This window comes from Blautia sp. OM06-15AC (assembly GCF_003481425.1).
In the GTDB taxonomy this organism is placed as follows: domain Bacteria; phylum Bacillota; class Clostridia; order Lachnospirales; family Lachnospiraceae; genus Fusicatenibacter; species Fusicatenibacter saccharivorans.
In genome coordinates, this window is the sequence record NZ_QULD01000004.1 from 57672 (window position 1) to 115342 (window position 57671).

The 57671-nt window shown below is 46.0% G+C and carries 53 protein-coding genes, 2 pseudogenes and 1 riboswitch (2 of these 56 cut by a window edge); of the genes and pseudogenes, 5 read left to right on the top strand and 50 right to left on the bottom strand.

All coding sequences use genetic code 11. The features are described from left to right. Nucleotides 1-780: the 3' portion of an MATE family efflux transporter gene (locus DXB83_RS07310; protein ID WP_118601128.1), read on the top strand. 588 nt of this gene lie to the left of the window's left edge; only the last 780 of its 1368 coding nucleotides appear in the window; the start codon falls outside the window, past its left edge; its stop codon occupies nucleotides 778-780. A 149-nt stretch (nucleotides 781-929) separates the two neighbouring features. Here the strand turns inward: DXB83_RS07310 and nrdD are convergent, their stop codons facing one another. After that, nucleotides 930-3065, bottom strand: coding sequence for an anaerobic ribonucleoside-triphosphate reductase (gene nrdD / locus DXB83_RS07315; RefSeq protein WP_022461695.1), 2136 nt, complete (start codon nucleotides 3063-3065; stop codon nucleotides 930-932). A 171-nt stretch (nucleotides 3066-3236) separates the two neighbouring features. Further along, nucleotides 3237-4085, bottom strand: coding sequence for a diaminopimelate epimerase (gene dapF, locus DXB83_RS07320; protein ID WP_118697387.1), 849 nt, complete (start codon nucleotides 4083-4085; stop codon nucleotides 3237-3239). Between the two features lie 205 nt (nucleotides 4086-4290). On the opposite strand from dapF, the gene DXB83_RS07325 reads away from it, so the two are divergent. Together DXB83_RS07325 and trxB are read left to right on the top strand one after the other, a co-directional pair. After that, entirely contained in the window at nucleotides 4291-5616 is a 1326-nt protein-coding gene (locus DXB83_RS07325) for a hypothetical protein (protein ID WP_118697388.1), read from the top strand. 59 nt (nucleotides 5617-5675) lie between these two features. Next, nucleotides 5676-6596 carry a thioredoxin-disulfide reductase gene (gene trxB / locus DXB83_RS07330; RefSeq protein WP_118601130.1) on the top strand — a complete coding sequence of 307 codons (921 nt, stop codon included), beginning with the start codon at nucleotides 5676-5678 and terminating at the stop codon, nucleotides 6594-6596. 572 nt (nucleotides 6597-7168) lie between these two features. Here trxB and DXB83_RS07335 read toward each other — a convergent pair. The 5 genes from DXB83_RS07335 to DXB83_RS16430 form a co-directional block, all read right to left on the bottom strand. Further along, nucleotides 7169-8266, bottom strand: coding sequence for an ABC transporter ATP-binding protein (locus tag DXB83_RS07335; protein ID WP_118601131.1), 1098 nt, complete (start codon nucleotides 8264-8266; stop codon nucleotides 7169-7171). Nucleotides 8267-8272: 6 nt separating this feature from the next. Next, nucleotides 8273-9334 (bottom strand): FecCD family ABC transporter permease, encoded by a 1062-nt coding sequence (locus tag DXB83_RS07340; protein WP_243030568.1) that lies wholly within the window; start codon nucleotides 9332-9334, stop codon nucleotides 8273-8275. Between the two features lie 11 nt (nucleotides 9335-9345). After that, complete coding sequence (locus DXB83_RS07345) at nucleotides 9346-10710, bottom strand: ABC transporter substrate-binding protein (protein WP_243030570.1); 1365 nt, start codon at nucleotides 10708-10710, stop codon at nucleotides 9346-9348. Nucleotides 10711-10789: 79 nt separating this feature from the next. After that, nucleotides 10790-14560: a hypothetical protein gene (locus tag DXB83_RS07350; RefSeq protein WP_118601132.1), complete on the bottom strand. Its 3771-nt coding sequence runs from the start codon at nucleotides 14558-14560 to the stop codon at nucleotides 10790-10792. A 59-nt stretch (nucleotides 14561-14619) separates the two neighbouring features. Then, nucleotides 14620-14808 carry a hypothetical protein gene (locus tag DXB83_RS16430; protein WP_147398329.1) on the bottom strand — a complete coding sequence of 63 codons (189 nt, stop codon included), beginning with the start codon at nucleotides 14806-14808 and terminating at the stop codon, nucleotides 14620-14622. 31 nt (nucleotides 14809-14839) lie between these two features. After that, nucleotides 14840-15043, bottom strand: a riboswitch (cobalamin riboswitch). A 119-nt stretch (nucleotides 15044-15162) separates the two neighbouring features. On the opposite strand from DXB83_RS16430, the gene DXB83_RS07355 reads away from it, so the two are divergent. Next, complete coding sequence (locus DXB83_RS07355) at nucleotides 15163-16929, top strand: DUF885 domain-containing protein (RefSeq protein WP_158580592.1); 1767 nt, start codon at nucleotides 15163-15165, stop codon at nucleotides 16927-16929. Between the two features lie 90 nt (nucleotides 16930-17019). On the opposite strand, the gene DXB83_RS07360 is transcribed toward DXB83_RS07355, so the two are convergent. The 26 genes and pseudogenes from DXB83_RS07360 to DXB83_RS07485 all read right to left on the bottom strand — a co-directional run bounded on the left by DXB83_RS07360 (nucleotide 17020) and on the right by DXB83_RS07485 (nucleotide 43352). Further along, on the bottom strand, nucleotides 17020-18489 hold the full coding sequence (locus DXB83_RS07360; protein ID WP_022461704.1) for a hypothetical protein: 1470 nt from the start codon (nucleotides 18487-18489) through the stop codon (nucleotides 17020-17022). 175 nt (nucleotides 18490-18664) lie between these two features. After that, nucleotides 18665-19435 carry a TrmH family RNA methyltransferase gene (locus tag DXB83_RS07365; protein ID WP_055228546.1) on the bottom strand — a complete coding sequence of 257 codons (771 nt, stop codon included), beginning with the start codon at nucleotides 19433-19435 and terminating at the stop codon, nucleotides 18665-18667. 11 nt (nucleotides 19436-19446) lie between these two features. Continuing rightward, nucleotides 19447-20103: a potassium channel family protein gene (locus DXB83_RS07370; RefSeq protein ID WP_055267716.1), complete on the bottom strand. Its 657-nt coding sequence runs from the start codon at nucleotides 20101-20103 to the stop codon at nucleotides 19447-19449. Nucleotides 20104-20118: 15 nt separating this feature from the next. Further along, on the bottom strand, nucleotides 20119-21504 hold the full coding sequence (locus tag DXB83_RS07375; RefSeq protein WP_055267718.1) for a TrkH family potassium uptake protein: 1386 nt from the start codon (nucleotides 21502-21504) through the stop codon (nucleotides 20119-20121). A gap of 8 nt (nucleotides 21505-21512) precedes the next feature. Then, on the bottom strand, nucleotides 21513-22052 hold the full coding sequence (locus tag DXB83_RS07380; protein WP_118697389.1) for a hypothetical protein: 540 nt from the start codon (nucleotides 22050-22052) through the stop codon (nucleotides 21513-21515). Nucleotides 22053-22143: 91 nt separating this feature from the next. Further along, nucleotides 22144-22446 (bottom strand): helix-turn-helix domain-containing protein, encoded by a 303-nt coding sequence (locus DXB83_RS07385; RefSeq protein WP_055220202.1) that lies wholly within the window; start codon nucleotides 22444-22446, stop codon nucleotides 22144-22146. A 317-nt stretch (nucleotides 22447-22763) separates the two neighbouring features. Then, nucleotides 22764-24137, bottom strand: coding sequence for an MATE family efflux transporter (locus DXB83_RS07390; RefSeq protein ID WP_118697390.1), 1374 nt, complete (start codon nucleotides 24135-24137; stop codon nucleotides 22764-22766). A gap of 170 nt (nucleotides 24138-24307) precedes the next feature. Further along, nucleotides 24308-24805, bottom strand: a complete 498-nt coding sequence (gene bilS, locus DXB83_RS07395) for a flavodoxin family protein BilS (RefSeq protein WP_055220197.1) — start codon at nucleotides 24803-24805, stop codon at nucleotides 24308-24310. A gap of 202 nt (nucleotides 24806-25007) precedes the next feature. Further along, a complete protein-coding gene (locus DXB83_RS07400) occupies nucleotides 25008-25430 on the bottom strand; it encodes a PPC domain-containing DNA-binding protein (protein ID WP_118697391.1) in 423 nt (140 codons plus the stop codon). 55 nt (nucleotides 25431-25485) lie between these two features. Next, entirely contained in the window at nucleotides 25486-26058 is a 573-nt protein-coding gene (locus DXB83_RS07405; RefSeq protein ID WP_118697392.1) for a DUF6553 family protein, read from the bottom strand. Nucleotides 26059-26177: 119 nt separating this feature from the next. Next, on the bottom strand, nucleotides 26178-27227 hold the full coding sequence (locus tag DXB83_RS07410; RefSeq protein WP_330426807.1) for a galactose ABC transporter substrate-binding protein: 1050 nt from the start codon (nucleotides 27225-27227) through the stop codon (nucleotides 26178-26180). 13 nt (nucleotides 27228-27240) lie between these two features. Further along, complete coding sequence (locus tag DXB83_RS07415; RefSeq protein WP_055267736.1) at nucleotides 27241-28191, bottom strand: substrate-binding domain-containing protein; 951 nt, start codon at nucleotides 28189-28191, stop codon at nucleotides 27241-27243. Continuing rightward, a complete protein-coding gene (locus DXB83_RS07420; RefSeq protein WP_118697394.1) occupies nucleotides 28188-30023 on the bottom strand; it encodes a cache domain-containing sensor histidine kinase in 1836 nt (611 codons plus the stop codon). The genes DXB83_RS07415 and DXB83_RS07420 overlap by 4 nt, the downstream gene beginning before the upstream one ends. Before the next feature lie 86 nt (nucleotides 30024-30109). Continuing rightward, nucleotides 30110-31708 (bottom strand): response regulator, encoded by a 1599-nt coding sequence (locus DXB83_RS07425; protein ID WP_118697395.1) that lies wholly within the window; start codon nucleotides 31706-31708, stop codon nucleotides 30110-30112. 250 nt (nucleotides 31709-31958) lie between these two features. Continuing rightward, a complete protein-coding gene (locus DXB83_RS07430) occupies nucleotides 31959-33611 on the bottom strand; it encodes a galactose/methyl galactoside ABC transporter permease MglC (RefSeq protein WP_117805227.1) in 1653 nt (550 codons plus the stop codon). A gap of 17 nt (nucleotides 33612-33628) precedes the next feature. Continuing rightward, a complete protein-coding gene (locus DXB83_RS07435; RefSeq protein ID WP_117805228.1) occupies nucleotides 33629-35137 on the bottom strand; it encodes a sugar ABC transporter ATP-binding protein in 1509 nt (502 codons plus the stop codon). Nucleotides 35138-35284: 147 nt separating this feature from the next. Then, nucleotides 35285-36589 (bottom strand): substrate-binding domain-containing protein, encoded by a 1305-nt coding sequence (locus tag DXB83_RS07440; protein WP_117805229.1) that lies wholly within the window; start codon nucleotides 36587-36589, stop codon nucleotides 35285-35287. Nucleotides 36590-36932: 343 nt separating this feature from the next. After that, complete coding sequence (locus DXB83_RS07445; protein WP_117761998.1) at nucleotides 36933-38294, bottom strand: MATE family efflux transporter; 1362 nt, start codon at nucleotides 38292-38294, stop codon at nucleotides 36933-36935. 227 nt (nucleotides 38295-38521) lie between these two features. Next, nucleotides 38522-39235: a metallophosphoesterase gene (locus DXB83_RS07450; protein WP_118666916.1), complete on the bottom strand. Its 714-nt coding sequence runs from the start codon at nucleotides 39233-39235 to the stop codon at nucleotides 38522-38524. Between the two features lie 22 nt (nucleotides 39236-39257). Beyond that, nucleotides 39258-39377, bottom strand: a pseudogene (locus tag DXB83_RS07455) (ferritin family protein); the annotation flags it as partial. 5 nt (nucleotides 39378-39382) lie between these two features. Further along, nucleotides 39383-40015, bottom strand: a complete 633-nt coding sequence (locus tag DXB83_RS07460) for a flavin reductase (protein ID WP_118697396.1) — start codon at nucleotides 40013-40015, stop codon at nucleotides 39383-39385. Then, nucleotides 40008-40415: a Fur family transcriptional regulator gene (locus DXB83_RS07465; RefSeq protein ID WP_055225693.1), complete on the bottom strand. Its 408-nt coding sequence runs from the start codon at nucleotides 40413-40415 to the stop codon at nucleotides 40008-40010. Before DXB83_RS07465 ends, DXB83_RS07460 begins: the two co-directional genes overlap by 8 nt. A 127-nt stretch (nucleotides 40416-40542) precedes the next feature. Further along, a complete protein-coding gene (gene yaaA, locus DXB83_RS07470; protein ID WP_055267392.1) occupies nucleotides 40543-41292 on the bottom strand; it encodes a peroxide stress protein YaaA in 750 nt (249 codons plus the stop codon). Beyond that, nucleotides 41292-41747, bottom strand: a complete 456-nt coding sequence (gene bcp / locus DXB83_RS07475) for a thioredoxin-dependent thiol peroxidase (protein ID WP_021737556.1) — start codon at nucleotides 41745-41747, stop codon at nucleotides 41292-41294. The genes yaaA and bcp overlap by 1 nt, the downstream gene beginning before the upstream one ends. 3 nt (nucleotides 41748-41750) lie before the next feature. Continuing rightward, on the bottom strand, nucleotides 41751-41960 hold the full coding sequence (locus tag DXB83_RS16885) for a DUF6219 family protein (RefSeq protein ID WP_118595572.1): 210 nt from the start codon (nucleotides 41958-41960) through the stop codon (nucleotides 41751-41753). 735 nt (nucleotides 41961-42695) lie between these two features. Next, nucleotides 42696-43352 carry a hypothetical protein gene (locus DXB83_RS07485; RefSeq protein ID WP_172680796.1) on the bottom strand — a complete coding sequence of 219 codons (657 nt, stop codon included), beginning with the start codon at nucleotides 43350-43352 and terminating at the stop codon, nucleotides 42696-42698. 192 nt (nucleotides 43353-43544) lie between these two features. Between DXB83_RS07485 and DXB83_RS07490 the strand changes: the two genes are divergently transcribed. Then, complete coding sequence (locus DXB83_RS07490; protein WP_055182202.1) at nucleotides 43545-44060, top strand: helix-turn-helix domain-containing protein; 516 nt, start codon at nucleotides 43545-43547, stop codon at nucleotides 44058-44060. A gap of 51 nt (nucleotides 44061-44111) precedes the next feature. On the opposite strand, the gene DXB83_RS07495 is transcribed toward DXB83_RS07490, so the two are convergent. From DXB83_RS07495 to DXB83_RS07575, 17 genes and pseudogenes are all read right to left on the bottom strand, one after another. Beyond that, nucleotides 44112-44528: a hypothetical protein gene (locus DXB83_RS07495; RefSeq protein ID WP_055225697.1), complete on the bottom strand. Its 417-nt coding sequence runs from the start codon at nucleotides 44526-44528 to the stop codon at nucleotides 44112-44114. Between the two features lie 22 nt (nucleotides 44529-44550). Continuing rightward, complete coding sequence (locus DXB83_RS07500) at nucleotides 44551-44766, bottom strand: hypothetical protein (RefSeq protein ID WP_055221652.1); 216 nt, start codon at nucleotides 44764-44766, stop codon at nucleotides 44551-44553. A 308-nt stretch (nucleotides 44767-45074) separates the two neighbouring features. Then, a pseudogene (locus DXB83_RS16890) lies at nucleotides 45075-45170 on the bottom strand (DUF6462 family protein); the annotation flags it as partial. 112 nt (nucleotides 45171-45282) lie between these two features. Continuing rightward, a complete protein-coding gene (locus tag DXB83_RS07505) occupies nucleotides 45283-46659 on the bottom strand; it encodes a sensor histidine kinase (protein ID WP_118697397.1) in 1377 nt (458 codons plus the stop codon). Next, nucleotides 46647-47309: a response regulator transcription factor gene (locus tag DXB83_RS07510; protein WP_055195474.1), complete on the bottom strand. Its 663-nt coding sequence runs from the start codon at nucleotides 47307-47309 to the stop codon at nucleotides 46647-46649. The genes DXB83_RS07505 and DXB83_RS07510 overlap by 13 nt, the downstream gene beginning before the upstream one ends. A gap of 14 nt (nucleotides 47310-47323) precedes the next feature. Beyond that, on the bottom strand, nucleotides 47324-48064 hold the full coding sequence (locus DXB83_RS07515) for a lantibiotic immunity ABC transporter MutG family permease subunit (RefSeq protein WP_055040007.1): 741 nt from the start codon (nucleotides 48062-48064) through the stop codon (nucleotides 47324-47326). 1 nt (nucleotide 48065) lies between these two features. After that, nucleotides 48066-48797, bottom strand: coding sequence for a lantibiotic immunity ABC transporter MutE/EpiE family permease subunit (locus DXB83_RS07520; protein WP_118697398.1), 732 nt, complete (start codon nucleotides 48795-48797; stop codon nucleotides 48066-48068). Beyond that, the gene (locus DXB83_RS07525; RefSeq protein ID WP_055225704.1) at nucleotides 48790-49503 is read right to left on the bottom strand and encodes a lantibiotic protection ABC transporter ATP-binding protein; all 714 of its coding nucleotides are present in this window, start codon (nucleotides 49501-49503) and stop codon (nucleotides 48790-48792) included. Before DXB83_RS07525 ends, DXB83_RS07520 begins: the two co-directional genes overlap by 8 nt. 432 nt (nucleotides 49504-49935) lie before the next feature. Next, nucleotides 49936-50304, bottom strand: a complete 369-nt coding sequence (locus DXB83_RS07530) for a nuclear transport factor 2 family protein (RefSeq protein WP_118697399.1) — start codon at nucleotides 50302-50304, stop codon at nucleotides 49936-49938. 60 nt (nucleotides 50305-50364) lie between these two features. Continuing rightward, nucleotides 50365-50877: a GrpB family protein gene (locus DXB83_RS07535; RefSeq protein WP_117510125.1), complete on the bottom strand. Its 513-nt coding sequence runs from the start codon at nucleotides 50875-50877 to the stop codon at nucleotides 50365-50367. A 55-nt stretch (nucleotides 50878-50932) separates the two neighbouring features. Further along, complete coding sequence (locus DXB83_RS07540) at nucleotides 50933-51535, bottom strand: Type 1 glutamine amidotransferase-like domain-containing protein (RefSeq protein WP_055267400.1); 603 nt, start codon at nucleotides 51533-51535, stop codon at nucleotides 50933-50935. A 51-nt stretch (nucleotides 51536-51586) separates the two neighbouring features. Then, nucleotides 51587-51772 (bottom strand): DUF6440 family protein, encoded by a 186-nt coding sequence (locus DXB83_RS07545; RefSeq protein WP_055267402.1) that lies wholly within the window; start codon nucleotides 51770-51772, stop codon nucleotides 51587-51589. 234 nt (nucleotides 51773-52006) lie between these two features. Continuing rightward, nucleotides 52007-54043 carry a lysine--tRNA ligase gene (gene lysS / locus DXB83_RS07555; protein ID WP_118697400.1) on the bottom strand — a complete coding sequence of 679 codons (2037 nt, stop codon included), beginning with the start codon at nucleotides 54041-54043 and terminating at the stop codon, nucleotides 52007-52009. Nucleotides 54044-54072: 29 nt separating this feature from the next. Further along, on the bottom strand, nucleotides 54073-54555 hold the full coding sequence (greA, locus tag DXB83_RS07560; protein ID WP_022461080.1) for a transcription elongation factor GreA: 483 nt from the start codon (nucleotides 54553-54555) through the stop codon (nucleotides 54073-54075). A 232-nt stretch (nucleotides 54556-54787) separates the two neighbouring features. Next, the gene (locus DXB83_RS07565) at nucleotides 54788-56182 is read right to left on the bottom strand and encodes an MATE family efflux transporter (protein ID WP_118697401.1); all 1395 of its coding nucleotides are present in this window, start codon (nucleotides 56180-56182) and stop codon (nucleotides 54788-54790) included. Nucleotides 56183-56302: 120 nt separating this feature from the next. Continuing rightward, nucleotides 56303-57301, bottom strand: a complete 999-nt coding sequence (dusB, locus tag DXB83_RS07570) for a tRNA dihydrouridine synthase DusB (protein WP_243108871.1) — start codon at nucleotides 57299-57301, stop codon at nucleotides 56303-56305. Next, nucleotides 57291-57671, bottom strand: partial view of a DUF6145 family protein gene (locus tag DXB83_RS07575; RefSeq protein ID WP_117510128.1) — the 3' portion only. The gene runs 3 nt beyond the window's last position; only the last 381 of its 384 coding nucleotides appear in the window; the start codon falls outside the window, past its right edge; the stop codon is at nucleotides 57291-57293. Before DXB83_RS07575 ends, dusB begins: the two co-directional genes overlap by 11 nt.

Here is a 57671-nt window from a genome sequence, read left to right on the forward strand (position 1 = left end):
GCAGCTTATGCAACGGTAGCTGCCCGCGTTGTGGAACTGATCTGGGCTTATCTCGAGACAAAGAAACCGGAGCGTGTACGGATTCTCTGGAACCGCCTCTTCTCTTCCGCAGGGAAAATACTTTCAGAAGACTTCTGGCGCTACACGCTTCCCGTGCTTGCGGCCTCCCTCGTCTGGGGAATTGCCTACGTTCTGTACTCCGTTATCATGGGCCACATGGGAAGCGATGCTGTTGCAGCAAACTCGATTACCTCGATTGCAAAGAGCCTCCTCTCCTGCCTGATCCGCGGTGTGAGCGGCGGTGCCGGTGTTCTGATCGGAAATCTGCTCGGCGCGAACGAGCTGGAAAAAGCCCGCGAGTATGGAGGACGTTTAAGCCATCTCTCCATTGCCATCGGCATTGTGACCGGCGGCCTGCTGATGCTCATTTCCCCAGCCATCGTTCATTTTGCCCCACTTTCCGATATCGCAGCCGAGTACCTGCAGTACATGCTTCTCTTCTGCGGTCTGAACCTGATGGCACAATCGGTCAACACCACCGTTCTCGACGGTATCTTTTGTGCCGGAGGCGATGCGAAATTTGATATGCAGGGAAACATCGGCGCTATGTGGTGCTTTTCTGTACCGCTTGGCTTTCTTGCCGCATTCTGGCTGAAGCTTCCGGTTATGGTGGTTTACTGCATTGTAAATCTCGATGAAATTGTAAAGCTTCCTGCCGTTTATCATCATTATAAAAAGTACATCTGGGTTCGCAATATTACCCGCGATGTCGAAGATTAGTTCTCACATCATCTGCAGTCCCTGCCGCCGGCAGCTTCCACCGGATGCAATACCCAAAAAGCCTCTGAGGAAAGTCACATTCACACCGGACTTTTCTCAGAGGCTTTTGATTATTCCATTGATTGTTCCATTGACTATTTCATGGACGATTACATGGATTTTCTTTCCGCAATTTCCGCCATCTTTGCTTCATTCAGACGTGTGTCGCCATGGACACGGCTGTAGGAAAGATAGCCGTTCATACGGTCGATCTTTGTCAGGTTCTTGGAACCGCAGACCGGGCAGACATCCATGTCAAGTTCCTGGTGGCCGCAGTCATCGCAGTAAGCCAGGGACAGGTTGACGCCCTCGTAGTAGCCAAGCTCCATCGCACGCTCGATCAGGGTCTTGATCGCGCCTTTGTTGTAGCCGACCGGATAGCGCACGTACTGGATTTTTCCGCCGTTGCAGAGCTCCCAGAAACGTCCCTCGAGATCCTGTTTCTGGATCGGGGTGATGTCCTCGGTTACGTGGCAGTGGAAACTGTTGCTCACATACGGGCGGTCCGAAACGTTGCGGACGATGCCGTACTGTTTGCGGAACTGCTCTATCTGCAGGCCGCACAGGGATTCTGCCGGTGTGCCGTAGATCGCATAGAGGATGCCGTCCTCTTTCTTAAACTCGGCAACCTTGTCGTTGATATATTTCAGCGTGTCGAGTGCGAACTGTCCGTCCTCAACAAGAGATTTTCCGTTGTACAGCTCCTGCAGCTCGTTCAGCGCCGTGATACCGAACGATGCGGTCATCGGCTTTAACAGCGGGCGGATCTTGTCGGACGGTTTTAAGTGGCCGCCGTAGAAACCTCCCTCGCAGTAAGCCAGCGGGTTCGTGGATGCACGCATCTCGCCGAGGTAATCGTAGGTCCGTTTGTGCAGATCGCGGATCATCTCGAGGTAGAAGTCGAGCACTTCATGGAAATCGCGGTTCTCGGAACGGGATTTTGCCAGGATCATCGGAAGATGAAGGGAAACGGCTCCGATGTTGAAACGTCCGACAAAGACCGGTTTGTCGTTCTCATCTGCCGGCTCCATGCCTCCGCGCTCGTACCACGGGCTAAGGAAAGCACGGCATCCCATCGGGCTGATGACTCTCTTGTATTTCTTGTACATCTCGGCGATGTAGCCCTCGCCGCTCATCGACAGCCAGTCCGGATACATCGTCTTGGAAGAACAGTCAAGTCCTGCCTCGAAGACATCTTCTGCGATGCCGCCCTCTCCGTGAATTGCCTTGTCATATAAGAAGACAATTTTCGGGAAGAGCACCGGCTTTTTGTGGCCCTTCTTGCCCTGTCCGTTTTTGTGGACCTCGAGAAGGGAGATGGAAATCATCTTCTCGAACATGCTCGTTCCAAGGCCGAGGGTCACGGTAACGAACGGATAATCACCGCGGGAAGATCCAACAGTGTTCAGCTTATACTCAATTCCCTGCCATCCCTGATCGCACTCTCTTCTTACTTTGTCGATCGCATACTCGATGGCTTTCTCCTGTGCACCCTCCCAGGATGCGTCGGTATATTTCAGGAACTCTTTTACGTAGTAATCGTAGCTCTTCTGTGCGTACGGAGCAAGGATCTTGTCCACCTCCGGCACGGTAAAGCCGCCGTACTGCTGTGCAGCGGTGCTGAGGACGATATCGCCCATGACATCAAATGCGGTGTCGAGTGTCTTCGGCTCGTTGTACCAGACATTTCCCATCTCGAAACCGCCTTTTAAAACGTTTCCGACATCGAACAGACAGCAGTTCATGGTATCGAGACGTGCGGACTGGTCGTGGATGTAGATGTAACCGTCCTTACAGGCCTGCAGCTCGTTGCGGTTCATGAAGAACTTGCGGTACAGCTCTTTGTTCAGCTCGTTGAAAATCAGGCTTCGCTTCGTTGCAACGAGGGCGCTGTCGGTGTTGGCATTGCTCTTGTCGCCGATGTAGCGGATGGACTGGCTCTTCGTGTAGACCTCGTCCATCATATGGATAAAATCAGTTTTGTAATTGCGGTAATCGCGGTAGCTTTTTGCCACAGCCGGGTTTACTTTTTCGAGTGCTCCCTCCACGATATTGTGCATATCGCTGATCGGAATTTCGGTCTTTCCAAGGGAATATACGTGCTCGGTTGCGAACTTACAGATAAAGTCAATCTCCTGCTGTGAGAAGGTATACAGGATTCTCTGTGCGGATTTATTTACGGCACGGACGATCTTCTGCGCGTCGAATTCTTCTTTGGTGCCGTCCTTTTTGATAATATAAACCATTGTGGTGTCCTCCAAATCAAACACTATATCTTGTGTGTCCCCCACCCTTTTCTTGTAGCGGGTACCACATATTGTAGCATGTTTCTTTTGAAAAGAAAAGGCATTTCCTGTAAGTTTTTATTTTCAGAATATTGCATACTGCTCTTTCGTGCAGACAGAAATCTGCATTTTTCAAATTCGTTCTGCAAGCGTTCCTTCAAAAACGGTCTCGGCCGGGCCGGTCAGAAGGACCTTATTTTTCGTCCGGTCCCATGTAACGAAAAGCCTGCCGCCGCGCAGTTCTACGGCAGTTTCTCCCTCCGAAACACAGCCGGAAAGCATCGCCGCGACGGCTGCCGCACACGCTCCCGTTCCGCAGGACAGCGTTTCACCGCTCCCACGTTCCCAGACTCTCATTTTTATTGTGTGTTGATCTAAAGCCTGGATAAACTCTGTATTGATACGGTCCGGGAAGCAGGAAAGGTGTTCAAAAGCGGAACCGGTCTTTGCAATGGATATTTTTTCCACATCTTCCACCGGAATCACCGCATGCGGATTTCCCATCGAAAGGCAGGTCATCGTATAATTTTCCCCGCACACGGTAATTTTATGCTCCAGCACATATTCCCCCAGAGAAACAACGGGGATCTGTGCGGCGCGGAATTCCGGCGTTCCCATCTCCACTGTCACCTGACAGATCTCATTCAGATTCTCCCCCGTCTGCAGATGAATCACACGGTTTCCGCTGCCGGTTTCGATAGTCAGCGTCGTTTTTCTCGTCAGCCCATGCTCGTACACGTATTTTCCCACACAGCGGATGCCGTTGCCGCACATCGCGCCCTTCGAGCCGTCGGCGTTGTACATTTCCATCGAAAAATCTGCTGTTTTGGATGCCCCGATCAGAATCAGCCCGTCCGCGCCGATGCCGAAATGGCGGTCACTTACCGCTTTTGCCAGCCGCCCCGGACTCTCCACCCGCTCCTCCATGGCATTTACATAGATATAATCATTTCCGCAGCCCTGCATTTTTGTAAAACGCATACACAGCCTCCTCCCAGACTTCTGCCCTTTCCAGTTCCTTACTAAATATGTATTCCGTACCGCGCTTTTGAAAAACCATTTTTCTCAAATCCGCTTCAGACATTGGAAAACGAAGCGGAATGTGATAGAATAGGGGGAACTGATATCGTTACTTACATGAAGTAACTTTCAAATATTTTTAACCATTTATTATGAGGAGGTTTTGATGAAAAAATACCGTTGGGTTTTAACAGCAGTATTTGCCGCTTTCCTCGTGGGAACGAGCGGCTGCGGAAAGAAAACAGAAACGATTCCGATCACAACCATCAGTCAGAGTACCGACGATGACAACCCCGAAGACAATCTGGCGGCCTCCGGCGATTCCGATGAGATTCCGGAATACGATGTGGATCTCTCGAAGAACCTGAACAGTTTTCAGCTTGCCATCTGGGGCGATACATACGAAATTCCGGAATCCTACGCGGATTTTACAGCGCTTGGCTGGGTCTACAGCGGCGACGACACGAAGGAAATTCAGCCGGAATCCTTCTCAGAGGGCGAAAGTTTTGAAAAGGACGGAAACCAGATTACCGTCGATATTGCCAATCCGGATACCACGGCAAAGCCAGTGGCGGAATGCCTGATCGGAGGCATTCACATCGACACCTCGACCGCTGAGGGCCAGAATATCTATGTCGGCCTGCCGAACGGCGTCACTCTGCAGCAGTCGCTGATGGAGGATGCGGAAAGCATCTACGGTGCGCCAAAGGACCGTTATGAGACCGATACCTCTGTGCAGTTCACGTATGAGTACGGGCTGTACCAGACGATCACGCTCGGCTTCGATAACAAAACGGGAATTCTGTATTCCCTCGATATGCAGAACTTTACGACCACGGCTGATGCAGAAGCGCTCGATGGTGTCAGCGATGCCACAACACCGGAAGTGGAGGCCTACCAGGCACCGGAAGCCGACAGCAGTGAAATCAACGACTGGACCGTCCGCTTTGACGATGTACTCTATCATCTTCCCGTTCCGGTCAGTGAACTTCTGGACCACGACTGGACCGTCAATATGAAAGAGTCCGATACGGCCGTTTTAAACGGAAAATACGGCTACGTCACGCTGGAAAAGGGCGGTCAGAAGCTTTACTGCACCGTACATAATTACGGCGCGGAGGCGACGACAGTGCGCAACTGTTTTGTTACTTCGCTGTACGGCGATCTCGATACGACAAAGATTCCGATTTCAATCACAAACGGCATCACGCTCGGCACTTCCGAGAGCGATTTTCTGGCGAAGGCAGGGGATGCCAAATCAGAAAAAACGGAAAAAGAGGATAGTAACCTGACACTCTACACATTCTATAGTGATGACGAAAAGCTGGACTACACTGAAATCGGCATCGACAACGATCTGAAGCTGGTACGCAGCATCAAGGTGGTTCACAACCAGCCGGAAGCGCCGGAAGAAGAAGCCAAAAAAACTTCCGCGGAAGATTCATCTTCCGTTTCCGACAGTCAGGAACCGTCCGAAACACCGGCTCCGTAACGATACTTTCAGAAAAATGGCTGCATGGCAGCTTACTACAGACGAAAACGAGGATTTTTATGGAAAACTTATACGACGTTATCATCATCGGCTCCGGCCCGGCGGGTCTTTCTGCCGCGATTTATGCGAAACGCGCAAAGCTCTCCTCTCTTACGATTGAGGCAAACTTTGCAAGCGGCGGCCAGGTGCTGAATACCTATGAAGTAGACAACTATCCCGGCCTTCCGGGCATCAGCGGCATGGATCTCGGAAGCACGCTGCGCGCACACGCTGAAAAAATGGGCGCGGAATTTTCCCGCGAGCGTGTGAAGGAGCTTGTTCTTGACGAAGAGATCAAGATTGTCCGCACGAGAAAAAATGAGTATCATGCCAGAACGGTCATTCTTGCAACCGGTGCGGAGCACCGCGCGTTAAATGTACCTGGTGAAAAGGAACTCTCCGGCATGGGCGTCTCTTACTGTGCAACGTGTGACGGCGCATTTTTCAAAGACAAAACCGTTGCCGTTATCGGCGGCGGCGATGTCGCCGTGGAGGATGCGATTTTCCTTGCCAGAACGTGCAAAAAGGTTTACGTGATCCACCGCCGCGATGAACTGCGGGCAGCCGGTGTTCTCCAGGATGCACTGCTGGCACTGCCGAATGTGGAAATGGTGTGGGATACGGTTGTGGATTCCATCGAGGGAAACGAGATGGTGTCCGGCGTGAAGGTAACGAACAAAAAGGCAGGAGAAGCCGGTATGATCACGGTAGACGGCGTGTTTATTGCCGTCGGTATCGTTCCGGTCTCCGCACTGATCGCAGGCACCGTAGAAACCGATGAGGCTGGCTACATCAAAGCCGGCGAAGACGGTGTGACGAGCGTGCCGGGCGTGTTCGCCGCAGGCGATGTCCGCACGAAGCAGCTCCGTCAGATCATCACGGCAGCCGCCGACGGCGCGAACTGTGTGACTTCGGTAGAGAAATATCTGATCAGCCACTGATGGCTTCTTTCGAATAGAATACGGCAAAAGCAGGCATTCTTCGTATTGTACGGAGAACTGCCTGCTTTTTTCTGTTTTTCCGTAGTTTCTGAAATCTGAAAAACCTTTCATGTCAGTCGTATAAAACTTTAAAACCTCTTTTGTCGAAATTGCACAAAGAAACCGGGTTTTTTCCACACGGGCCAATTTTATAAACATCTCGTCCACAAGTTATCCACATAGTTAACCACCGAAAACATGCCTAAAAACAAGTTATACACCGAGTTATCCACATTATCCACGAAAAACGGTGTGGAAAGCATGTGTTTAAATCTTGCGAAATCAGAACGCGTGTTTTGGTCATAACAGAGAAAACCGTTATTTCACCAAAAGATTTTACAAAGCACTTGACTTTTTAAGTGTCAATCTCTGTTGGTTTTTGACTTGAATTGTGTGAATTTTTCGTACAATTTAATATTACATTTTTCGTGTTCTTTTGCTGTTTTTACAATGGCTGCAAAAAGAAAATCTCCTGTTCGGAAAACAATTGTTTCGTTCCCAGACAGGAGATTTTGATTGGATTTTTCTTTGTTTTACTCTGCCAGCTTTCCAAGCCGCTTTGCTTCTGCCCTCAGCTCTTCGATCCGGCGGTTGCACATGCCCACCGGGACGCCGGTGTCGATGACACGTTCACAGCTCTTCATCAGCTCGCAGGCGCGGGCAAATGCCTCGTCGCCGATCTCCTGAAACGGTGCTTCGGTTACCGTCTCCATCGCCAGAATGCGGGCGAGCTGGTAATCGATATCGTTCGTATACAGGACGCCTGCCGCAAACGGGACATTTTCCTTCTGCAGTTTCCGGAACACCGGGATTCCCGTTCCGCCGCCTGCGAGGACAAAGACGCGCGGTGTTCCCTCCGGCCGCGGCAGCTCGATGCTTCCGAAGCACGGGTCAAACGAACCATTGTCAATCTCGTACAGTTCGCGGATGATATCCTCGCGGAAAATTGTCTCCGGTGCGCCGAAATGGGAAATAGCATCGCCCTTGACGCAGATGATCTTATCTGAAATTTTCTGTGCCAGATCGATCTCATGCAGCGACATGATGACGGTGATGCCCTTCTCCTTTGCCATGCGGCGCAGAATCGCGAGCAGTTCCAGCTTGTGGCGGATATCGAGGAAAGAAGTTGGCTCGTCGAGGATGATGACCTCCGGCTCCTGACAGATCGCACGCGCAAGAAGCACTCTCTGGCGCTGGCCGTCGCTGATGGCGTTGAAATCGCGGCCGCCGAGCTCTTCGGCATGAACGGCGCGCATCGCCTTCTCGACCTTCTCCTCATCCTCGCGGGTCAGCATGCCGAGCCGTCCGGTGTACGGATAGCGGCCCGTTGCCACGATATCGTGGCAGGTCATCAGCTCCGGCTTCATGCGCTCCGTCAGCACAACGGCCATCTTCGTGGACAACTCGCGGAACGAAAGCTCATGCAGGTTTTTCCCATCAAACTCCACATTTCCGCCGACCAGCTTTAACTGGCGGGTGATGCTTTTCAGAATCGTTGATTTACCGGAACCGTTCGGTCCGATCAGCGTAACGATCTCGCCTTTTTCGATGCTGATGCAGATATCTTTGATCAGCGGCTTCTTATCATAGCCGACCGTCAGGTGGTCCAGATGAAAATAATATTCATTCATATTCTCTTACCCCCTTTTCCGGCGCAGCATCATGAAAATGACGACCGGCGCACCAAAGATCGATGTGACCGTACTGATGGACAGCTCCAGCGGTGCAAACGCCATACGCGCGATCAGGTCGCACATCATACAGAAGACGGCTCCGCCGAGGAACGTTCCCGGGATTACGACGAGCGGACGCGATGTGCCGAGGCTCTGTTTAACGAGGAACGGGACGGCAATGCCGACAAACGAAATCGGACCGGCAAATGCGGTGACGCATGCGGAGAGAATACTCGAAAGCAGAATCAGCGCGATGCGGAATACTTTGATGTTGACACCCATGCTCTGCGCATACGCCTCACCGAGCTGGTATGCACCGATCGGTTTTGCCATCAGGAACGTGATGACAAAGGTGATGCCGATCACAGCCGCAGAGATCGCTACGTTGCTCCAGCTCATGCCGGAGAAGCTTCCCTGTGACCAGCCGTGGAGGTTGACGATATCGGAATCCTCCGCGAAGGTGACAACAAAATCCGTGACCGCCGAGCAGATGTAACCGATCATAATACCGCCGACGAGAAGTCCTGCCATATTTTTGATCCGTCGGGACATCAGCAGAATGAAGCCGACGGAGAGAAGGGATCCTAAGAATGCTGCAACAATCATCGTGTAAGATGTGATATTGCGCGCCCACTCCAGATAAAAGATCATGGTCAGCGCCACGACCATTTTGGCTCCCGAGGAAATTCCAAGAACAAACGGACCGGCAATCGGGTTTTCAAAGAAAGTCTGTAAAAGGAAGCCCGACAGGGACAGAGCACCGCCTAGGATTGCCGCCATCAGAATACGCGGAAGGCGGATTTTCCAGATAATATTGTACGCTTTCCCCTCTCCGGTCCGCCGCAGCAGAATCCGGAAAATTTCCGGAATCGAAATATTTACGTTTCCGGAATTGATATTCAACACGGTGATGGCGGCGAACGCCAGAATCAGCACCAGGAACACAGCGGCATACCGCGAACGGCGCCGGAAGTTTTCCATATGGAAACTGTTCTCTTTTCCTGTCATATTTTTTTTCTCTGACATACGTTCCTCCATCAGGATAATTTTCTTAAGAATACCATCTGATCCGGATCGCCGCCCGTTACCAGAAGGTTAATGTCGTTGGTAAACTGTGCAATTTTATCGGTTGCCTGATACATGGATTTCTCGGTTGTCCAGACGTTGCCCTCTTTGACTGCTTTGTAATCGGCAAACATGGAATCCTTTGCCAGCAGGTCGTCCAGGGTTTTGACGGTGGAATCGATGCTTGCGTTGTAGATCAGATAGTCCGCATCTTCGGCCGTATCGTAGAACTGCTCCATCGTGATCGGCACGGATGTTTTTCCGCTGTCGTCCTGGAGATCACGGAAGGCGTTGCGCGCACCGCCAAGCTCGATCATGTTGGAAATATAGTCCTCCGGGTTCCGCACAACGGCAGCTCCGCTCGTATTAATATAGAAGAAAGCGACCGTTTTTTCGGTATTCTGGAAATTCTTCAGATTTTCCACAACACTTGCCTGATTTGCAAAGAAGTCGGCTGCCTCCTCCTCTTTGTCCAGCATGGCACCGTAGAGTTTGATCCATTCGGTTCTGCCAAGAGGCTGGGATTCGTAGCTGGAACGGTCGATGAAGACCGGAATATCGAGCATCTCGATCATCTCCTGTACCTTCGGGGAATGGAGGATCATCGTGGATTCAATGGCCAGATCACAGTTCTCACTGACCAGAAGTTCGTAATCCGGCTCACTGTATTTTCCGGCGAAGATCATCGTTCCGGCATTCATCGCGTCAACGGCATCCTGTACGTACCAGTTGTCTGCGGTTTCACCGGAGAGACGAATCGTATCGAGGGAGTCGATGGCATCGAACAGCGCCATCGGAGAGGTTGCTGCCATGTAGATGCGTTCCAGCGGCTGATGGATTACAATTACGTCGGAATCGAGGTCATCCGGCGCCTCTTTTCCGTCCGGGACGAGCAGATACTGCGCGCCGTCTTTGACATCGATCAGTTTATAGCCGTCTGTGCAGTAGTATACGTTAAAGCACTCGGCGTAATTCAGGACCATCTTGCTCTCGATGGTGATTCCGGTGATGTCCGGTGCGTCGCTGACATCGTCTGTCGTTGCGAAACCATCCGCGGATGCGGTATCACTCCCGGAGGTGCTGCTCGCAGCAGTGGCTTCGGAGGTGCTTTCACTTTCAGCCGTACTTTCCGAGACGGATGTGCTCTCCGTCTGGCTTTCGGAAACGTCTGCTGCGGATGCTGTGGATGTGCTGCTCTCAGAAACTGCCGAAGTGCCCGACGCGGACGATGTGCTGCTTCCCGTTGATGCGGTGCTGCCGCAGGCCGTCAGTGACATCGCTGCTGCAAGAAAAAGTGCAGCCCATTTTTTCAGCTTTCTTTCGTTTTTTCCTGTCATTTGATATTCCTTTCTTAAAGAAAAAGCCGCTGCCATACGGCAGCAGCCCTTTCTCATTTTTTGCTGCAAATTATTGTACTTATTTATTCTCTTCTGCCTTTACCATCTGCTGGAACAGCTCGTTTGCCTGATCCTCGCATCCGAAGATCACGCCGTAGACTTTCAGCCACTCTGCTTTCGCAAGATCGGTCTTCTCGTCTGCGGAACGGTCAACCAGCATCGGAATGGTCAGGGTTGCCAGACGCTCTGCGGTGTCGGACAGACGCTCATTTTCCTCTTTCAGAAGTTCTTCCGGAGTCTTGTCTTCGTCTGCTTTCTCATCCGTTGTCTTATCGTCTTTATCGTCCTTCTGATCCTCAGCTTTGGTATCTGCGGTCTCGTCGGCTGCATCAGCATCTTCCTCATCTTTTGCATTTCCCGGAAGGAACTCAGACGGAAGAATTGCAAAATCGATTTCGTCTTTTACCAGAGCTTTGTAGTCCAGATCATCGAATGCTCCGTCGAAGGAGATTTTTTTGTTTTCCATTGCTTTTGCAATGTTTTCGATCTGGCAGTCTTTCTGCTCCATGCCGACTGCTTTGATGCTCTCTGCTGCGTCTAACTGCTCATCGAGAAGTTTCAGGGCATCCTCAGATGCTACGTATGTTTTCTCAACCGGAAGCTGGATCACGATCATATCTTTGTCCAGTCCTGCCGGAATCTCAACATCTTTCGGAACGATCAGATATTTGACAACATTGCCTTCGTACAGCTCTTTTGTCTTTTCGGTCAGATCTTTCGCTTTCTCAGTGCTGGTTTTTTTGGAATCGGATGCTGCTGCCGCTTCTTCCTCGTCGGTTGCTGCTGCGGTATCCTCTGCTGCTGCGGTATTGGTATCTTCTGCTTTCTTGTCGTCCTCGGTCTGTTTCTCCGGATCACGCTCGGTATCTTTTGTCATATCGATCTCCAGCAGGGTGATGCCTTCGTCGTAATGATACATCTTGAAGTACTCTGCGTAAGCAAGTTTTGTCTCTGCTTTGTATTCCAGTCCCATGATCTCCGGAGCGGTGGTATCCAGCTTGGAGTTATCGGTGCTGATCGTGGAGATTGTTCCGTCTGCTTTTACAAATCCTGTGCTGGAAGAAGTGCTGCCGCCCTTCTTTGCTGCTGCCAGGGAGATGAAGATGTTGTAGGAAATCTCATGGGCAACGGACATTCTGGTGGTCATACCGATGATGGTATTGTTCTTGTTCAGCTCAACCGGAATGGTGAAGATGCTGCTTCCGCCGCTGACATTTGCCATGTATTTATTTCCGTTTGCTTTTACATATCCGTAGTACGGACTGCTGAATGCGATCGTTGCATAAGCCTGTCCGTTCGTTACAGTAATCTTGCTGCAGGAGATGGTTACCTTTCCGGATCCGCCGGAGAAGGAGAATCCGTCTGGTGTGTAAACGCCATCTGCCAGTGTGGTTGCACTGTCTACTTTGGATGTGCCGCCGCTTAAGTCAGACTCATATTTGGATTCCTGCTCCGGTTTGGTATCGGCCGGTTTCTGGGTCGGTGCCGGAGTCGGGGTGCTGGTCGGTTTTACAACCGGTGTCTCAGATGGAGATACGGTTGGGGTCTTGGTCGGAACAATGGTTGGTTTCGGATCGTTGGAATCATCCGACGGCAGATCTCCGGTCTTTTTCAGGCTGGAGGATGCGATCGTGATGGTTCTGTCAAACCATTTGCCGCTCTTTACTGCGTGAGCTGCCACTGCCAGGCCCTGATCCAGTGCTTCTACCGGAATTTCAAACTGCAGTCCTGTTTTTGTCTCGCCGTTTAAGGTGTACTCACCTTTTCCTTTGGATGCAATCCATGCACTCTTATCTGCTGCTGCATCTGCTGCTGTTCCCAGATACAGGTAATTGTAACCTACTCCGCTTAAGGTGATAAGTGCTGTCATTTTTCCATCTTTTGCAGTCAGTTTTACTTTGACTACTTTAAACATTGCTGCACCAGTCTCAGCAGTTGCTTCGTAGATACCGTCTGCAATTTTGTTTGTCTCATCTGCCGGAAGATCTGAGGTCTTTTTCAGACTTGCTGATGCGATGGTGATGGTTCTTGCATACCATTTGTCCCGTTTTTCAGAATGGGATGCAACGGTAAGCGGCTGATCAAGTGCTGCTACCGGGATTTCATACTGCATTCCGGTTTTGGTCTGTCCGTCATCGGTCGTATAATCCGCTGTTCCGATGCCCGCGATCCATGCGCTCTTATCTGCAGCAGCTGCCTCTTCCGGAGTTCCCATATACAGGTAGTCATAAGCAACACCGCTTAAGGTGATCTTAGCTTTCATATCACCATCTTTTACGGTCAGCTCCACAGCCACTACTTTGAACATCTGAGCACCCGTCTCGGCGGTTCCGCTGTAAATGCCATTTGGAACTTTAGATGGCTCCGGGGTCGGCGTTGCGGTTGGTGCCGGGATCTCAGTCGGTTCCGGGGTTACGGTCGGTTCCGGGGTTGGTGTAACATCTGGTGTTTTCGTTCCCGGAATCACAAAGTAAAGCTGCTGTTTCGTATACCAGGTTCCGTCTTTCTTTCCAAGAACAATCGGAACGGTTGTGCCGGCTTTGTCAGCATCTACTTCAAACGCAAAGGAAAAACCGTCGTTTGCTTCCTGCATTCCCTGAATAACCGGTGCTTTTGCAAGGTCATCATTATTTCCAAAATACAGTTTATCAAACGATGTGTTGTTTGTTTTCAGGGTAAGAACAAGTTTGTCGCCCTTGTTGATCATGGTTGCCTCAGAGATGAGGAACATTTTGAATGCTTGACCGTTGTCCTTTACAACAGGTGCTTCTACGCTGACTGGTGTCTCGGAAGAATCATCGCCTGGTGTTTCACTCGGGGCCGGGGGCTCGGTCGGTTCCGGGGTTACGGTCGGGATTGCAGCGGTGCTGTGGATCGTAACAGTTTTATCAGCCCATGTTTTTTTCTTGGCTGAGCGAACGGCAACATCCATCTGTTTGTCAAGCTCTTCCACCGGAATTTCAAAACGATATCCGGTCTTTTCTGCACCGGTCTTCGTATCCGTATAGGTTTCGCTTCCTGTCGGAGCAATCCAGCTCTTTTCATCTGCTGCGGCAGCTTCTGCTGCTGTTCCCGTATACAGGTAATCATAGCCGGTTCCACTCAGCAGAATGGATGCTTTCAGTTTTCCATCTTTTACGATGAGTCTGGAAGAAATCACACGGAACATGCTTCCGGTTGCTTCTGCAGAAGTCTCATACTCACCATCTGCCGGTTTTGCTGCTTCCGCTGCTTTTGTTTCTTTCTCCTCGGCTGTATTGGATGCCTCATTTTTGGTTGTTTCTTTTACTTCCGTTTTCGGCTGTTCTGCCGCCGGACTGGTATTCTCTTTTACAGCATCTTTGGTTTCTTCTTTTGCCGGTGTTTCTTTTTTAGCATCCTGGGAAGTCTCATCTGCTGCTTCCGGCTCTTTTTCTGTGGTATCGGCAGTCTCTTCACCGTCTTTTGCAGTGTCCTCTGCAGTATCTTCCGAAGCATCCTCATCTGCAGATGGTGTCTCGGTCTCGTCAGATCCTGCCGGTGTCTGATCCTCTGCAGGCGCAACCGGTGTTTCCGTCGGCTCTTCTGCCGGAGTCTCTGCAGTGCTTTCACTGCTCTCGGTTTCTGCCGGTGTTGTTTCCGGTTCTGCCGTCTCTGCTGTTTCTTCGCTCTGCAGCGCTTCCTCTGCGGCTGCGCTGCTTTCTGTCTGTGCTGCTTTTTCCTGCGTATCTGCTAATACGCTGGCAGTCGGGCTCATGATCATGGACGCCGACAGCAGCAGTGCCAGAAATTTGCTTGAATTTCCTTTCATAACTTCTCCTTTTCTTCGGATATCCTTCGCGCATCTGCTCCGGATTCCGTCTGACTTTTTCAGGCAGCTGGGCGGTGCCTGTCCCCGTCAATGATGTCTCCCTGCAAGTAATCTTGTTTTTGAGGACACATTTTTTCTGCGAAAAGACAAACAGACATCTGCTTTTTCTGCAAAAGAGTTTCTCCACCGAAGCTCTTTTTCGGACGCATGGCGACAAAAAAGCAGATGTCCGATTTTGCTTCGTACATCTTTCCATGAATATATGCTTTCATCGGAAGCGATTCACTAACCTTTCCAGCAGGTTTCCTGACTCGCAGATCTTCACGGCAGCCGCGCCTTCTCATGCGTTTCGCACAATGGCATTTCTGCAGCTAACACTCCCTGCTTACAGTGACCGGATCGCTCAGGATTTCCACCTGATTCCCTTTTATCTTCGCGGATTCTTTTTCAAATCCGTTCCGCACTGAAAAGTCCCTTATTTCATTCGTTACTGATTATAGCAAAGCCGTTTTGGAAAGTCAAATGAAAGGCCACGGAAAAAGCGCATAAAATCAGCATTTTTTACATACTTTATGATAACTGTCCGCACCGGAGCCTATTCTATGAAACCAGCTTCTCTGCACCGCCGCATCCTGTTCCCTCTGCTTCTGTGCGGCGGACTTCTTTTCGCCCTGCTGTTCTGGTATTTTTCCCCGTTCTTTTCCCCTGGTGAGAACCGCCGGTTTTCCGCGTATGTGGAGGAACGGTTCCACTCCGAGGTAACCTCTTCTGCCATCACGCTCCACTATACCCTCGCTGATCCGGCTTCCCGCGGAATTGCCCCCGGCACCGCCTCGTTCGGCACGGTTTCCATCCCTTACCGCACCTCGTATGATGCCCTGCTGCAGAGTGTGGAAACAACGCTCACATCCTTTCATCGAAACCGCCTCTCCGCGGAAAATCAGATCACGCTCGATCTTCTGCTCTACGAGCTGGACTGCGAGAAAATGCCGGGCAGCACCAGCCTTCTTGCGGAACCGCTCGGTCCGTCGCTCGGGATTCAGGCACAGCTTCCCATTCTGCTCGCGGAGTACCCGTTCCGCACACAGCAGGATATCGCCGACTACCTCCATCTCCTGCAGGATCTACCGCGCTATTTCTCCGACCTCATCGCACTCGAGCAGGAAAAATCCCGGCAGGGCATGTTTCAGAATGACCTTGCGGTCGATGGCATTATCCGCCAGTGCAGTGCTTTTCTCGCCGACGCGGATACACCGGAAAGCCATCTGCTCCACACCGTTTTTCAGAATAAACTGCAGGCGTCTTCACTGTTTTCTGAGGCGGAAAGGAATCTCTGTCTGCAGACGCATGAAAAACTCCTTACCTCCTGTGTTTTTCCCGCCTACCGCTCTCTTTCCGATGCGCTTTCTTCACTCCGCGGCAAAGGAACGCAGAACGCCGGCGGTCTTTCCCGGCAGGAAGACGGACTTTCCTACTATGCGTATCTTCTCCGCAGCCGCGTCGGTGTTGACGCTTCACCGGAGGAGCTGACCCGCCTTTTAACACAGCAGCTTGCGGACCAGTGTGCCGAAATGCAGATCATTCTCGATCAGAATCCGTCGCTCTCCCTCTCCGAGCAGGCGCTCGTGCTGCCGTTCTCCACGCCGGAGGAAATGCTTGCCGATCTGCAGAATGCCGTTTCTGAAGATTTTCCCGTTCTTTCGGGTATCGCATACGAAGTAAAGACCGTGGATGACTCCCTCAAGGATTTTTTAAGCCCCGCCTTTTATCTCACACCGCCCGCCGATATCAATTCACCCAACTCCATTTACCTGAATCCCGCGGATGAGATGACCGGCATCGAACTGTATTCCACACTTGCCCACGAGGGCTTTCCCGGCCATCTGTACCAGACCGTCTCGTTCTCGCGCTCCGACCCGCTTCTGATCCGCCATCTCTACGCGCCGTCGGGTTATGTGGAAGGATGGGCAACCTACGTTGAATCATATGCCTGCCGCTACGCCGCACGTAATCTCGATGCAAACACGCAGGCGCTCTGCCGTCTCTGGTATCTGAACCGCTCGGTGCATCTTACCCTCTGCTCGCTGCTGGATCTCGGAATCCACAGCCAGGGATGGCTCCTCTCGGATGCGTCAGCCTTTCTGGCGCAGTTCGGCATCACGGATGCGTCGGCCGCTACCTCTTTATATCAGTATATTCTCGAGACACCGGCGAACTATCTGAAATACTGTGTCGGATCGCTCTCGTTTTCGCAGCTCCTCTCGGAAGTGCGGGAACAGGAAGGTGACTCATTCTCATTGATCGGTTTCCATGAAAAACTGCTCCGTCTCGGGCCTCTGCCGTTTCCGCTCGTAGAAAAATATCTGTAAACGGTTCGCCCTGCTGAAAAAAAGATCCCACAGACTTTCTTCTATAAATAATAGAAAGTTCTGTGAGATCTTTTTCATTTTCAAAATTCTTTAACCTAAATTGTAAAGAGATGGATCTGTCGGACGCTGCGGATCAATAACAGAGGCAGAATCAAACAGATCGCTTGTTCTGTCCTCGCCGCCTCCGTAGAGGTTCTGGTACAGACGGTATCCATCCAGGTTTCTTCGTCCCATACGCAGGTAATTGTCTCTTACCTGAACGAAATACTGGGAGGAATCTACGTTGCAGTAGATGTTGAAGCCCTGACTCTTTAAGTAAGCAAACTTCTCATTGTCCATCGTGTAATCGTGCCAGTCGGAAAGATCCTGTCCATGTGCAAAGATGATGATATCGCTTCCGCCGATGAGCGGTGCAACATACGTCAGCCATTTCTCGGTATCCGCCTGGATCGTCTCGATCGGTTTGTCGCCGACACGGATATGGCCCCAGGTATGGCTTGCGAATGTCCAGCCGTCTGCTTTGATCGCATCGGCTACTTTTTTCGCCTCCTCGCACTCTTTATCCCAGTCGAAATCCGGGTGTGCATCAAGCCATGCTACCTGATCATCCGTCAGATCTTCTCTCGTCTTGTAATCACCGTCGGTGCGGTATCCAAGGATTCCATCGTAGCCGGTCAGTGCTACGGTTCCGCGCGCATTGTGGTATACGGCATCCGGATGCGCTTCGATAAACTGATCCATCAGCGGGATGCAGTCGTAAGCACCGGTCACAACAGTTCCGTCATCCTGAATGTATTCGCAGGTCGGTTTTCCGTCGTCGCCGACTACCATCTTGCTGGCAATGCCGCGTCCGTCGTAAGAGTGGTAATAGGAAAGGTCATCCAGAGAAAGAACGAATGCTTTCTTGCCCTCCGGCAGGTAAATGTCCCCTTCCTCGTAATGAACGGTTCCGTCATCATCTACGGTCTTTTTCACGAGATCGTTGATCGAAACCATGACATATCCTCTGTCGTACATCTGCTGGGTGATCGCGTTGAACTCATCCACGGTGGTCATCCACTGGCAGAAGCCTGCGGTCTGTGCGTTGTCCTGATAGAACGCTTTCTGCGGATCGACTACAAGAGAATGATAGAAAATGTGGGTTACTTCGTTGACGTTGACGCGCACACAGGCATCTCTCGTGCTGGTGTACTCTGCTACTTTTGTGATGATATCCGCGTCGGTCGCTGCGCCCTCTACGCTCTGGAGCTTTTCAATGGCTCCATCGTAATCGTATGTCTGCGCAAGTGCATCGGCTTCCGCCATAATCTGTGCTTTCGTTGTCGGCGCTTCAGCACTTCCCGTGCTGTCCGACGATACGGAACCGTCCACCTCTGCTGTTTTCTGATCCTCTTTTTCCTGTGCTTTCTGCTGGATTTTTTCTGTTCCTCCGGCCAAAGCCCAGATTCCAATGCCGAAGATGACAAGCAGAACACATAGAATTCCTGTTTTGATCATCAGCGCACGCTTCCGCTTTCTTCTTCGGAGCTCCTTTTTACTGATGTTTTTTTTCTCACTCATTTTTCCTTCCTCCCAAAACAGCTTTTGCTTTTCTGGCAAATATTACAGTTTTACCGGACTGACAGAAATTCAGCCCGGACTCTGCTCTTTCTATTTTAGCTCAAAATACCGGTTCTGTCGAGTAGGTTTCCGGCAGGTTAAGAGAAATGTAAGAAAACCGGTAACGCTCTTTCTTTTATGCGCGCTGGCCGTGTGCCTCATACATGAGAACGGCGGATGCAATCGCTGCGTTTAACGACTCCACTTTTCCTTCCATCGGAATACGGATCAGGCACTCGGCGGCCTCTGCCATTGCATCAGTCAGGCCGTTTCCCTCATTTCCGATCAGGAATGCCGTTCCTTTTGTGTAATCCTCCTCGCGGTAGGAATGCACGCCATGCAGATGTGCCGCGTACGTACAGATCTTCCGCGCTTTTAAGCCTTTTACAAATCCGACCGCATCGTCGACGATCAGAAACGGCATACGGTAGATCGAGCCCATCGTCGAACGGATCGTTTTCGGATTGAAGATATCCGCGGTACCGCGGCTCATGATGATGCCGGTGACTCCTGCGCCCTCTGCGGTGCGGATGATTGTTCCAACATTTCCAGGGTCCTGCAGATCCTCAAGTACCATCAGAAGCGGTGTCTTTCCGTTGTCCATCACCTCCTCTTCGGTGTAATGCGGCATGCGGATCACACTTAAAACACCCTGCGGCGTCTTCGTGTCGCACATGGACTGGAACACGCGGTCGTCCACTACTTCGTATTCTGTCCCGTCGGACGGCATTTCATGCATTTTGCTGCCGCTCTCAGACACATATACTTTTTTCAGCCATTCCCGCGGCGCTTCCTGGAACATTTTCCAGCCCTCCGCCACGAAAACGTCCTGCTCCCGGCGTTCTTTTGCTTTTTTGTTCAGCGCAATAATGTTTTTTACCTGTGCATTGCTGCTGCTTGTAATCATGAATGGTCCCCTCATTTCCTGTTTTTCATCAATTTGGCAAGTTCTTTGTTTTCGCCGATCAGAATCAGCACTTCCTCTGCGCGGAGCAGCGTCTTCGGATTGACCGTGACACGGATGTCTTCCCCGTCCTTGACGGCGATTACGTTGATACTGTATTTCTTCCGCAGATCCAGCTCCTCGAGGTTATGCCCCGTCCACTCTTCCGGCACGGGAAGCTCTACCATGGAGAACGAATCCGACAGCATGAAGAAGTCCTGGAAGCCACCGGAAATCAGGCTTTTTCCGAGGCGGATGCCCGTCTCACTCTCCGCCATCACGACGCGGTCCGCGCCGACTTTTTTCAAAATATTGGCATGCATCTGGCTCATGCCCTTTGCGATGACGAGCGGCACGCCCGCCTCTTTTGCCTGCAGGGTGGCGAGGATGCTCGACTCCATATTTTCAGAGATGCCGACGATCACGACATCCATGTTGCTGATGCCAAGCGATGCAAAAACACGGCTGTCGGTGATGTCCGCGCGCGCCGCATAGGTAACAAGATCGGCAATTTCCTGTACCAGCTCCGGGTCTTTATCGACCGCGAGCACTTCTTTTCCTGCCTGCGCCAGCGTCGTCGCCACGGCGAAGCCGAATTTTCCAAGTCCGATGACTGCGTATTGTTTACTCATGTTTTTTCTCCTCTTTTATCCAATCAGCACCCGCTGTTCCGGGCGCTGGATATCCACATCTTTTCTTCCGCTTCTCCGCCGCAGTGCAATAGCCAGCGTAACCGGTCCAAGACGTCCCATGAACATGACCAGAATTACGATGATTTTTCCCGCCGCCGGAAGGGTCGGCGTAAGCGACCGCGTCAGTCCCACGGTTGCCACAGCGGAAACGATCTCATACAGGCAGTCCAGCAGAGGACTTCCGGTGACAGAGATCAGAAGCACCGTCGCGGTGAATGCCATCGTCAGTGCGAAGAAGAAAATAACGACCGCGGTGCGGATGTTTTCTTCCATGACCTTCCGTCCCCAGACCACGGTGTCGGAATCACCGCGGATGTAGGATGCGACGACCACGAGCAGAATCGCAACAGTCGTCGTCTTGACACCGCCCGCCGTTCCCATCGGAGAGCCGCCGATGAACATGAGGATCATACTTACCATCGCGGAGCCGTCCGAGAAGTTTGCCTGCGGGATCGTCTCAAAGCCGGCGGTTCGCGTCGTCACGGACTGGAAGAAGGCCGCCATAGCCTTCTGCGCCGGTTTTAAGCTGCCAAGCGAGGATGCGTTGTTCCAGTCCAGCGCGAGGATCAGAAGCGCCCCGCCGAACAGAAGAATGACGGTTGTCGTCAGAACCAGTTTGGTGTGGAGCGTGAAGCCGCGCACGAAGTTTTTCCGGGTCCGTTTTCCTTTTACAAGATCCTGCACGCGCTCCAGCACTTCCCACCAGACCGGAAAGCCAAGGCCGCTTAAGAAAATCAGGCCCATCGTCGTAAAGTTGATGAGAGGGTTCGTCACAAACGGGGCGAACGAGGATTCCCCGACGAGGTCAATTCCGGCGTTGCAGAAGGCGGATACGGAGTGGAACAGGCTGTAGCCGATTCCCTTCCAGAAACCGTATTCCGGCACAAACCAGAAGCTGTAGAAAAAGGCTCCCGCCAGCTCCACCGCCGCCGTGCCGATCAGCAGCTTCCGCACAATACCGACGCTGCCCTTTAAAACCGGCAGATTGTAAGTGTCCTGGATCAGTTTACGGCTCTGCAGACTGATTTTCCGGCGCAGGATCAGAAACACCATCGTCAGGCACGCCATGATGCCAAGACCTCCGAACTGAATCAACCCGAGGATCACAATTTTTCCAAAGGTACTCCATGTCGTCGCCGTCGGAACGGTGACAAGGCCCGTCACGCAGACAGATGTCGTTGCGGTAAACAGGGCGTCGAGCCAGTAAACGCTTTTTCCGTCCGCCGCAGAAACCGGCAGGCAAAGAAGAATCGTTCCCAGCAGGATTACCGCCGCAAATCCCAGCATCATAATCCGCTCCGCCGGTGTGTGCCATTTATTTTTGCTTTGTTTTTCGGCCATCGCTCCTCCTATTCTGCCGCTTCATTTTCTGCTTCACTGCTGTAGTAGAACTTTCCGGTCTCACTGTCCGTCACGGTAATATCCGCAAAATATTCCCCGCAGGAACCCTCACACTGGTAATAGACGTCAAACGAAACCGTCATGTCATCTTCTCCTTCCAGGTATTCCGCGTGAACCTGATTTTTCGCGGTCCCCGTCGTTCTGCTCCACACTTTATCATCCGCAAGAAGCTCCTTTTTGATCTTCACAGGAAATTCACTGGATGCAATTTCGTGCTGATTGGACTCGTTTTTGATCCGGTAATAGAGATTCATGTACAGCCCGTCATCTTCCTCATGGAAAAACCAGCCGTAGATATCACCCTCCGCAACAATCGTCGGCTGGATCAGCTCAGCGTTTGTTTTGGTCGTGAATGCATTCATCTCATGCGTAAACTCATTCTGCATCCGGCGATGCTTCATCAGCCAGCTGCCTTCCTTCACACCGGCCGCAGCCACGGCAAGAACGACAGCGCCGATGCAAAGGCCAATGATTTTCTTTTTTGTCATTATTTAATTTCCCCTTTTCTTTTTGAAATACAAAAATAAGATACCCCTAAGAACATACTTATGAGTATCTTATCAGTTTGCACATATAAAGTCAACGGAGCCGGTGGAGACTTTCCTGCCACCGTTGTGTGTAGTTTAAAATTATCCTGAAGCGAGGAATATCCCCGTCAATGACGAGGATATCTTCGATGCTTGTGTTTAATAATCTGCTTAAAATGAGAAAGTTGTCCAGACTTGGCAGGCACTTGCCGGAAATCCATTTATAGACCGCCTGTGGATTTTCAAAACCCATGGCATTCTGAATGTCTCTCACGGTGTATCCGCTTTCACGAAGAAGGGATTTGATGCGGCTGCCAGTTTCTTTCTGCTGGATTGACAAATAAATTGGTTCCATCCTGCACCTCCATATGTTTAAGCCATCCCGAAACACAGTTTTATCTTATCATCCGGTACTGGAAAAATCCAGTTTTTTCTTCCTGTTTCTACACAACCCGAATGATCTGTTCGTACAAAAGGATTTTCTTTTCATCTACATTCCGATTGTCATGTGCTGCAAGATTGTTCCGTCCCTCTTCCATCTCTTCTTCGGATGCAAGCTCCTCTTTCCACCAGCTCAGGTGATTGATCAGGTACGGCTTCCAGCCGCGGTCAAAAATCTCATCTCAACGACTCTCTTGCATATGCGCTTTCCTTTTTACCGGAAGAAGATGTTTAGCTCTCCTGTTTCTTTTCTTCTATTAAATGATGATTCAGCCATTTTCCTGATTTGAACCGGATGGTAAAGAGAATGGACCGCAGGCTCCAGTCTGCCGCCATACCGATCCAGACCGCGATCGGGCCGAATCCCCATACGCGGCACAGATAAATGCAGAGACTCACACGGCACAGCCACATCGTACAGCAGGACGTGATCATGGAGAATTTTACATCCCCGGCAGCCCGCATGCCGTATCCCGGGACAAACGCCATGACCCAGCAGAGCGGCTTTACAATCGTGATAAAGATCATCATCTGCATGCAGAGCTTTGCACTCTCTGCCTCCATACCGCCGATCATCGTAATCGGTTTTGTCAGCACAAATACCAGCAGACAGCTTGCAACGATAACCACTTCTGACAGCCAGCACAGTTTTTTAATATAGTAGATTGCTTCATCCTTCCGGCCCGCGCCGAGACACTGACCGACTACCGTCATCAGTCCGATGCCGACACCGATCGCAGCGACACCGTTCAGGTTCTCAAGGATGTTCGTCATCGCCTGCGCGGCAATGGCAACCGTGCCAAGTGTGGACACAGTGGACTGAATCGCCAGCTTTCCAAACTGGAACATACTGTTCTCGATTCCCGATGGAATACCGATGAACAGTATTTTTTTGATCAAATCAAAGTCCGGCCGAATGGAAAGATACTGCTTCACAAAAATCGGTTTGCTTTCATCCCGAAGCTTCCACAGTACGACAACCGCACAGAAAATACGCGAAATTAAAGTCGAAATCGCGGCTCCTTCGACACCCATATGGAAGCCGAAAATAAGAATGGCATTTCCGCCGATGTTCATAAAGTTGGAAATCACCGAAATCACCATCGGACTGCGGCTGTTGTTCTGTGCCCGCAGAATGGATGCGCCCGCATCGTAAAGACCGATAAACGGGAATGACAGCAGCGTAAACAGGAAATACACCTGTGAATTTTTCATAACATCCGCTTCCACTGCCCCGAAAATCACGCGCAGCAGCGGAACACGGAAAATCAGACAGCCCGCGGATAATGCGACGGACAAAACTGTCATAACAAAAAGCACCTGTTGTGCCGAACGGATTGCTCCATCCCGTTTTTCGCTTCCAAGATACTGCGAACAGAGAATCGCTCCTCCTGCCGCCAGCGCAGAAAGCGCCTGAATGACTAAGATATTAATGGAATCCACCAGCGAGACTGCCGAAATTGCGGCAGACCCGACATTGCTGACCATCATCGTGTCGACAGTTCCCATCAGGGAAGAAAGCAATTGTTCAATGATGATCGGAATTAAAAGCTTGCGAAGATCCGTGTTACTGTATAAATGAGTTTGTTTTGTTGTAGTTTTCATTGTTTTTGTTTCTGCATGACCTCATCTGCCGGATATGCTTTGCCAGCCCTGCCTTTTCCACACCTTTCTTTTTTCTCTCCATTCTATTCCATTTGACGATCCATTGCAATCATTTCGCGAATTTTGCTCTTATCTGATTATTTTTATCAAGCACAACATACTTTTCTATCTCATAATGACTTTTTCAGTCTTTCCAAATCTTCGCTGTCCGGGTGTGACAAAGCACGGTCAAAATTCTGAATCAGCAGATCAAGATTGGCCGGATGTTCCGGGTTTTCTTTCATTTTCACATACCGTTCACGCACAGACTGCGGCATCTTTCCCTGGCACATATACTCTCCGATGACCGTATTGCTTGCATCGATCGACTGTTTGACTTGTCCGAGAATCTTTTCAAAATAGGCATCACTTCCGCCAAATCCAGCTGTTCCAAACAGAAAAATCTTTTTATTTTTTAATTTCGACAGTAATTCTAATGTCTTTTGGTCTGCATTCCCTTTGTCCGTCCAAAATCCGATATAGCATACGTCGGATTGCGGTACCTGCGAATCGTTTGTGCCAAAATAATCGCATTTGTCCTTTGGCAACGTTTCATAGATTGCATCAGCCAGCTTCTTTGTATTACCCGTTAAGCTGCAAAACAGGATCGAATAATGTTCTTTTATCATAGCCCATACACCTCCAGTTCAGGTATTTATGTGGAAAATCCACTTTTTTGTAAATTGTATTATCTCTTCAGATCACATCTCGATTTCGCTTACGCTGCATCCCGATGTTGCTTCTCACTATTTCCTCTCAGGCTTTTAAGTCAAGCGGATATTCGCAATCCGCTTCGCTACTTGCTCATAACCGAATAGCTGCTTTGCAGCTTCAGTTAAACTTAAAAATATTAAGTCCGGTTTCTTCATCATGAACTCTGTCCACTCTTCCGTCAATTACCGTGATGACCAGCTCACAGGTTGCACTGACAATCGCTCTGCTCAGATGTCCTCCAAACACCTCGCCCTTCTGATTTCCGGCACTCATATGAAGATGTGCATAATATTCTCCATCCATTGTATTGATTGTACCTGTCAGTGATGTAATTTCATAATACCCCTGGAAGCTGTTTGAATAATATTTCTTTTCGTCTGTCTTGTATACTCCGACTGTGAAATCATTGATCGCTCCAAGAGCCTGGACACTGGCAAGCTTTATATTCTCCTTTATGGCAATTACCCTCAGCTGCTCCAATATTTCCTCGTCTTTGTCAATCCTTGCTACTATAACATTGTCAAATTTTCTGTATTCCATTTTATTCTCCTTTCTCTTTCCGCCCGGTCACTTTTCAGACATTACTGCAATAACCTCAATATTTATTCAGAAAATGCTCCCTGTTCGGATACTCCTGCCGATATGCCCGGAGGGCGGCTTCCCGGAGCAGGGTGAATTCTTTTTCCATGTGAAGCAGGCGTGGTGCCTTGAACGCGATCACACTGATCTGTTCGGCGATTTTTTTCGCGATTCCTTCTTCGGACAATTGTCCCATGCCGAATACCAGAGAGGTAAATCCTCTGCCTCCTCTGCTGACCTGAATAAATTTCAGGAATACATTGTACAGTTCATCTGCAAGAATTTTCTGGTATCCCTCATCTGACTGCATGGCTTCCGCCAGGCACAACGTGGAGAGAATCCGGGCTCCCGTCTTTCTTCTGTCGCCTCCCAGATCCAGGGAGGTTCCTTCCGCCAGATACTTCAGTTCCATCAGGCATTTGACAAATTCATCCTTCTGGAGCCTGCGTTGTCCGTATCGGGCCGTCCAGAGCCGAGCCCGGTATTCTTCTTCCCAGGCTTCCTCCTCTCCGATATATTCTTTTAAGATCTGCTGCCGTTTTGCCGGATCTGTCTCCTGATAAAAATCTTTGGTCCATGTATGTTCCATCTGTTTTTCCTCATTCTGTCAGGCGGATATTCGCAATCCGCTTCGCTGCTTGCTTGATTGGTTTAAAATAAAGACACGTCTTCACTTACTCTTTCTGCCTGCAAACGCAGTCTTCCTGCTTACATTTCGGAGTGGGAAATCGTCTCTTCTGCGTTCAGGTACTCATCGATGTTGCTGCCGTCTACCTTCTGATATTCTGAAAAATAATACCGGCCTTCTTTCAGGCTTTCCTGGTCAAATTCCTCTCCCTCGAACAGCTCCACTGCCATTTTCGCCATTTTCTTTGCCTGATCCACTCTGTCATTTAGGATGCTGCCCTGCATCTCTCCTGCCTTTACGGCTTCCAGAGCCTCTTCCAGGCCATCAATTCCGAAGATCACCGGCCATTCTTCACGGACATAGCCTGCTTTCCGATAGGCCTCCACAGCCCCAAGTGCCATCTCATCGTTATTGGACATGACAAGTTCGATCTCTTTTTCGTACTGGCTGATCAGACGGTTCATGCGGTTTTCCGCCTGTCCCCGGTTCCAGTCCGCTAACTGATAACTTAGCTTTTCCAGTATAACATCTTTTTTCATCAGTGTCTTTACGGAATATTCCGTTCTGCTGATGGCATCCTGATGGCCCGCTTCTCCTTCCAGAAGCACATATTGGATCTTTCCGTCCTTGTTTTTATCGACTTCCGGATGGCTGTTGATGTATTCTGCTGCGATCTCACCCTGCATGATCCCGGACTGTTCTGCATCACAGCCCACATAATACAGCTTTTCCCACTGCATCAGGTCTTCTCTTACCGGTTCCCTGTTAAAGAAGATCACAGGAATGTCTTCATTCCTTGCCATTCGGATGATCCGGGACGGAGCTGTCCGGTCCACAAGATTGATACAGAGCACATCACAGCCGGCATCAATCATCTCTTCCACCTTTTCGTTCTGTTCCTGCTGATCGTCGTTTCCGCTTTTTGTCGATACGATAATCCTTCGTTCTTTGTTTTCCATGGCTTTCAGCTGCGCCTTCAGTTCATCCGTCAATCCATTGATAAAAGGATCATCCTGCGTGTAGGTTATCACTCCGACCCGCAGGGTTTTCTCTGTCTGGTCCGACTTGCCGGAACACCCCGACAGCACAAGCACCGCACTCCCTATCGTGGCAGATAATAATACTGCCACCCTTCTTTTCTTTTTATTCATAGGAATATAAAAACCTTTCTAAATCTTCGTCCATAGAGAAATTTTCCTTGCCAAGTACCTGATATTCGGTTATATATCCTTGCATTTTATAAGACCTGTGCTCGATCCTTTTGGTTATTTCTTCCACACTTTTATAGCCGATTTCATATCCGTCCGGCACAGCCAGCCCCTGAATGTTTCCGTTATCCAGAAGTGCAATCGTCTTCAGACTGTAACCCACTCCATAGAGCTCCGCGCCCTCGTATGTTCCATTTTCTGCCTGCTCTCCAAACTCTTCCAATATTCCTGCATCCAGGATGACAAGAGCATCCGCCTCTGTTTCCTTCTTCATCCGCTCCACAATGTCCTGTTCTTTTCTCCGGTAAATACACCAGCTGATCTTGCTTTCGCTGCCTTCCAGCGCCTCGTTCAATCCACAAATCTCCGCCTGTACAGCCTCGGACATTTTCCAGTCGGCGATAATTCCGATCTTCTGCTTTTTTGTTCTCAGCCGTTCTCCCAGCCATCTTCCGATCTCCCGGTAATCCGGCTGGATCGTGGGACTGGCAGTTTTTCCTTCTTTTACCGCCAGACCATCTGCAATCAGCAGATACGGTTTATTTCCACACTCTTTTTTCAGCATATTTTCCGTCTCATGACCGGGTGCCGGATATATGATAAATCCATCAATATCGTTATCCTTCTGTTCCCTGATAAATTCTCTTTCCGCCTCCGGCCCGTCGATCTCTTCCGTATTGCAGATGATCATATGAACGTTGTTCTCTGCCGCAGCCTGCTTCATTCCCTTGATCAGGGCATCCCAGCGTTTGTCACCGGACTCCGGAAGAATCACGGCAATCCGGGGCTCTGCTACGTTCTGATCGAAAATTTTCCATACAAAGAATACCGCCAGCAGCAGCAAAAGAAACTCAATTATAAGAAATTTCATTCTGTTCTTTTTCATCTGCCCGGTCTCCTTTGTATGTATTTTTGTAATTCCAATGCTTCTGCGTTTTCCGGTGTATATGGGATTGCCGGAATACGGATCGTAACCCTTGTTCCTTCGTCCGGTTCACTTTCTATGGAAAGTCCGTATTCTTCTCCAAACATCAGCTGGATTCTGGAATGCACATTGATCACACCCACGCCGGAACCGTGCTTCGGAACCTTGCTGTTATCCGTCAGAATATTTTCCAGGACTTCTTCCCGCATGCCCATCCCATTGTCTTCGATGGTGATCAGAATGTCCTCGTCTTTCTTTTTTCCGCTGACGATGATCATGCCGCCATCATCCTCATCCATATTGCCAACGCCATAATAGATGGCATTTTCCAGGATGGGCTGGATCACCAGCTTTACGATGCAGCAGTTTTCGATCTCTTCCTCGATTCGGAATTCTGTTTTAAACCGCTCTTTGTACCGGGCCAGCTGGATATTCATATAGCTTCTGCTGTGCTGCAGCTCATCCTTAATGGGAATGATGGTCTTACCGCGGGATAGACTGACACGAAGTAATTTTGCCAGTTCAGAAATCATACGAACCGCTGCTTCATTTTCCTGGGCTTCCACCATCCACGTGATGGATTCCAGTGTATTATACAGAAAATGGGGGTTGATCTGGCTTTGCAGGGCATCCAGTTCACTTTTTCTTCGTTCATTTTGCTGCCGGATGATCTCGTCCATCAGTTTTTCGATCTGTTCATAGGACTTCTGCACAGAATGTCCCAGATGGCGGATCTCCGAGGAGCCGCCGATATAGATATCCGGTTTTCCTCCTGCCTCGTGGGCCTTGACGGAAGCATCCAGCTCCCGGATCGGTTTGGATATCTTCCGGGAAACCAGCTGGTTTCCCTCCAAAAGCATGACCATAAGAACCAGAACAGTAGCAAATACATAGTAACGGAAGTTCTTGTAGTTTGCCGCCTGCACACTCTCCGGCACAACACCGATCATTTTCCAGCCTGTATAGGCTACGCTGCCGACGATCACGGTCTCGTTCTGACCGCCGGAACGGATCTCGTAGGTTCCGTCCTCGTATTTTGCCGCGTCCAGACTGTTTTCTTCAAATAATCCGCGGTTTAACTCCGTTCCCCGTGGATGATAGATCATCTCTCCGTCCTGACTGGTCAGATAATAGTAGATTCCGCCGGAACAGTCATTGATCTGCTTCATCACGTCCCTGATCACAGAATATTTCATATCCAGTAAAAGAATACCGGTTTCCGGTGTCTCTCCCTTGTTGACATCTACATACCTGCTCAGGGAAACTACCCATTGGTACCGATAAGAGCCGTCCTCAAACAGCTCCTGGATATGCGGTGTGGAAAAGTGTATATTTTCAATGGCATCTTCCGCATTTTTATACCATTCCTGCGTCTGCACCTTCACATTTTTCTTTTCTGCCGCCACCGGCTCCGATGCAATCAGATTTCCTTTGGGGTCATACAAAGCCAGGCTCTGGATCTTATCGGAGTTGGTCTCATAGAGCAGACTGAACTGCTCCGAGAATTCCCCGCTGGATATATCAAACTGCTGGACCACGTTGTAGTTTGCCCCGTTTATAATCTGCCGGATATCCAGCAGGTCTGCATCTAACCGGTCCACGGTAGCCTCTACAGTAGCTTCCGTGTTGTCCACTGCTGTTTTTTCCAATGCCAGCTTGAATCGATGGTAAAGCAGCAATCCCATTACAATGATCGTAACCAGTGAAATCGCCATAAGGACAGACAGGATGATCGACTGTATGTTAAATACGATGTTCTTCCTGGAATCCGGCTTTCTTTTTCTATCTTTCATGTATTTTCCCTTTCACCTGTTCCCTCTTTTCTGCCTGATGTACTCTCGGAGTCTTTCTGTGCTTGCTCTTTCTGCTTTCCGTCTTTTTATTTTCCGGAAGCTCTGTATTTGGAAGGGGAAACACCGAATTTCTTTTTGAATACATAGCTGAAGTAGTTCGCATCCTGATATCCCACTTTTTCTGCGATCTTATAGCTTTTTTCATCGGTGTTCAGCACCATTTCTTCTGCCCTGTCCATTCGGTAATCGGTAAGATAGGAGACAAAGGACTGACCGGTTTCCTTTTTAAAGATGGACGAAAAGTAAGAATTGGACACACCAAGATCTGCGCACACATCATCCAGCGAGAGCGCCGGTTCCATATATCTGTCTTTTACGATGTTCTGTGCATCGGTGATGATCCGTCTGGAGGTACTGTTTCTGGTACTTCTCAGTTTTTCGCTGATCGCCATAGACATATTGATGATCCAGTTTGTCATAGAGCTTTCATCCAACTGAGTCACTCTTTCATAAAGGTTCTGTACATTTCCGGAAATTTCATTGAAATCCATGGAATTATTGGCACAGAATTTGAAAAATCCGCTGACAATCTCCATGGTAGCCAGATTGTACTGGCTGATGGTGGCTGCATTCTTATGGAGCTTTTCTGTCTCTTTGATGGCTTCTTTCCGGATCTTCTCCTGATCCCCTACATGGATGGCACGAAACAGCTCCTGCATCCTTGTCTCTTCTAAGGGAACCGCCTTTTTTGACTCTTTAGGAACGATCTCCGCGATATTGATGGCTCGTTTCGTTCCGTACAGGACACGATAGGATACCGCCTCTCTGGCTCCCTCGTAGGAAATACTGATGTCGTACAGACTGTTGCAGACGGTTCCGATCCCTGCGGTAACCGCCGCCCCCATAATTCTCCATGCCCAGCGGCAGAACCGGTCACATTTGTCCGTCAATTGAGCTATCTCATCTTCTGAATGGAGTTCCATAATCAGAATGGTATTACCCATATAGATGAATTCCTGACAATTACAGTTCTCCATCAGCCGCTGTTTGATCTCACGTTCCACGGACATGGATAACAATAAGGGATTCATGCCCTCCGGCACATCATTTTCCGAGGTATGAAAAATCATGCAGCAAAACAAAGGTCCCTTCATATCCACCCGATAGTCCAAAAGGAATCGTTCATAGTCCTCTTCTCTGACCCTTCCCTCGATCAGGGAAATAAAAAAATTGGACTGCAGCTTTGGTAAAACCTCCTGGAAATAGTCTTCCAGTTTTTTTACATTTAACTTTTCTTCCCGTTCCCTGTCCAGTGTGGCTTTCAGCTTCATCAGGCTTTCTGACAGCTCGGTGGCGCTGATGGGTTTCAGCATATATTCCTTAATTTCCAGATGGACGGCCTCTTTTGCATATTCGAATTCATCAAAACCGGTGCAAAGCATAATGTAAATATTGGGATAGTCCTGGTTCAGCTTTCTTGCCAGCTCCAGTCCATCCATGTAAGGCATTTTAATGTCCGTCAGTACCACATCCGGCTGAAGTTTTTCCACCAGCTCCAAAGCCTTCACGCCGTTGGTGGCACTTCCCACTACGTCAAATCCCAGATCATTCCAATGGATCTTTTTTTTCATAACATCGATGACCTCTACTTCATCATCGACAAGAATCACTTTATATTGTTCCATTCTTATCCCCCTGTTTTCCGGAGTACGTTGTTGTTCCTTCATTATAGCAGAAGATTGCTCTCTGCTGAATGAATAGTTACAAAAATTTTTGCCAGAACAGAATAAAAGACCGCCCTAGTCATCCATCGGACGACCGGGCTGTCTTATATTCTATCTGTTTATGAAGATGTTGGAATCAAAAGTTTTTCTGACCCCTTTGATACCAGATTGCTACGTGCTTTGCACTCCTGGTATCTTTATGAATGTTTCATTATTTTTTCTGTACATATTTCAGACAGTCAAGTGTTACGGCTGCCAGGATAATGATACCTTCGAAAATGAACTGAAGGTTAGTATCAATACCCAGAATCGTCAGGGCATATGTCAGGGAGGTAAAGATCAGTACACCGGTTACAACTCCGGAGATCTTACCGATACCACCGGTAAAGGATACACCACCAACTACGCAGGCTGCGATGGCATCCATATCCCATCCCTGTCCGTAAGCTGCACTACCGGAACCAACCATACGGTTACATTCCAGCCAGGAACCGAAGCCATACAGGATACCTGCCAGCATAAACGCTCCCATTGTTACTTTAAATACAGAGATACCGGATACTGCTGCCGCTTCCGGATTTCCACCTACCGCATACAGGTTTTTACCAAATGTTGTTTTGTTCCAGATAAACCATACAATGGCAACTGCTGCAACAGCCCACAGAATGATGGTCGGGAATTTTCCGATCTGCGGAATGAAAGTATTCGGGATAGCAGAATCAATCGCACCGAAGGATACACCCTTGGTCGCATAGGTAACCAGACCGAAGATGATCAGCATGTTCGCCATGGTAGAGATAAACGGATGCATTTTGAATCTTGCCATGAAGAATCCGGCAATCATGGCAAATACTGTTGTAAAGATCACACACATTAACAGTGCAAACAGTGCTTTCGCTGTAGCAGGCATAGCGGAGAAGTCAAATACATGGCCGAATACGGCACCTGTATTGATTCCGTTATGCATAATGATGGTTGCTGTAACCATACCCATACCAACCATACGTCCTACGGAAAGGTCGGTACCTGTTAACAGGATCAGACCGGCAACACCAAGTGCAAGGAACATACGCGGGGATGCCTGCTGTAAGATATTCAGGATGTTGGTAACCGTCAGCAGCTGTGTATTTTTAACGATCGGTGTGATGATACACAGTGCGATAAAGATCAGAATGATTACGATATACAGACCGTTTTTGTACAGGAACTGAGATAAATCGAAGGTATATCTGTAATTTTCCAGTTTCTGTATTCTCTGCTGCTGGAATGTGAATTTGGACGCTCTCAGCAGGTCGATCAGATGATATTTATGCATGAATGCTTCATGTCTTCTGTCCTTGATTTCCTGGAGCTTTGATTCATGAGCCATCTGTGCGTCAAACAGTTTGTTTTTGAGCACGTATTTCTCGGCCTTGATCTCTTCTGCATCCTTCAGAGAAGCAATCTTTTTCTGATGCTCGCTCTTCAGATCTGCTTTGATCTTCTCGTATCTGCTGTTTTCTTCTGCTTTTGCAGCTTTGCAGCTTTTGTTTACTACATCGTAATAATCCTTTTTGTAATGCGCAGCCAGATAGCCTTCTGCCTCTGCGACCAGCTTTTTAATTTCTTCTTTGTTGTCTGCCTCTACTTTTTTTGCATTTTCCAGCTCTTTTTTGCTGTTTTCAATGATCTTATCTCTCTGTGTTGCGGATAAGTTCTTGTTTTCTTTTGCGATCGCGATCTGTTTTTTCAGATCGCTCACTTTGTCAAAGCCGTCTGCACGTAATGCATCGATTTTTTTCTGGATTTCTTCCACATATTCATCGATCGGCTTCAAAAGCTTTGCTTCTTCTTCCGACGAAATAATAACGCTGTTTTCTGCCATTTCCAATTTTCCTCCTGTTACAGGTATTTAGCACTGAGTCTCAATAATTCTTCCTGGTTTGTTTCTTTGGTATTTACGATTCCGGCCAGACGTCCGTTAGACATAACACCGATTCGGTTGGTAATACCAAGAATCTCCGGCATTTCGGAAGAAACAACGATGATTGTTTTTCCCTGTTTCGCCATATTGATAATCAGTTCATAAATTTCATATTTTGCTCCAACATCAATTCCTCGTGTCGGGTCATCCATCATGAATACGCTCGGTGAACGCTCCAGCCATTTACCAAAGATGACCTTCTGCTGATTACCACCGGAAAGGTTGGCGATCATATCATCCGGTCCCATACATTTTGTATGCATGATCTTGATTTCTTCAGCCGTTGCACGCACCATCTTGTCATGTGATAATGCGACTCCGCTCTTATAATGCTTCATATTCGCAATGGTAGTATTGAATGTAATATCGCCCTTCAGGAACAGACCATTGGCTTTTCTTTCCTCTGTAATCAGAGCAAATCCGTGATCCATAGCATCTTTCGGGGAGGAGAAGTTCAGTACTTTTCCATCATATACGATATTTCCTTCTGCTCTTGTACGAATTCCGAAGATTGTCTCCAGAAGTTCGGTACGACCGGCACCGACCAGACCATAGAATCCGAAAATTTCTCCTTTTTTGATATCAAAAGAAATATTCTGCAGTTTCGGTGCATATTTTGTTGATATATTCTGTACGGAGAGAATCGTTTCTCCCGGTGTATTGTCTACAGGCGGAAATCTGTTGTCCAGAGAACGTCCAACCATGGCGGCGATTAGTTCGTTCATATCCGTTTCTTTACTTGGCTTGGTCATGACCAGACTACCGTCTCGCAGTACGGATATTTCGTCACAGATTTCAAATATTTCATCCATTTTATGTGAAATGTAGATCAGAGCAATTCCCTGCGCCTTCAGCTGACGCATCATCTTAAAGAGTTTTTCAACCTCCGGTGCAGTCAGGGATGATGTAGGTTCATCCAGTACAATGACTTTGGAATGATAGGAAATCGCTTTTGCGATCTCACACATCTGTCTCTGAGATACAGACATTTTCTTCATTGGCTGCGTCAGATCAACTGTAATTCCCAGTTTTCTGAACAGGTCTGATGTTTCTTTTTTCATTCTTCCTTCGTCGATCACTCCAACGGAATTCTTTGGGTATCTTCCAAGGAACATGTTATCTACAACACTTCTTTCAAGACACTGGTTCAACTCCTGGTGTACCATCGCCACTCCGTTTTCCAGTGCATCCTTCGGACCGGAGAAATTCACTTCTTTTCCGTCCAGTACGATGGTTCCTTCATCTTTCTGATAGGTTCCAAAGAGGCATTTCATCATTGTCGATTTTCCGGCACCGTTTTCACCCATCAGTCCCATAATGGTTCCAGGTTTGACATTCATGCTGATATGTTTCAGAACCTTATTTCTACCGAACGATTTGCTCATGCCGTTAATCGATAAGATATATTTATTCTTATCTTCTGTCATAGCTGCGCTTCCTTTTCTTAGTAAAGAAGGGTATCATTGCTGACACCCCTCTATAATTTCATTCATTTACGGTAACGATTCAGAGACCTCATCTCGATTTCGCATGGCTCCGAACCGTTACCATTTACACTTTTATTCTGTCTCAGATTATTTGGAGAGAAGTGATGTATATGCTGCTGCATTATCGGTCTTAACCATGTTAATTGCAAAAGCATCATACTCGCTCGGGTTTCCAAGACGGTTTGTGATATTGGACTCTGTCTGTCCGTCTCCACCGATGTAATCTACCTTCAGGTTCAGCAGATCATCATATTTCTCCAGCAGTGGCTGATAGGTAGAGCTCAGGAAGTTATCCGATGCGTTGTAGATATTCAGCCATACTTTTTTGGATGGGCTCTTGCTTTCATCCAGCTGTTTTGCAACTTTATCGTAAACTTTTGTGGAATCTGTGAAATCGTTGTAGTTATCGGCTGTTACAGCAATATTTAATGCGTAGTAAGATCTCTCTTCTTCGCTGTATCTGTAATCCTCACCCTCTGTCAGGCAGTTGCCGGCTTCATCTGCTGTACCGATACCGGTATCAATGTCTACACCGTCCAGTGCGTTACGCAGAACTCTCAGTGTCAGGTAAGCCTGAACGTCTGCATGCTGAGAAATTGTTCCGCCATATCCTTCACCGATTGCTGCTACAGCATCGCTGTTTGCATCGTAACCGAAGGTAGGAACTTTGTTGTCTTTTGCCCATGCATTGAACATTGACATTCCCATACCATCGTTATTGGAAACTACAACATCGATCTGATCACCGAAGGAAGCTGTCCATGTTCCGATCGCGTTACCAGCTGTTGCAGCATCCCATGTTGCACCTGCTGAGTTTTTCATTTCCTGAGAAGCCAGCTCACGGATGGTATATGTTTTTCCGTCTACATCCAGAGTTGCATCCTGCACAACCTTTGCTTTTCCGTCTACGTTTGTTCCGGCCGGTGTAGAATCTACTCCGCCGTCTGCATCTACACCTGTTCCAAGTGCGGAACGAACACCACGTGTACGGGCGATAGAATCGTTATGTCCGATATCACCGATTGCCAGAACATATCCGATTACGCCGTCACCGTTTCTGTCGATCGTGTCTGCGTTTTTCTTGATGTAATCCAGAACCATCTGTCCCTGCAGTTCAGCACCCTGGTTTGCATCGAAACCTACATAATAAGTATTTCCGTTGAAGTTCAGAGCATCTTTGTCCAGTTCGCCGGTAGCACTGCTGGATGGCTGACGGTTGAACCAGCACAGAGGTTTGTCCTTGTTTTCTACGCTTCCGCCCGTTGATGCCGTAGAATCTGCTGTTTCTGTTTTCTGGGTAGAATCTTTAGACTCTGATGGGGATCCGCCACAACCAGCCATGGATACTGCCATAGCTACTGCCATAATTGTTGCTAATGCTTTTCTTTTCATTTTTATTCCTCCCGTTTGGTGATTTTGCTAGATTCGCTTCGTTCCTAGCTGATGAATTCATTATAATCACAAGCGGTCTGAAAAAAAATAGAATATTTTTGGATTAGTTATTGAAATTTTTGGTTATTTCTTGTCGTAATTCCCCAAAACTCCAAGAATCATGCAAAAAAGCAGTCCCACAGAGCGCAAATTACTGCATGACAGATTTTCGTCGTACCTCGGGTACGCCTTCCAATCTGTTTCCTGTAGTTTGCGTTCTGCAGCACTGCTTTTTTTGTATTATTTCTTACTTATGCTTTAAGCGGGGTAAGAGCTCTAAAATCCTCTTGCAGGCGAGACTGCATCAGCTTTCTGACGTTTTAGCATCTTTATATTTCCGTATCAGAATCATATAGCTTATGATCAGTAAAACAGCTGCACTGCTCCATGCACAGATCTCGGCATAGTATATTCCCTCTTCGCCGATCCATTTCGGCAGCAGCAGCGCAACGCTGACACGCATCACAAATTCTGCAATGCCGCTGGCAAGCGGAATCAAAGTATTGCCCAGCCCCTGGATCGCGGAACGATACACATGCAGCAAATACAGTATCCACAAAAAGACAGCCATGATAAACAAATACTTATATGCAATATCTAACACCTGTCGGATCTGCTCCGGTTCACCGGATACAAACAGAGACAATATATTACGCCCAATCAGCACCATCATACCGGAAATGAAAACAGAAGTGAGCACTGCCATATACGTACCGCTGCGCACACCTTTTCGGATTCTCTGATATTTCTTTGCGCCAAGATTCTGCCCTACATACGTTGTAATCGCATATCCATAGGAAACGGCTGCCATCTCCAAAATTCCATACAGCTTGTTCGTTGCCGTAAATCCGGCTACAAACAGAAAGCCAAAGCCATTGATCACATACTGCACCGTAAGTCCTCCCACAGAAATGATCACGTTCTGTATGGCAAGAGGAGTCCCCAGCTTCAAAAGCCGCAGACTCATAGACGGCTGCCTGTAAAAATCCTCCTTTTCCAGTCGGATATCCCTGATTTTCCGTAATACAAGCAGACAGTACAAGGCTGAAAATCCCTGTGCAATAACAGTCGCCACGGCTGCTCCGGCTACGCCCCAGCCAAAAACTGCCACAAACAGCAGGTCAAGTCCCACATTGATCACTGCTGCCACGGTCATTGCAATCAATGGAGATCTGCTGTTTCCAAGTGCCCTTAAGATCGCCGCAAAGATATTATAGGCAGCTATAATCGGGACTCCCGCAAAAATCAGCCGCAAATATAGCATCGTCAGATCAATAACATTATCCGGTGTCTGCAAAAATAAAAGAACGTGATAAACTGCGCCTTCACTTACTGCAAGTACAATCACAGACAGTAATGCTGTCATAATATAGCTTTTCGCCACCGCACATTTCAGATTTTCCTTTTCCCCTGCTCCATAGTACTGCGATACAAGAATCGAAAAGCCCTGTGTGATACCTGTCATGATGCCCAGCACCAGCCAGACCAGCCAGTCTCCGGCGCCTACTGCCGCCAACGCTTCTACTCCTACCACCTGGCCAACAATCATGGTGTCCGCCATCGTATAAAACTGCTGGAAAATATTTCCGAGCATCAGTGGTATGGCAAACGTTATGATCAGTTTTCCGGGGGATCCCGCAGTCATATTCTTTTCATTTGTTCCCATAAGATTAAGAAGCTCCTTTTCTCTCTTTCTCCTCCTGCCGCTATTTTACAGGGGACCCTTGCGAAACACAATTCTATTTTTTCACAAAGTTTTTCCGATATTTTTGGTGGCTATTACTTTCTTTTGAGGTAAAAAGAGATTTTCGTTGGTTTTCCATTACAGAGTATGAAAAAGAAGCAGCGTATTTGAGACGCAGACATAATATGCATCCAATTACGTATCGGATTCTACATCTTAATTCCGCAGTATTCCCATGTCACTGTATCGAGCAAGAGGAACTCCTCTGTTCCAATTGGCTTTCCATCTCTGTAAGTTGAAAACACATCCGTGCTAATCAGATTTCCCTCTTTCGTAATTGCATCCATAGGTGTATGACCTACAACCTGCAACAACTTACGTGGCTTATATAATCTCATTTTTGAATGCTGTGGTCTCAGCCAGATCGGCGATGCATCATTCCACATCTCGATTCTTCCGAGCTGATTAATCGTCTCTAGCACAGCATCCACATCATTATATTTTGCTCGCGGAACATATTCCTCTACAAAGAAATTCAGTACGCCTCCATGAGAAAAGAGAACATTGCCTATTCTCTGAACATATTTAATGGGATTATCTTCTGGAACAGCCTCTCGCAAATCCAACAACTTTCTTTGCACTGTCAGTGAAGCCATGGAGCTATAACCGCTCTCCAGACAATGCCACAGATAACTCAAATCGTGATTCCCGTAGCACCAGGCTGTTTCCGGAAATGCTTTTGCAAACCGAATAGCCTCATCATAAGTTTCTTCATAAAGTCCGACATTATATTGCTTGTCCCAATCATCAGGGATGTCCATCAGACATACCGCTCGATCGGCAATTCCCTGATGCATAAGAGCTGTAGCCTGTTTAAACATCTGCGGTTTAAGATGAACATCAGGAATTACTAATATCTTCATACCATCATACCTTCTTATACTAACCTTCCTTTTTCGCTACAGAAGCAAAATAGGTATACTTATTTCTTGCCTGTGATTCCCCTGCAAATGCCTCCTGTAAATTCTTCTCTGTCTGTGTTCCTGCATATTCGTTTGCCGCCATCTCTTTTACCTCCGTTTCTTTACTACTTTTTCAAAATCTGATGCCGGGTGCTTGCACAAAGGGCATATAAAGTCATCTGGTAATTCCTCGCCTACATATTCATATCCGCAAATTCTGCAACGCCATATTGTCTGACCGTCCTCTGTTTTTCCAACCTCCTGTGGCTTAGGCTTAATATTATTCTGATAATAATCATATGTTACTGAAGGAACATTGCTTAAAACTTCCATATCGGTTATCTCACCGATAAACATCGTATGTGAACCCAAGTCCTCTGTTTTAGTAACTGTCACAGAAATGTATGCATTTGTACCTTCTGTAATATAATAAATACCATTTGTGCCCCTGGCACACTGCTCAAAGGCTTCAAACTTATTGGTATCTCTTCCTGATTGGAAGCCAAAATGTTTGAACAATTCAAATTGTGCCTTCTGACTTAAGACTGATACAGTAAATTTTCCGGTTCTTTGAATCATATCATGCGTATAATTTGCCTTATTTACACAGATACTTAACTGGTTTGGTTCCGAAGCTGCCTGAATGGCTGTATTAATGATGCATCCGTTATCTTTTTCTGCTTCTTTAGCGGTCAATATAAACAGTCCATAACTCAACTTATACATTGCTTTCCTATCCATGCTGTTCCTCCTTTACCTTCTCCCTGCATTTCGGGCAAATGCCTTTAAATGAAATATCATAATCCACAAATTCAATTCCATGAGTGTTATGAATTCTTTCCAGCAAATCCGGTATTTGATCCATATCCACATCAAAAATTTCACCGCACTTTATACATCTTACATGGTAATGATTTTTCAATGTAAAATCAAATCGGTTCGGTCCATTCGGAACTTCAACCTTTCTTAATGCACCTTCCTCTACCAATATATCAAGATTTCTATATACCGTTCCTTTTCCAATTGTTGGATATGCTTCTTTTATAAATTCATACACTTCATTTGCCGTAACGTGTCTTCTCATTTCGTATACGGTATTTCTTACGAGATCTTTTTGAATGGTATTTCTCCTACTTGTCATTCGTCCTCCTTATTAGGATTAGTTCTTAATAAGGATTATATACCACCATCATCCTGCTGTCAATAAAAATAGTAATAATTCTCATTATTATAAAAACTGTCAAACTGAGCATCTTTTACCTGAATAACTATTTTATTTTGCGTTCAAATACATATTCTGAATCTGAAGATAAATCAGACCTAAACGAATATCCGAGTCTATCAAATTTCTGAATCTCCACCGGATTTTCAATATTATTTTCCGCTATGAATCTGACCATTTCACCCCGAGCCATCTTGGCATAGGTACCTTTTGTTACCAATTTATCTCCGGATAACTCACAAAATACAATCGTAATATATCTGTCCTGTGATGTCAGATACTTTTCTATACATTTTGAGTATTCTTTTGATGCAAGATTAATGATAATCCTCCTGTCATCGATTATTGAGCGGTATAACAATTCTCCCCAGTACTCATACAGATTTTTTGCATCTCCAATTCCAACCTTTGCCTGCATTTCAAGACGATAAGGAGTCACACCATCCATTGGTTTTAAAATGCCATAAAACGCAGACAAGATTCTTAAATGATTTTGCAAATACTCAAACTGCTGGATTTCAAACACAGATGGTGCCATATATTGAAATGCAATCCCTTCATATGCTAAAACAGCCGGAGTAAGCCTGTTATAAAGATCCATATTTTCCAATCTGTTAAAGTTCTGCTCTGCAATCTTGTCATTACATTTCCAGATAGCTTTCAGTTCTTCTTTTGATTTGCTTTTCATCCAGTTTAATACTTCTGCTGTCTTATCAATATAGACAGGCAGTTCAACCGGTGCTAAGTTATCGGTATCTACAATCATCTTTTTTGCAGGTGATAAAATAATCTTCATTATGCCAATTCCTTAAGCATATTTTCAGGATCATCTGCCGCCTTGACTTTATCATTTGCCTTTATAATGATTCCCTGCTCATCAATAAGATATGTAGTTCTTACTACACCCATAGATACTTTTCCATAATTTTTCTTTTCTTTCCAGACATCATATGCTTCAATAACTTTACGCTCCGGATCTGCTAATAGCGTAAATGCCAGTCCGTATTTTTCTTCAAATCTCTTGTGAGACGCTACAGAGTCCTTGCTTACTCCGAGAATAACAGCTCCCTTCTCAGTAAACTGTGGATAACGCTCAGAAAAGCCACATGCCTGCTTCGTACATCCTGGTGTATTATCCTTTGGATAAAAATATAAGATCACTTTTTTTCCTGCATAATCGCTTAATTTATGCATTTCTCCATTCTGATCCGGCAATTCAAAGTCCGGTGCTTTTTTTCCTAACTCTAACATTTACTATTCCTCCGCTTTTGTATTTTCCACCTGTTTTCTTATTCTTTTATTACCTGAAATCATTTTATGTCCCGTATACATAGACATGATCATACATATAAGAGTGCTACACGCAAAATACCTATGACCTGATTTGGATCCTTTATATCCAGTATAAAAAGTTCCAATCATAGTAATTAACGCTCCGATTGACCAATACTTATGTGCTTTCATTTTATACCTCCAAATTGATTAAGCTGTTTCCAAAATAAATATCTCTGGATCATTAACAATATTATACATTCCATCCATTACTTTTGACAAGCAGGGAAAGAAAAATACTCAATCCAAATACAAAAGGATGTATCACGATAATTCTTGCATTACCTTGACGCATCCTTTCGTGTTGTATTTTTTTATTCTTCTTTTCATTATTTTTTAATTTACAGATACCCTGCGTCATTGTTCCCCTTTGGCAGAATGTATACCAGGTTCGTGGCTTATATGCCTTAGACACTGTGCTGTTTGGCTCATAAACCTCAACCTCCTTGTGCTTAGAGTATATGAAATTTTAGCTTTATCTTGTAAGTTTGCGAATATCCGTATAAACAAAAAAGCCCTTTGAGAAAAGGATTTTTCCTCTCTCAAAGGGCAAGTTGGCAAACAGGAAGTTTTGCATACGTTATTCTTCTAATATTTTTGTAGGGTTCGCATAGAAAAAGTGTTACAGACTTTTTCTCACAGTCTCCAATCCCATGTAACCATCACCAGTGTTAAAACCTTTCATTGCCAACTCCTCCATTTCTTTGAATTTTATGATTTAATCTTCTTTGACGGTTACAGTGTATATCAATAGGTGGGGTATAAAAATCCCTGCTCTTTTATACTGCTATCCTTCTAAGACAAAAGGCCCAGAATACTTTTTCCTGAGCCTTTCCATCTTGTTGTTTTCAATTATAGATAAAGCTATTATGCAACATTCTGATTCTCATCATCTAGTTGAGGTAAATCTTCATCGCTACCAATTGCTTTTAAACCTAACATTGTTACCGTCACTCCCAAAGCTAATGTTACAACTCCCCCAATCGTCTTGAACACTCGCTCATGAAATTTCTGCTGCTGTAAATATAATTCCGTTATTTTATCAGCTTCTTCCATCATTTTTTCAGAAAATTCCCTTCTTTCCTCCTCTGTTAAGTTTTCTTGTTCCAGCTGATTTGCGAAGGTCTCAAGAACATACTGATGTGCATGAACTGCTTGTTCATATTCTTCTTTATTTGTTTCTAAAATTGTTTTGCATAACTGTGTATAATTTTCTATTGCTGATTCCACAAACTCTACATATACTGGGAACTGCTTTATTATTTCAAGCGCCACTTCCTTTTCCATATATGGAATCATAGATGTAAACTCCATCACTTTATCCTTTGTTAAATTTCGAAATGATTCAATTTTTAACGCTTTTTTTACAGCTTCTTCTGAATGATATCTTTTTCTTATTTTCTTTTCCATGATTATGTTCCTACTTTGCTTCTTTGCGAATGGTGCCAATTTTTTTGTCACTTCTGGTATCTCTTCCATTTTTGTTTCTAATAGTCCCCGGTGGAAGACCATGCTTCTTTTCAAATGTTCCTACTCTACAATCACTTCTAGTTTTCCTCATGTTTTTTCTTCCTTTCATAATTCCGTATCAACAATGCACTTGTTGTTTACTGATGCTTCAAGTATAATAAAATCTATAAAGAAAATACACGCACAGCATGTGGACTTAACACCTGATAATTCTCATGTTCGGCGATATACGGGGAGGTTATTCTCATGGGGAAACAATCTACAAGAGAAAATAAAACAATTTATCAGATTTGCCGGGAAGAAGCCGGTCTTACCAGATTAGAAGCCAGCGAAAAAATGACTGCTGTTTCTGATTCTAAAATTGAAAAATTTGAATATGAAATGCAGGAACCTACACCTTATGATATTATCCAGATGGCAGACGCTTACGGGCGACCAGATCTCTGCAATTATTACTGCTCTCATAAATGCGAAATCGGTCACCGTTATGTCCCGGAAGTCGAAGTTTCTGACTTGTCCAATATAATCCTGGAAACCATTGCCAGTCTGAATGAGATTAATCCTCTTACCACACGTCTGATCCAGATTGCCCGTGACGGTAAGATCAGTGATGATGAGATCAAGGATTTTGCTTTTATCAGCAACAAACTGGATGAAATTTCTCTGGCAATAGATTCTCTGAATCTCTGGGTTGATAAAACAGCCGGAGAGCAGGGACTAAACATCGAATTGCTCAGAGAAGAAAAAAAGAAACAGAAATAAGTATGAAAAAACAAGGCAGCGAACCTATTTATGGTTCACTGCCTCTTTCCTTTACATATGCTGTAACTGGTTTATGATGTATTCCGTTCTGCGGATAGCTTCTTCCACCTGATGTCTGGCATTATTGATTCGATCCTGCACCATCCAATCCACAACAAATCCATCAAAAAAATAATCTGCAAAGGATAAGAAGTCTCCAGTATTGATGTTTAAATTACAAGCCACGTTCACATCATTTAATTCCCTACTGAAATTACGAAGATCATATTTCGCCTGTTCCATATTTTGTCTTGCCTGATCCATCTTGGAGTGTTTCAACATCGTAGAAAAGAATCCACCGCCAAACATATCCACCAAGCCCCAATTCTTTGCACTGTTCAGGTTCTCTTTTGCTGTCCGAAGACTACTTAACGCACGTTGTCCTGCTTCAATCGCTTCTCGTTTCTCTTTTTCTATATCATATCCCATAATTTCTTCCCTCCTCGTATTTTTATGAGTTAGATGATATAAGTGCAATGATTCCGCCGATGATCAACAATGGAAGTGCAATATAAATCAGTCCGCCAACAACCATTCCTATCAAAATCACCGGGAAAAATACAACTGTACAGAGCAGCTTTAAGATTCCCCAGGATGCTTTTACACCAAATATAAAAAATTTTCCAATAAACCAAATCATGCATATAGCAAATAATAACGATAACATATTCTACTCCTTCTGACTCCTGTTATGATTTGAATCATTCATTTTTTTGATTGTTTACTTGATATAAACTCAGATGTATTTCTCACACCGATTTTACTACTGAATTCTGGGTTCTTCTCTATTTTTTCAATCATCCGAATTATCCTTATTCTCTGTGCTGTATCCATCTGCTCACCTCATTCTAACAGTTCTGCCTTTTGATATTGTCAGTATAACCGGATAACTTTTCAAAATATATACCTAATACAAAGAATTGAACATATGTAATTCTCAATTTTCGAGGAATAGTTGTTCCTCCTGTTCTTTCATCAAAATTCTTCATCACGGAATGCTTCCAGATATTCATCAATAAGATCCAAATTAACTAACACGATTCTTTTGACATGGTATACTGCTCTGGCATCTTTTGCTAACTGTTAGAGTATATGAAGTTTTGGCTTTATCTTGTAGTTTGCGAATATCCGTATAAATGAAAAGTCTAATCCCCCAGCTATGCTGGGGGATTAGACTTTTCATTTAGCTTGTTTCTTGACTACTCAGGAAAAATATTTCTACCCGCGCCCCACCTGTATTTTCAGAATTTGAAAGTTTAATACCTCCACCATATTTTTCAGCCACAGTTTTTGCAAAAAATAGTCCCATCCCATAATGGGCTTCGCCATTTCTACTTGTGTCATCCATAAAAAACTGCTCTGTGCCATGCAATAATGCTTCTTTTGTAAATCCTGATCCGCTATCCTCCACAATGAATGTCAGCCGGCCATCCTGCTCCTTTGCGTCAATATAAATGATTCCATTTTCTTTTGTATGCTCCACTGCATTCTGAATCACATTCATTACGGCTCGGAACATTGGATCATAAGCAATCGTTACCTTTTTATCACTTTGTCCCGCCTTCCAATCTATTTTCTGGTGATAGATTTCTACCAGTCCGAATGCCTGTTCCTTTATATCTGCGAAAAAATCTTCTAACCTCACCGTTGTATAGGTAACATCACTGCAATTCCATGATTTTGTGACATCTATCAACTGTTTTACATAACTTTGTATCTGTGTTGTGCCGTTCAAAACATAAGTGATATTATTCTTCTGTTCTGTGGTCAGTTCAGTCTCTGAAAGTAGTTCTGCATTTCCCCGTACAATCGTAAGAGGTGTTTTAATATCATGCGCCAAAGCAGACATCTGTTGTTTCTTTTCCTGCTCTGTTTTCCACTGCTTTTCTAAAGATTCTCGCAATGCATCTCGCATATCATCGATTGCCGATAAACAGTCATCAAACTCTTTGATACCGGAACAGGATGTCTCATATTCCAGATTTTGATCCTTTATTTGTCTGATTGCGTCTAATACAGGCTGCATCTGCTTTTTGATTCTTTTTCCAAAACGTATGGACGGAATGATGATAATCGCTACCGCTCCAATCACTGACATAATACTCATCACATTCTGTGGTCCTATAAAATGCTCCCTCAAAAAAGCTGAATGATATTGAGGTGTCAGGCGATATTGCAATACAACATATTCATTTTCCCTTACAATTACTTTATAAAAATATTTCCCGGATGCGTTTCCGTACTTTGCAACATTCCATGCTATCTGTTCGTATTGTTCTGACAGATCTCCACCTATTTTCTCTCCATTCTCTGAAAAGATTACATAATCACAAAGTGCGGGAATCATCTCAGCAGTCACTTTATCTGCACGTAGAATCGTATCATATGCTTCATTAATCTTTTGCTCTGCATAATTTGCCGGATAAATACAGCCCACACTAATCAAAAGGCACAGCAGCAGATAAGCAACAATCACCAAACCAACTAATGATCCAAGCATGACCAGTACATATCTCATAAAAATCCTGCTGAGTGCATTGCTTCTCTTTACTCTTCCCATTTATATCCAATCCCCCAGACTGTTTTTATCGGCATATAATCATAATCCGCAAATTTTGCTCTTATATTTTTGATATGCGTGATTATAGTACTGTCATTACTCTCATTGTCAAAGCCAAAGACCGCTTCCAATATCTGTTCCTTCGAGAAAACCTGTCCTCTGTTTTTAGCCAGAAATTCACAGATTTCGTACTCTGCTTTCGTAAACGGAAGTTCTTTATCATCCATCAACAGTTTCTTTTGAGACATCTGAATGCAGACTCTCCCTAAAACCATCCGGACAGAATGTTCCCTGTGCTCTCTTCTAAGATGTGCATTGATCCTTGCCCGAAGTTCCATCACTCCAAATGGCTTTGAAATATAATCATCTGCTCCTAAAGAGAGTCCGTTTACCAGACTGTTTTCCTCCGTTTTTGCCGTAAGAAACAAAATCGGACAATCCACAAGTATCCTAATTCTTTTGCATAATTCGAAGCCATCAATTCCAGGCATCATAATGTCCAGTAAAATCAGGTCATAACGATGTAATTCTTCCATATTAATTTTTAGTGGATTACTTACTTTGGTAACCAGATGTCCATCCTTATTCAAAATGCTTTCTATCATTTCCAGAATTGCCGGTTCATCATCAACTGCCAGTATTTTTGCCATAGTTTCCCTCGATTCTATTCCGATATTCTGTTTCCTTCCCAGTGGTTTACCCACCAAAAATAGTATACCATACTAATCCCTGTAAATATTAAGCAACCTGGTATGAATGACAACCATTCACCTACACTAGTTTCTCCCAATACAGATTGCAGATAAGTATATGGTACTCTACCCGTCCAGCAGACAAATACATATTTCCACACATAATCTCCAAGTCCGGTAAGCATCAATGCACTAATTAGTCCTGATATAATCCCTGCTCCAATGGATACCCCTTTTCCAAACTGAAAAGCCAGAATCAGCTGCCACAGATAAAGTGGAACACTGCTTCCCCACAGCAGCAATGCTGCAAATATACATCCTTTCATGATTTCGATATCGCTTGATGCGATTCTTCCAAATCCAATTCCGAATATGATTGCTGTCAATAGGATAGAGCACAGACACAAAACCAGTAGCATCAACAGTTTCGATAAAAATGCTGCAGGTTTATCCGGTAAAGACAACAGGTTTTGAAAATTACCTGCATTTTGTTCTTGTTCCATCACACTTGCTGTAAAAATTCCAATAAGTACCGGAAGTCCTGCTCCTATTGCCTGATAAAATGCAATCACTTTCATATTTTCATTCCATGGTGAAAAAAAGTAATATATTAAAAATATAACGCTGGTTATAATCGGAATCAGTAAGTGTGCCAGAATCACAGATGTTCCTTTCATCTTTCGCAAGTCTGCATTAAGAGATCTTCCAATCATCTTATTTCACCTCTCTTCTCTCAAACCATTTCAAAAACAGAACCGTTACAAAAACAAACCAGATGATTGAGAGACACATTCCCGGAACAATGACTCCCGTATCCAAAAGAGGATTCCCTGCTTCTGCGGCAAGTCCATTTGGTAAAACATGAAGCAACGGGCACATCATTCGCATAGGGATTGCAGAAACAAGTACATACCAGATTCTGGTTTGTGATATTACCACACCGCCGACGGTAATAAACAGGCAGACGAACAGGTTTACAATCATTCCAAATCGTTCACTTAAAAATAAAGCTACCGGAATCTCCCATAACTCAGAAACCGTCAGAAACAATACTGCAATCAACGCTCCTCCAACTGGAACATGTGTCGTTAGAAGAAAGCCTCCAAGCGTTGCTCCTGCAAACACAATCACATTAGAAAACAAAATCATGTACCCAATATAAATAATTTTCCCCAGCAACAATTTTCTTCTATCTGTGGGAATAGTCATTAAATGATAGTATTTTATCTTTTTCTCCTGCGCCACAGAAAGATAACAAAATAGAGCAATCATCCCCGGCAGCAAAAGTGTATACCACCAGTTCCAAACACTTTCTGCATAAGCATTTGTCATCCCAAGAGTAAATATAAATGCCATGACAAATGTAAGAAGAGGAAATCCCCAGATAAACTTTTTTCGCATGGTTCTTTTGGCTTTTTGATGTTCTGCTTTTATAATATTAACCATGGATTTCACCTGCTTTCTGGTTTTTTCTTACCACATTCATAAACAAATCTTCAAGATTATCTCCCTGCTTTAATGCTCCTTCGTATCCTAAGATTCCACCTGAAATAATCCCGACTTTATCTGCAAGTAACTGTACCTCTGAGAGAATATGACTGGAGAGAATTACAGTGATTCCCTGTTCCGGAAAAGACCGGATCAGCTCTCGTAATTCCTCGATTCCTATTGGATCTAATCCATTCGTAGGTTCATCCAATATCAAAAGTTCCGGTTCTCCAAGCAATGCCATTGCAATGCCTAGTCTTTGCTTCATTCCCAAAGAAAACTGTCCTGCTTTCTTCTTTCCGGTGTTTGTAAGTGATACAATCTGCAAGACCTCATCAATTCTGTTTTCATCTGTACCAAGCAATAATTGTCTTACCTTCAAATTCTCTCTGGCGGAAAGATTTTCATAAATAGGCGGATTCTCAATTAACGCTCCTATTTTTGATAAATCTTTCCTATCCCAAAGTTTTCCATCAAAGTAAATCTTTCCTGCAGTGGGTTTCATCATACCAGTCAACATTTTCAATGTGGTAGATTTTCCCGCACCATTCGGTCCAAGTAGTCCATAAATCTGTTTCTTTTCTATATTAAGTGAAACATTATTTACCGCTTTCTGCTTTCTAAAATATTTACACAAATTTTGTGTCTGCAACATCATTTCCATCTTTACTATCCTTCCTTCCATATTTCATTTCTTACTGAAATATAACCTAACAGAAAAAAATAAAGATTTGATGAAGATTGCTAAATAATTCGTCTACTCTATTTTTATTCTCGTATGGAATAAACCATCATTAATAAGGGTAAGATCACTGGTGCAGTTGACATTGACAATATGTATGAATTTGCTTCTTCACACTGCAATGATTTCAAGGATCTCCGCGATGATGAGGACATTGTTATCAATCGGGAGTGGATCCTTAACAAACTTGCCGAAGCAGAAAACGAATAGTATATTTGGTGGCTACACCCCCAAGCCCCTGTAGAATCAATAACGCCGGTACTGGATATCAAAATCCCGCACCGGCGTTATTAATTGTAATTCTTTTTTCTACTCAAATAAACAGCTTATCTGCCCTACAAACTTGAATTTAGATCATGATTCATATGGATAGTAGTGTTCTGCCTTCGACTGAAATTCACATAATTTTAATATTTTCATATCCTTATCAAAATCTGCTATTGTAACACCATCAAAGCCATCTATCTTACCATCATAATTACATCTGAAGTACCATTCAACAATTAACGTTTGGTTTTGCTCGAATATTCGTTTGATTGTCCATTCCAATACTTGTCCCTTATTATTCCAATTTTCAAACCATGTTACAATTTGTGGTAAGCCATGATATTCAGGTCCATAGCATTCACTATACAAAGCATTTTCAGAAAAAGTCTGTTTTACAATCTCAACATCGTTATCTAACCAAGACTGAAAATATTTCTTAATGACATCTACTTTCATATTATCCTCCACAAATTCCGATTTTTCGTTCTCTACGACTTCCCAATAAACGGGAATTTGTCATATCCCTATTTCTGAGTAGATTTTTTCGACAAACGGTGACTTATGCTCGATATACTTCTCAATATCAAATGGATAGAGTGCAGCGCCTTCTTCTTTAATTCTACTGTATTCACGCACAGCTTCCGGATGAGAACGCAAATATTCACGGAAAGCAATATGCCTTTTCAGTTCCTCAGAATCTCGCGGGCATACATATAGATGATGCTTCCGCAAATGGGTTTTGCCTTCATATTTAAATGCTTCCCGTCCGGCAATACCAAGGTTTCCTTCATGGTGATAGTCGATTCTTTCTAAGGCAGAGATTACAGCGTCAAGCATGGAGTAATCTTTAATGACGACATCAATATCAATAATCGGTTTCGCTGATAAACCATGCACTGAAGTGCTGCCAACATGTTCTATCACAAGAGCCAGTTGATCAAGAGCTTCCTGGATTTCACTCTTGATTTCACAAAAATCCCGTGTCCAGTGTTCATCATAAGGTAGCACAACAACATGCTTTGTAATCATTCTCTTTACCTCCCCAAATTCCGATTTCTCAGTTTCAAAAACTGGAATTTTCAAATTAGTCTTTGCAAATAACCTTTGAACCTTCACCATCGATTACAATTCCCTGACGGTTGTTAATTGGGCATAGATTCAAATCCGAAAATTCAGTCATTATTTTCTCAGTAACTTTCTTAAATGGTGCTGTAAGATAATGCGGAAGAACATAGAAATCAATCAAATCAAGCCCTGCATCATCTTCTTGTGAGTAGTCCTCCGGCTTTTCATCCATTTGTTCAATATATTGGATAGTTGGAGCGCATATAATCGCACCCGCCGATTCACCAATCATCAGTTTTCCCTTTGCCAATTCCTTCTTCAATAGCTCATCCGTTCTCGTTTTACGGAGCTGATCCATAAGGAAGAAAGAATTTCCACCAGTAAAATAGATCACATCCGCATCTTCAAAAACGGACTGTATCGTTAAATAAGCCTCCGTTGAAATATCAATTTCCGTTACGGTTGCTCCCAGTTTATTGAATAGCTTTCGAGCCGAGCCGACATAACCGGTATAGCCTTCACGCAGCGAAGCTGTGGGAATAAATGCGACTTTCTTGTTATCAATTTCTTCTTTTATCAAACTTCCTACACTTGAAAAGTGCGAACATAAAAACAGTTTCATCCATATCCTCCTTAATAAATTCCGATTTTCTTAATTCTACAAACTTTAATTTTACTTAGTAACTATGACTTTTCCTTCAGAATCCAGAAGAGGTGTAATACCAGCCCCGTATCCAGATTTCCAACAAAGATAATTAACTCCAGTCTCCTTATCTACAAGAATTTGTCGAATCCCTTCATCTTTAAGCGAACTTCCATCTCTAAATATAACTTCAAATCTTTCTTCTTTCTTCGCCATGTTTATTCCTCCTCGTTAAGCATTAAATACCGATTTGCATTTCCATTCATTTTAGAAAATGGGCAACTCCGATTGGAATTGCCCACTCATTGCACTAATTATGCGATTTTCTCTTGCTTGCACCGATTTCTGCATCAATTGATGTAAGTTTGATGTAAATCGCTGTTTTTTTAGTTTTTTATCAAATGAAGTACGTCCCGTCTATTTGGTTAAACGGTACATCGTTACATCAGTTTAATACAGCTTTGCGCCTGCCGGGATGTGGTCATCAACCATAAGCAGATGGAGCTTTTCTTCGCCTTCTTCTTCGTGAATAGCGGAGAGGAGCATACCGCAAGAGTCAATACCCATCATAGCACGAGGAGGAAGATTTGTGATAGCGATAAGTGTCTTACCTACAAGCTCTTCCGGCTCGTAATATGCGTGAATACCGCTTAAAATGGTGCGGTCTGTGTCTGTTCCGTCATCAAGGGTAAACTGCAACAGCTTCTTTGACTTCGGTACTGCTACACATTCTTTTACCTTAACGGCTCTGAAATCTGACTTTGAGAATGTGTCAAAATCAACTGCTTCCTCAAATAAAGGCTCAATCTTTACCTTAGAGAAATCAATCTTTTCAGGCTCTGCTTTCATTTCCTCGACAGGCTGATTTTTTACATCATTGCCCTTGTTTACATCATTCAGGGACTTCATTGTCGGGAAGAGCAGCACGTCTCTGATTGCCTCAGCTCCTGTCAGAAGCATACACATACGGTCAATGCCGAATCCAATACCACCGGTCGGCGGCATACCGATCTCCAGTGCGTTCATGAAGTCTTCATCTGTTGTATTGGCTTCATCATCGCCCTGGGCAAGCAGTTCTTCCTGGGCTTTAAAACGTTCTCTCTGGTCGATCGGGTCGTTCAGCTCAGAGTAAGCATTTGCCATTTCCCATCCATTCATGAAGAACTCGAAACGCTCTACATATTCTGGATTTTCTGGCTTTTTCTTCGTCAGCGGCGAGATCTCAACCGGGTGGTCCATAACGAACGTCGGCTGAAGCAGATGCTCCTCTACAAACTCCTCAAAGAAGAGATTCAGGATATCACCTTTTTTATGTCTCTCTTCAAACTCAATATTATGCTCTTTTGCAAGTTCTCTTGCCTGCTCCAGAGTCTCAACTTCATTCCAGTCAACGCCTGCGTACTTCTTCACTGCGTCAACCATCGTGATACGCTCGAACGGCTTACCGAGATCCATCGGGATTCCTTTGTATACGATCTGTGTCGTTCCGAGCACTTCCTGTGCGACAAAACGATACAGGTTCTCTGTCAGATCCATCATGCCGTGGTAATCTGTAAATGCCTGGTAAAGCTCCATCAGAGTGAACTCCGGGTTATGTCTTGTATCAAGACCCTCATTACGGAATACACGTCCGATCTCATATACCTTCTCGAGTCCTCCGACGATCAGTCTCTTCAGGTACAGCTCCAGGGAAATACGAAGCTTCAGATCTTCGTTCAAGGCATTGAAATGTGTCTCGAACGGTCTTGCTGCTGCTCCACCTGCGTTCTGTACAAGCATTGGAGTCTCAACTTCCATGAATCCTTCTCCGCTTAAGTACTTGCGGATCGCACTGAGAATCTTGGAACGCTTGATAAAGGTATCTTTAGACTCTGTGTTCATGATCAGGTCTACATATCTCTGACGGTAACGGGTATCTACATCTGTCAGACCGTGGAACTTCTCCGGGAGGATCTGTAAGCTCTTGGAGAGGAGTGTCACCTTCTCTGCATGGATAGAAATCTCACCTGTTCTTGTTCTGAAAGCAAATCCTTCCACTCCGAAGATATCACCGATATCAGATTTTTTAAAATCAGCGTAAGACTCTGTTCCGATCGCATCTCTTGCAACGTATACCTGGATGTTTCCCTGTAAATCCTGGATATTGCAGAAAGATGCCTTGCCCATGACTCTCTTAAACATCATACGTCCTGCAATTGCCACATGGATCGGGCTTGCGTCCATGATATTTCTTCTCTCTTCGTAATCCTTTTTAAGAGCTTCTTTCGCCTGCTCCTCATCCATTCCCTCTACGTTCGGCTCCTGGCGGTCTTTTAACAGCTCAGTCTCATGTGCCTCGTAAAGACCTTTCACCTCAAGCGAATGATGTGTCTGATCGAACTTTGTAATCTGGAACGGGTCTCTTCCGTTCTGCTGCAGCTCTGCGAGTTTCTCGCGGCGAACCTTCAGTAAGTGGTTAATATCCTGTTCCTGTGTCTGCTGTGCCAATCTCTTCACTCCCTTTTCTTTGTATTTTATTAGATATTTCTCTGGATAGAAAGTACTTTGTACTGCATAATTCCGGCCGGTGTTTCTACATCGACAATATCATCCTTGTGCGCGCCGATCAGAGCTTTTCCTACCGGAGACTCATTGGAAATTTTTCCTTCCAGGCTGTTTGCCTCGGTGGAACCAACGATCTGGAACTCGATTTCTTCGTCATACTCCAGATCCAGTACGTCTACTTTACATCCGATATTGATCTTATCGGAATCTACTTCGTCCTCAACAACAACCTCTGCGTTTTTCAGGATTTTTTCGATCTCTTCAATTCTTGCCTCGATGTCACGCTGCTCATCTTTTGCTGCATCGTACTCGGCGTTCTCGGAAAGGTCTCCCTGCTCTCTTGCTTCTTTGATTTTACCGGCAATTTCTCTACGTTTGTTTACTTTGAGGTCATGAAGCTCGTCCTCCAGTTTTTTCAGGCCGGCATAGGTAAGAATCGTTTTTTTCTGTTCCATTTTATACACCCTTTCTATCGTTTCTGTATCCAGTCATATCTGATTTTATTCTGTAAACTCTCCGGAAATGCGCTGTATTTTCAGTATTCCCGGTTGAAATAAGGATAGACTCCGCCTATCCTAACAATTAAAGTAGTATAAAGGATTGCCCACGGAATGTCAAGAAAAAAAGAAACGCAGGAAAGATTTTCTTTTTCACAAATCCTTCCTGCATCTTTCTCTTATTTTTCCTTTATTTTTCGGATGAGCTTCCTGTCAGTGCTTTCTTTTTCCAATTTCCTTTTTTATAGAAAATCAGCGTCAGAAGCGCACCCATGCACCAGCTTACCAGCATGGAAATCCAGAGTACCTGATATCGTCCGTTTGGCAGCTCCGGCGTTCTGGTCAGAAAGGCCAGACCGTATGCCAGCGGCACACGGATTACAACGGTAACAACCATCGAAATCCACATCGGGGTCATCGTATCGCCTGCTCCACGCATGACGCCGGAAAGCGACTGTGTTATTGCCATGGCAATATAGCCGACCGCAAGGATCTTCATCATATTGGCACTTAATGTTACGAGCTCTGTGGTATTCGTAAAGATTCCCATCAGATGATGGCCGAAAATAACAATTAAAAGGGTAATGGTCGTTGAGGTTCCGACAGCAATCAGTGTTCCCTGTTTTGCGCCCTGCTCTACGCGGTCCATACGGCGTGCGCCGACATTCTGACCGGCATACGTTGTCATCGCGGTACCAAACGAAAAGTTCGGCATCATTGCAAAGCCATCGACACGCATGATGATAACATTCGCGGCGATAACCATTTCACCGAAGCTGTTGGTCAGCGACTGTACGATAACCATCGCCATGGAGAAGATCGCCTGGGTAATACCGGACGGCAGGCCAAGGCGGATAATTTCCATCGAATACCGTTTTTTCATTTTCAGGTATTTGGGTCTGAAATCAAAAATGTCGGTCATACGCATCAGACGCCACATGCAGAGTACTGCAGAAATTGCCTGCGCAATCACGGTCGCGTATGCAACTCCGGCAACGCCCATGTGGAACTGGGAAACGAATACAATATCCAATACAATATTGATGACCGTTGCCACCAGCAGATAAATCAGCGCCGAAATCGAATCGCCGAGTCCGCGAAGGATACCACATAGAATGTTATAGTATGCACTTCCGGCACAGCCTACCATCAGGATCACCAGATACGAAGTACACCAGTCGATGATGGAATCCGGTGTTTTCAGCATTTCCAGCAGCGGCCTTGAGAGGACGGCTCCCAGAATCATAATAATGATGGAAGAAATTGCTGTCAGCGTGACGCAGTTTCCGATCGTCATCGAAAGCTCTTTTCTTTGTTTTGCCCCAAAATACTGCGACACCATGACGCCGGCGCCGACGGAAATTCCGACGAACAGAACCAGAAGCAGGTTTAAGATCGGGCTGGCGCTTCCAACTGCCGCAAGCGCGTTGTCCCCGACATATTTTCCGATTACAATACTGTCAACCGTGTTGTAGAGCTGCTGGGCAATGTTGCCGACCAGCATAGGGATTGTAAAAGCTACAATCTTTTCCCACGGCTTTCCCACCGTCATATCGGACGGTGCGAAAAGTTCCTTGATAGTCATACACTACACTCCCTCTTTAGTGTTTTTTGTCCCAATACCTCTGTTTATCAGTATAGCACAGAAAAAGCACCCATGATATATCAATATTGGCATATCATAGGTACTTTTTTGACTTATTTTTTATCCTCGTTCCCACTCATTCAGCATCTGTTCCAGCGCCTGCAGGCTCTCCACCTGATTGATCGCCGCGCGCAGTTTCGCCGAGTGCGGGAATCCCGCCGTGTACCACGCAACGTGCTTCCGCATCTCGCGGATGCCGATCGCGCCGCCTTTGTATTCCACCTGCATGCGCGCATGGCGAAGCATCATCTCTTTTACCTCATGCTGCGTCGGCTTTGCAAGTGTTTCTCCGGTTTCCCTGTAATGAAGAATCTGTTTAAAAATCCACGGATTTCCTTCCGCGCCGCGTCCGATCATGATTCCGTCACAGCCGGTCTGCTCCACCAGTGCCTCGGCACTTGCCGCATCTGTCACATCGCCGTTTCCGATAACCGGAATCGATACTGCCTCTTTTACCCGGCGGATAATATCCCAGTCTGCTTTTCCGGAATAAAACTGCGCTCTCGTTCTTCCATGAACCGCAATTGCGGCCACTCCGCAGTCCTCGAGGATCTTCGCAATTTCCACAGCATTCGCCGATTCTTCGTTAAAGCCCTTTCGAATCTTTACGGTTACAGGCTTTTTCACTGCCTTTACCATGCTTGTCACGATTTCCCTCACCAGATGCGGATCCTTCATAAGGGCCGAGCCTTCGCCGTTATTGACAACCTTTGGCACCGGACAGCCCATGTTAAAATCCAGAATATCAAACGGCCTTTCTTCGATCTGAGCGGCAATCTGCCCCAAAATCTCCGGATCACTGCCGAAAAGCTGCAGGGACACCGGATGCTCACCCGGATCGATCGTCATCAGATCCTCGGTATTTTTATTCTTATATAAAATTGCCTTCGCGCTCACCATTTCCATACAGATCAGGCCCGCGCCCTGCTCCTTGCACAGAACACGAAACGGCAGATCCGTCACCCCCGCCATCGGTGCAAGCACGAGTGGGTTTGGCATCTCCACGTTTCCGATTTTCAGCGGCGGCATCTTTTGCAGTGTACGTTTCTTATTTTCCATTCGGCTTCTCTCCGTCCTCTTCCATCAGCGCCTCCTCCGGCACCTCCTCACCGAGGAAGAAGACACGATAATACAGCTCCAGGGATTCCAGCAGCTCCTTTTTTTCTTCCTGATACTGCTTAATCCGAAGCGCGCCGCCGATCTCGTCATACATCGCATCTGCGTCTACGGCCTCTGTCTCAAACTGCAGACTTCCGTCGCTGTCAAACCACATGGTAAAAATACCGCCGATTTCCACCGTAAACATAACACACATAACATGAAGCTCATCCTGCACAGACTGTGGCAGGGATGCAAAATCCTGGTTAAAATAATATTTCTGTTCATATGCACTTGCTCCGCAGAGCACTACTTTTTCATTATCTGAATA

Bases quoted from the DNA above. Each gene is read 5' to 3' on its own strand.
- DXB83_RS07445 (WP_117761998.1), bottom strand. From the start codon at position 38,294: ATGGGAACAAATGAAAAGAATATGACTGCGGGATCCCCCGGAAAACTG.
- DXB83_RS07415 (WP_055267736.1), bottom strand. From the start codon at position 28,191: ATGAAAAAGAACAGAATGAAATTTCTTATAATTGAGTTTCTTTTGCTG.
- DXB83_RS07375 (WP_055267718.1), bottom strand. From the start codon at position 21,504: ATGGCCGAAAAACAAAGCAAAAATAAATGGCACACACCGGCGGAGCGG.
- DXB83_RS07365 (WP_055228546.1), bottom strand. From the start codon at position 19,435: ATGATTACAAGCAGCAGCAATGCACAGGTAAAAAACATTATTGCGCTG.
- DXB83_RS07530 (WP_118697399.1), bottom strand. From the start codon at position 50,304: ATGAAAGTAGATGTCATTAAGAAATATTTTCAGTCTTGGTTAGATAAC.
- DXB83_RS16885 (WP_118595572.1), bottom strand. From the start codon at position 41,960: ATGAAAGCACATAAGTATTGGTCAATCGGAGCGTTAATTACTATGATT.
- DXB83_RS07425 (WP_118697395.1), bottom strand. From the start codon at position 31,708: ATGGAACAATATAAAGTGATTCTTGTCGATGATGAAGTAGAGGTCATC.
- DXB83_RS07325 (WP_118697388.1), top strand. From the start codon at position 4,291: ATGAAAAAATACCGTTGGGTTTTAACAGCAGTATTTGCCGCTTTCCTC.
- bcp (WP_021737556.1), bottom strand. From the start codon at position 41,747: ATGTTAGAGTTAGGAAAAAAAGCACCGGACTTTGAATTGCCGGATCAG.
- DXB83_RS07405 (WP_118697392.1), bottom strand. From the start codon at position 26,058: ATGGAACATACATGGACCAAAGATTTTTATCAGGAGACAGATCCGGCA.
- DXB83_RS07345 (WP_243030570.1), bottom strand. From the start codon at position 10,710: ATGACAGGAAAAAACGAAAGAAAGCTGAAAAAATGGGCTGCACTTTTT.
- DXB83_RS07505 (WP_118697397.1), bottom strand. From the start codon at position 46,659: ATGGGAAGAGTAAAGAGAAGCAATGCACTCAGCAGGATTTTTATGAGA.
- DXB83_RS07490 (WP_055182202.1), top strand. From the start codon at position 43,545: ATGGGGAAACAATCTACAAGAGAAAATAAAACAATTTATCAGATTTGC.
- dapF (WP_118697387.1), bottom strand. From the start codon at position 4,085: ATGCGTTTTACAAAAATGCAGGGCTGCGGAAATGATTATATCTATGTA.
- DXB83_RS07465 (WP_055225693.1), bottom strand. From the start codon at position 40,415: ATGACAAGTAGGAGAAATACCATTCAAAAAGATCTCGTAAGAAATACC.
- DXB83_RS07355 (WP_158580592.1), top strand. From the start codon at position 15,163: ATGAAACCAGCTTCTCTGCACCGCCGCATCCTGTTCCCTCTGCTTCTG.
- DXB83_RS07460 (WP_118697396.1), bottom strand. From the start codon at position 40,015: ATGGATAGGAAAGCAATGTATAAGTTGAGTTATGGACTGTTTATATTG.
- DXB83_RS07335 (WP_118601131.1), bottom strand. From the start codon at position 8,266: ATGAATGAATATTATTTTCATCTGGACCACCTGACGGTCGGCTATGAT.
- DXB83_RS07545 (WP_055267402.1), bottom strand. From the start codon at position 51,772: ATGGCGAAGAAAGAAGAAAGATTTGAAGTTATATTTAGAGATGGAAGT.
- DXB83_RS07385 (WP_055220202.1), bottom strand. From the start codon at position 22,446: ATGGAACCAATTTATTTGTCAATCCAGCAGAAAGAAACTGGCAGCCGC.
- DXB83_RS07450 (WP_118666916.1), bottom strand. From the start codon at position 39,235: ATGAAGATATTAGTAATTCCTGATGTTCATCTTAAACCGCAGATGTTT.
- DXB83_RS07420 (WP_118697394.1), bottom strand. From the start codon at position 30,023: ATGAAAGATAGAAAAAGAAAGCCGGATTCCAGGAAGAACATCGTATTT.
- DXB83_RS07360 (WP_022461704.1), bottom strand. From the start codon at position 18,489: ATGAGTGAGAAAAAAAACATCAGTAAAAAGGAGCTCCGAAGAAGAAAG.
- DXB83_RS07535 (WP_117510125.1), bottom strand. From the start codon at position 50,877: ATGATTACAAAGCATGTTGTTGTGCTACCTTATGATGAACACTGGACA.
- dusB (WP_243108871.1), bottom strand. From the start codon at position 57,301: ATGGAAAATAAGAAACGTACACTGCAAAAGATGCCGCCGCTGAAAATC.
- nrdD (WP_022461695.1), bottom strand. From the start codon at position 3,065: ATGGTTTATATTATCAAAAAGGACGGCACCAAAGAAGAATTCGACGCG.
- DXB83_RS07520 (WP_118697398.1), bottom strand. From the start codon at position 48,797: ATGGTTAATATTATAAAAGCAGAACATCAAAAAGCCAAAAGAACCATG.
- trxB (WP_118601130.1), top strand. From the start codon at position 5,676: ATGGAAAACTTATACGACGTTATCATCATCGGCTCCGGCCCGGCGGGT.
- DXB83_RS16430 (WP_147398329.1), bottom strand. From the start codon at position 14,808: ATGTACGAAGCAAAATCGGACATCTGCTTTTTTGTCGCCATGCGTCCG.
- DXB83_RS07500 (WP_055221652.1), bottom strand. From the start codon at position 44,766: ATGTTATCGTTATTATTTGCTATATGCATGATTTGGTTTATTGGAAAA.
- DXB83_RS07525 (WP_055225704.1), bottom strand. From the start codon at position 49,503: ATGGAAATGATGTTGCAGACACAAAATTTGTGTAAATATTTTAGAAAG.
- DXB83_RS07400 (WP_118697391.1), bottom strand. From the start codon at position 25,430: ATGGAATACAGAAAATTTGACAATGTTATAGTAGCAAGGATTGACAAA.
- yaaA (WP_055267392.1), bottom strand. From the start codon at position 41,292: ATGAAGATTATTTTATCACCTGCAAAAAAGATGATTGTAGATACCGAT.
- DXB83_RS07430 (WP_117805227.1), bottom strand. From the start codon at position 33,611: ATGGCAGAAAACAGCGTTATTATTTCGTCGGAAGAAGAAGCAAAGCTT.
- DXB83_RS07390 (WP_118697390.1), bottom strand. From the start codon at position 24,137: ATGAAAACTACAACAAAACAAACTCATTTATACAGTAACACGGATCTT.
- DXB83_RS07565 (WP_118697401.1), bottom strand. From the start codon at position 56,182: ATGACTATCAAGGAACTTTTCGCACCGTCCGATATGACGGTGGGAAAG.
- DXB83_RS07370 (WP_055267716.1), bottom strand. From the start codon at position 20,103: ATGAGTAAACAATACGCAGTCATCGGACTTGGAAAATTCGGCTTCGCC.
- DXB83_RS07515 (WP_055040007.1), bottom strand. From the start codon at position 48,064: ATGATTGGAAGATCTCTTAATGCAGACTTGCGAAAGATGAAAGGAACA.
- DXB83_RS07440 (WP_117805229.1), bottom strand. From the start codon at position 36,589: ATGAAAAGAAAAGCATTAGCAACAATTATGGCAGTAGCTATGGCAGTA.
- DXB83_RS07495 (WP_055225697.1), bottom strand. From the start codon at position 44,528: ATGGGATATGATATAGAAAAAGAGAAACGAGAAGCGATTGAAGCAGGA.
- bilS (WP_055220197.1), bottom strand. From the start codon at position 24,805: ATGATAAAAGAACATTATTCGATCCTGTTTTGCAGCTTAACGGGTAAT.
- DXB83_RS07435 (WP_117805228.1), bottom strand. From the start codon at position 35,137: ATGACAGAAGATAAGAATAAATATATCTTATCGATTAACGGCATGAGC.
- DXB83_RS07510 (WP_055195474.1), bottom strand. From the start codon at position 47,309: ATGGCAAAAATACTGGCAGTTGATGATGAACCGGCAATTCTGGAAATG.
- greA (WP_022461080.1), bottom strand. From the start codon at position 54,555: ATGGAACAGAAAAAAACGATTCTTACCTATGCCGGCCTGAAAAAACTG.
- DXB83_RS07350 (WP_118601132.1), bottom strand. From the start codon at position 14,560: ATGAAAGGAAATTCAAGCAAATTTCTGGCACTGCTGCTGTCGGCGTCC.
- DXB83_RS07380 (WP_118697389.1), bottom strand. From the start codon at position 22,052: ATGACAAAAAAGAAAATCATTGGCCTTTGCATCGGCGCTGTCGTTCTT.
- DXB83_RS07540 (WP_055267400.1), bottom strand. From the start codon at position 51,535: ATGAAACTGTTTTTATGTTCGCACTTTTCAAGTGTAGGAAGTTTGATA.
- DXB83_RS07340 (WP_243030568.1), bottom strand. From the start codon at position 9,334: ATGTCAGAGAAAAAAAATATGACAGGAAAAGAGAACAGTTTCCATATG.